Raw genomic sequence first — 53,316 nt, 5'->3', positions numbered from 1 at the left:
TTGTGGCTTTAAGCGGATATTTAAACGAACAAATTTTACCAGAAAATTATGATGTAAATCAAATCAATCACATTAAATTTTTTGTTTCTCACGGCACACAAGACCAAGTAATTCCTGTGGAATGGGCAAGAAAAACAGCACCATATTTAGAAAAATTAGGTTTACGTATTATGTATAAAGAATATCCAGTAGGACACGGCGTAGCGCCACAAAACTTTTGGGATTTTAAAAATTGGTTAGACTAAAATTACTTTAAATATAAAACAAAAAAGGCTCCGAATTCGGAGCCTTTTTTGTTTATATGTATTTCACATCTTATCTTTTTAAAGCGAAGTGAGCTTTAAATATTTTTTGTTGGTCATTTTCCTTGTATTCAATGGTAAACCAATAGTCTGTTGATGGTAGAACTGAACCAATGTAAGTTCCATCCCATCCTTGACTGGTTGCTGTTGGCGTAATTTGTTTTAACAACTTCCCATATCTATCATAAATATAAATCTTAGCATCCGGTTGATCCAATCCTTCTATGTTCCACGTATCATGAATTCCATCACCATTTGGTGTAAAATATTTCGGATAATCTATTACTAATACATCTATAGTTAGGTTCGTACAACCTTCAGTATCTTCTACCATTACTTCATGAGTACCGCCTTGAACGCCTGTAAAAATGTTTGATTCTTGCCAAGCACCACCGTCTAATGAATAAATTAGATTTCCTGTTCCTAATGGGTTAACCGTAACTGTTATGGTTGCATCTTCTGTGAAGGCATCCGTAACTTCTGCTGTTAGTCCAGTAGCTGGATACACCGATACTACACTCGCTGTATCACTTTGTTCACAATTGGTTACCGTGTTGGTTACCACTACTTGATACGTTCCTGGCTGCATCGCTTCATATGTAGGTCCGTTTGTACTTGGTAACGCATCGTAAACATTCGTTGTTGTGTTCAATAAATACCAATCATACGTGAAATTAGGGTCCGATAACTGAGCATCTAACACATACCCTTGATACGTTATTCCTGTAGTTTGATTCACACAAATATGTCCGTCAATTAATTCTGGTTTTGGTAATGGGTTTACACGAACGATAAATTCTGTAGTACCTCCATCACAGTTTCCTAATCGTGAGGTCACACTATATTTTACAAATCCTTGAACATCTGAAGTGTTTGTTAAAACATCATTGATGGTAAATGGAGCTGTTCCGCTTCCGTTTGTAAATCCAGTTACATTTTGAGAATCAATAACCGTCCAAACTAATGTAGTTCCAGTTATCGATGGAAATGATGAAATGGTTAAATTAGTTGATTCCTCACTACAAATTTCATTTATTGGTAAACCAATTGGTGTACCTGGTATTGGATTTACCGTTATGGTCACTGCATTTGTAATAGTAGCTCCTGTACAAATTCCGTTTACGGGTGTAAAATCAAAACTAATGGTTCCCACCACTAACGGATTGGTTAATGCCAATTGTAAATTCACAATTCCAGTTGTTGAAGTACCACTTGTAGCACCTCCCACAATTTGAACACCTGTTGCCGTGTTAATTTGCCAATTATAAAGCGTAGCTGCTGGATTCGAATTTGATGTAAGTGTAACGAATTCGTTATTACAAATCACTGTTTTATTTGAAACTGTAGAGGTAATTACAGGAATTGGTTTTACTGTAATTAATATTTGTTGTGACGTTCCTGAACAGCTTCCTATTTGTGGTTTTACTTCTATATTGATAGTACCGTTTTGGAAACCGTTAATTAAAGTAACCACTTGGTCAATATTAGCCTGAGTACCACTAATGGCAGCCATGTTTACATTACTTGTTGTCGCGCTCCAAATAAAATCAGCACCTGCAACTGTACTTGTTAATTGTGAGGCGATGTTTAAAGTTCCGCCATTACAAATTTCTATATCTGCAATTTGATTGATAAACTGTGGTGTTGCAGAAACTGTTACGGTTGCAATTTGTCCAGTCACTGGAATCGCACAACCATTCAAATCTGCACTAAATATTTCATAGGTAGTAGTTGCTGCTGGTGATACCGAAATTACATTACTTCCCGAAGCGCCAATGGTAATCGTACTTGGTGTACCACTCCATGTAAGTTGTGTACCTGGTGTAGCGGTAAGGGTTACATTAACTGGAATTCCTGCACAAGTAGTAGTAGTTCCTGTAATACCAATATTTGTTGGTACTGGATTCACGGTAATCGTTCCTGTAGCGTTGACCGTTCCACATCCCCCTGTTAAAGGAATCGTGTAATTGAAAACTCCTGTTCCTGTTGGTGTACCTATAATAGTAATAGTATCTGCTACCCATGAAGCGGTAACACCGGCTGGCAATCCTGTTGGAGTACCAATATTTGTAGCTCCTGTTGTAGTATGTGTAATTGGTGTTAATAACGTATTGACACATAATGTTGGTGTGGATGTAGCTGCCGTAACTGTATTACTTGGAATTACAGTAATAGTACCTATAGCAGTAAATGTACCACAACCTCCAGTTAATGGAATAGTATAATTAAATGTTCCAAAAGCAGTTGGTGTACCACTAATAGTAATGGTATCTGCTGCCCATGAAGCGGTAACACCTGCTGGTAGGTTTATTGCTGTTCCTATGCCAGTCGCACCAGTTGTAGTGTGAGTGATTGCTGTTAAAGCCGTGTTGATACAAATAGTTGGTGTAGCTGAAGGTGCTGCAACCGTATTGTCTGGGTTTACTGTAATGGTACCTATTGCATTTACTGAACCACATCCTCCAGTTAATGGAATCGTGTAAGCGAATGTTCCTGGTGCACTTGGCGTTCCACTAATAGTAATGGTATCTGCTAACCATGATGCCGTTACTCCTGCAGGCAAACCATAATTGGTAGTTGTAGTTGCAATACCAGTAGCGCCTGTTGTAGTATGTGTAATGGCAGTTAAAACCGTATTGATACAAAGTGTTGGTGTTGATGTAGCGGCTGTAACTGTGTTGTCTGGTGTAACTGTGATAGTTCCAGTAGCTGTACCTCCACAACCACCTGCTAATGGAATACTATAATTAAATATTCCTGAAGCCGTTGGTGTTCCATTAATGGTAATGGTATCTGCTAACCAAGTAGCTGTAACACCCGCTGGCAGACCGTAATTGGTAGTTGTGCTAGCTATGCCAGTTGCTCCTGTAGTAGTGTGAGTAATCGCTGCTAGTAATGTCGTATTAACACAAAGTATAGGTGTTGCTGAAGGTGCGGTTACTGTATTTTCTGGATTCACTGTAATAGTTCCTGTAGCGTTTGCTATACCACATCCTCCTGTTAATGGAATCGTATAATTAAATGTTCCTGATGCCGTTGGTGTACCACTAATAGTAATGGTATTTGCTGCCCAAGTAGCGGTAACACCTGCTGGAAGTCCTGTTGCAGTTCCAATACCTGTAGCGCCTGTAGTAGTATGCGTAATGGCTGCTGTTAATGGTGTATTGATACAAAGTGTTGGTGTAGCAGAAGCTGCTGTAACTGTATTATCTGCTGTAACCGTAATCGTTCCTGTAGCATTTACTGTTCCACAACCACCTGTTAAGGGAATCGTGTAAGCAAATGTTCCTGATGCCGTTGGTGTACCACTTATCGTAATTGTATTGGCTAACCACGAAGCTGTAACACCTGTAGGTAAACCATAATTGGTAGTCGTAGTTCCAATACCTGTTGCGCCTGTAGTTGTATGTGTAATCGCAGTTGTTAAAGCAGTATTGATACAAAGTGTTGGTGTTGATGAAGCTGGTGTAACAGTATTGTCTGGTGTTACCGTAATAGTTCCTGTTGCTGTAAATGTACCGCAACCTCCAGTTAATGGAATACTATAATTAAATGTTCCTGAAGCGCTTGGCGTTCCACTAATAGTTATCGTATTGGTTGCCCAAGTAGCGGTAACACCTGCTGGAAGTCCTATTGGGGTTCCTATACCTGTAGCAACTGTAGTAGTATGTGTAATGGCAGTTAATGCCGTATTGATACAAAGTGTTGGTGTCGATGTTGGTAACGAAACCGTATTATCAACATTTACTGTAATCGTACCTGTAGCGTTTACTGTTCCACAGCCTCCAGTTAATGGAATCGTGTATGCAAATGTTCCTGAAGCCGTTGGCGTACCACTTATCGTAATGGTATTTGCTGCCCATGAAGACGTAACACCTGTTGGAAGACCATAATTGGTAGTCGTAGTTGAAATACCCGTAGCGCCTGTTGTAGTATGAGTGATTGCTGTTAATGGCGTATTAATACAAAGAATTGGTGTAGATGTAGGCGCTGTAACCGTATTGTCAGGAGTAACCGTAATGGTTCCTGTAGGTGTAAATGTACCACAACCTCCTGTTAAGGGAATAGTATAAATAAATACTCCTGATACCGTTGGCGTACCGCTTATCGTAATGGTATTAGCTGACCAAGTAGCCGTAACGCCTGCTGGTAAACCTGTTGGTGTTCCAATGCCTGTAGCTCCTGTAATGTTGTATGAAACGGATGGCAATAATGAATTAACACAACATGTAGGTGAAGGATCAGCAACTGAACCTGTATTGTCTGGAGTAACCGTGATAGTTCCTGTTGCATTAAATGTACCACAACCTCCTGTTAATGGAATAGTGTAATTAAACGTTCCTGATGCCGTTGGTGTGCCACTAATCGAAATAGTATTAGCTGCCCAAGTAGCCGTAACACCTGCTGGAAGTCCTGTTGCGGTTCCAATGCCTGTAGCACCTGTGGTAGTATGAGTAATAGCTACTGGTAAAGCTGTATTGATACAAATAGTTGGCGTTGATGTTGGCGCTGTTACAGTATTGTCTGGGTTTACTGTAATTGTTGCTGTAGATGTTAATGGTGTATTAACCACTGGAGAACCAGCAGCAACATTAGTTATTGCATATATTGTTGTTGCAGTTAATGGTGTTGGTGTATTCCAAGTAAACGAGCCAGCTGCACTTAAAGTTACATTATAAGTATTTGTACCTTGTGTAAATGTAACAACAGCACTTGGAGGACCTGAAAAAGTTAATTGTCCAGTATTGTTAGTACAAATGGTATTACCTACTGCTGTAGCATTATTTGTACATCTAACATCTAACAAAAATGAAATCTCTTCTGAATCTACACATTCTGGTGATGTATTGTTTCTTGCTCTTACCCAAATTGTAGTATCTACATTGGTTTGAAAAGCAGAAGGATTTGTAATTTGACCTGTTACAGGAAAAGTATATATAATTGAAGCTCCAAAATCTGTAAAAAACGAAACCGTAAAATCTGCAGGATTTAATGGTGCTAACATTGCAGGAATTAGTGCCGTTAAATCAAATGTAGGATTACAATCTCCTAATGGTCCAAGTTGAGTAGGTACCGAATTAACTACTGGTGTAGAACCAAAATAAATAATAACTGAATCTTCAGTAGGTGTACCACAATCAGGATGTGTTACTTTAACTTTCCATGTACCTGATTGGGTAACTGTTATTGATTTTGTTGTTAAAGTAGGCTGTAAAACTCCATCCTTAAACCATTGATAAGCTAAAGTATTTTGATTAGCTGGTGGGTTTTGAAAATTACAATGTAAGACTTGAGAACTTATACTAGAATTACAAAATGAAATAGTATTAATATCTGGAGGACTAGGATAAACAGAGGTTGCTGTTGGTCCTAGATCTACCCCACAAACCACATCACAGTTTGTAGAACCAGCTCCTGGAGCTGTTCCGTTGGTTTGTTCCATTACAAATTGTCCTGCTTGATTAGAAAAATTTGTAATTAATAATATATAGTTAGAACCTGGATTAGCATTCGGTATGGTAATCGTTTCAACAGCAGCAGCTGAATAACTACAAGCTACAATATTACTTGGATTGACTGGAGCTGTTAAATCGGACAAACTAGTACAAGCTACACCAGATTGCATTTGTGCATCTGTAAAAGGTCCCCAACAAATATAGTCAATATCTAAATTATTAAATAAAGGAGGATTGTTTCCTTGATGTAAATTAAAAACTAGATCACCTGCAAAACCTGTCTGAAAGGTATACCAATTGGCATTAGGAGCAGAACCTAAACATCCTGGACCACCTAAGTTAGGGCCAACTAAACTAGGTTGCGGTGAAATATTTCCTGAACAAATTGGTGCCATAGTAGCACAAGTTGCTTGTGAATAAATAAAATTAATGCTCAAAAAAGTAAAAAAAAGTATAAGAAATTTTTTCATTTTAAATATGTAAATGTTAATGAAATTATGAATCATGAATAGCAAAAATAAAAAAAAAATTAACTTTTCCTTAATAAAAATAGAATTTAACATCAATACTTGTTTTTTATCGGATTAAATTGTTATTCGTCGATTTTGAATAATGTTAAAACAAAAAAAAACTATATTTTTTCAAAAATTACTTTAAAAAATTATAAAACTAATTTATTTATAAATGCATATATTTGCAGTTAGATACAAATAATAGGTATGATGATTAACAACGAAGAACATAACGATGAAATTGGCAACAATCATATTGCTACAAATACACAAAACCCCATAAGAACTGATGCTTTTGAAATTTCTGACGAAGAAAAAATCACAAGAATCAAAAAAGATGTAGAGAGTATTCTTTTAACTTTAGGAATGGACTTAACAGACGATAGTTTAAAAGGAACACCAAACCGAGTTGCTAAAATGTTTGTAAAAGAAATATTTGGCGGCTTACATCCAGATAAAAAACCTAGTGCTTCTACATTTGAAAACAAATACAAATATGGTGAAATGCTTGTTGAAAAAAACATTGTAGTATATTCTACTTGTGAACATCATTTATTACCTATTTATGGTAGAGCGCATATTGCTTACATTTCAAACGGAACAGTTGTTGGTTTATCAAAAATGAATCGAATTGTAGAATATTATGCAAAACGACCTCAAGTTCAGGAACGTTTAACGATTCAAATTGTAAAAGAATTACAAAGTGTTTTAAATACGGAAGATGTGGCTTGTGTTATTGATGCCAAACACATGTGTGTGAACTCAAGAGGTATTAAAGATATTGAAAGCAGCACCGTGACTTCTGAGTTTGGTGGGAAATTTAAAGAAGAAAAAGTAAAAAGAGAATTCTTAGACTATATTAAATTAGATACACGATTTTAATTAGCCCTGATTGCAGTGAAAATCCTTTTTTAAATGTTGACTGAGGTTCTCGAAGGGAACATTTAAAAAAGATTGTAACGGAAAGCAGGAATAGCTTCAAAAAAAAATAAAAAACATAAATTAAACAAAATGCCACTTTACGAAACCAATCCACTTCAAGTGTATAATTCTTTATCGGGAAAAAAAGAAAATTTTAAATCGATTCACGAAGGTCAAATTGGTATGTATGTTTGTGGACCAACCGTTTACAGCAATGTGCATTTAGGAAATGTAAGAACTTTTATGAGTTTTGACATGATTTATCGTTATTTATTACATTTAGGATACAAAGTAAGATATGTACGAAATATTACAGATGCCGGACATTTAACAGATGATGGCGATGTAAACAACGACAGATTTGTAAAACAATCGCGTTTAGAAAAATTAGAGCCTATGGAAATTGTACAGAAATATACTGTCGATTTTCATCACGTTTTAGAAACGTTTAATTTGCTACCTCCTACTATTGAACCGACAGCAACAGGTCATATTTTAGAACAAATTGAATTGACTCAAAAGTTAATTGAAACCGGTTTTGCTTATGAAAGCAATGGTTCTGTTTATTTTGATGTGTTAGAATATAACAAACGTGGTTTAAATTACGGCGAATTAAGCAATAGAAATATTGAAGAATTATTTGCCAATACCAGAGATTTAGACGGACAAACTGAAAAGAAAAACCCTCAAGATTTTGCACTTTGGAAAAATGCTTCTCCAGCTCATATTATGCGTTGGAACTCACCTTGGGGAGCTGGATTTCCTGGCTGGCACTTAGAGTGTACGGCTATGAGCACCAAATATTTAGGCGAAACTTTTGACATTCATGGTGGTGGTTTAGATTTAAAATTTCCACATCACGAATGTGAGGTCGCACAAGGTACTGCTTGTAACGGCGTAGCGCCAGTAAAGTATTGGATGCACGCCAATATGTTAACTATGAATGGTCTGCGTATGAGCAAAAGTACTGGAAATTATATTTTACCGATGGAGTTATTAGAAGGTAAAAACGATTTCTTCGAAAAAGAATTTAACCCAAGTGTGGTACGATTTTGTTTTATGCAAGCGCATTATCGAGGTGTTTTAGATATTTCAAATGAAGCAATGCTGGCTAGCGAAAAAGGGTATAATCGTTTGATGGAAGCCATAACGTTGTTATCTAAAATTGAAATTAACACTACTTCTTCAGTAGACATTGCATCTTGGAAAAAAGCGTGTTACGATGCGATGAATGACGATTTTAATACCACTATTTTAATGGCTCAATTATTTGAAGCGGTTAAAATCATAAATCTATTAAACGACAAAAAAGAAACAATTTCTGAAACGGATTTAACAGAATTAAAAACCACATTAGAAAGTTTTGTTTTTGATGTTTTAGGATTAACAAATAAAAAAGCTGAAGGAAATAACAATAAATTAGGAAGTGTTATCGAAATGCTAATTGAAATGAGAATGGAAGCAAGAGCCAATAAAAATTGGGCTTTATCTGATGAAATTAGAGATAAATTAGCCGTTTTAGACATTCAGTTAAAAGACGGAAAAGAAGGAACGAGTTTTACGTTGTAATTTCGGATTTACGAATTGATATTTACGATTTACGAAATATAAATTATGAAGAAAATTTTAATTTTTCCATTTATAGTAATTATTCGGTTTTATCAAATTGTAATTTCGCCTTTAACGCCGGCAACTTGTAGGTTTGCCCCTACTTGTTCGAGTTACAGTAAAGAAGCATTAGAAAAGCACGGTATAATAAAAGGTAGTTGGTTAGCATTTAAAAGAATTACAAGTTGTCACCCATGGGGAAAAAGCGGTTACGATCCAGTTCCTTAAAAAAGTGACTTCGAGTGCCTCAGTAATCGTTGCTTGAGGCTCTTGAAAGCAACATAAATAAATATAAAAAATTAAATTTATAAAAAAGAAGATTCGAAAATCCTTTTAAACTTTTAAACCTATAAACATTTAAACTAAAAAATTATGATTTGGAATCCAACAGAAGGTATCGATTTAGGTTTTTTCATGATTCGTTTTTACAGCTTAACGTGGGTAACTGCTTTTGCTTTGGGCTGGTACATTATGAAATTTATTTTTGATAGAGAAAAATTATCTTTAGAAAAACTTGACAACGTTTTTGTATATACTATTGTTGCTACAATGCTTGGGGCACGTTTGGGGCATGTGTTTTTTTATGATTGGAAATACTATAAAAATCATTTAATTGAAATTTTATTACCCATAAGAGAAAACGTAAACGGAACACTATTAGGCTTTATTAATGGATACGAATTTACTGGTTTTAGTGGATTAGCGAGTCATGGTGCAGCAATTGTAATTATTATTGCTATGTTTTTCATAACAAGGAAAAAAATTATTGACAAATCGTTGTTATGGATTTTAGATAGAATTGTAATTCCTGTGGCTTCAGGAGCTGTTTTTATTCGTTTAGGAAACTTTATGAATTCTGAAATTTTCGGAAAAGAAACATCAAAAGACACTTTTATGGCTATGAAATTTGTAAAAGGTGAAGATAATTTGCCTCCGCAAGTAGCCTCGCAATTAACAAATATACCAGACGGAACACAGGCGTATAACGCGATTGCAAATGATATTCAGTTTAAAGGTATTTTGGACAAAATTCCATATAGATATCCAGCGCAATTGTTTGAAGCTATGCTATATGTGCCCGTATTTTTCATCTTATTTTATATGTATTGGAAAACAGATGCCAGAAACAAACCAGGTTTATTATTTGGAACGTTTTTAGTGTTACTTTGGTCGGTTCGTTTCTTTGTTGAATTTGTAAAAGATAGTCAAGGTGGCTTTGAAGAATATCCAATGTTCAACGCCTTATCAACTGGACAATGGCTAAGTATTCCGTTTATCATACTTGGATTTTATTTTATTTATGCTTCACAAAAGAAACCTATTATTTAATACAATTATACAGAAATAAAAAAAGGCAAACTCTAAATTAGATGTTTGCCTTTTTTATTTTGTTTTACCCTCTAAACTTCCATTCAAATTCGTCTTTATCATTGATGATGGCACCAATTTCAACCTCAACGACTTCATCATAATCTACATGAAAAAACAACCAATTGTCTTCGTTAAAATAAATATCAATACCTTCTTCTGAATCTTTTTCAAACTTAGTGATTTTGTTTAGCGCTAAATCGCCATTAACTAAATCCCATGCTTTATTAATTATGGTAGTTTCAAATAATTTAATTTCTGGATGTGTAGTTGTAATATAGCCCAATTTCATGTCTTCTTCTACATAAAACGTTAACTTCATACGTTCTTTGTTATACACATAAATCGTATTGTTTTCATCATCTGTAAACGTCTTATTTGGTTTTCCATATAACGCTTCTACATATTTTGGAGTCATACCAAACTCTAATCTATCAATTCCGTTTTTTAATTTAATTTCCATGGTTTTTCGTTTTATGCTAACAAAGTTAGGACTTTTAACAATGGATTGAACAAAATCTAACAAAATATTATTTTTGTAAATAAAAAAACCACGAAAATCAAATGAAATTCGTGGTTTAGTATTTATATGAAATCTAATTATATTTTAAAACGTTTTCTGTCCGTCTCAGTTAAATAAATTTTTCTTAAACGAATAGATTTTGGTGTACACTCTACATATTCATCTTTTTGAATGTATTCTAAAGCTTCTTCTAATGAGAAAATAACTGGAGGAATGATTCTTGCTTTTTCATCATTTCCAGATGAACGAACATTAGATTGTTTTTTCTCTTTTGTTACGTTTACACACATATCATCACCACGAGAGTTTTCACCAATAACTTGTCCCTCGTAAATTTCAGCATTTGGCTCAACAAAAAACTTACCTCTATCTTGTAATTTATCAATAGAATAAGGAATTGCTTTTCCTTTTTCCATAGAAATTAAAGATCCTTTGTTACGTCCAGAAATTTCTCCTTTGTACGGTTCGTATCCTATAAAACGGTGAGCCATAATAGCTTCACCTGCAGTTGCTGTAAGTAATTGGTTACGTAATCCAATAATTCCACGAGACGGAATATTGAATTTCACAATCATACGTTCCCCTTTAGTTTCCATGCTTAACATTTCACCTTTACGTAAAGTAACGAACTCAACAGCTCTTCCAGAAAGTGATTCCGGTAAATCAATTGTCAATTCCTCAATTGGTTCACATTTTTGACCATCAATTTCTTTAATGATTACTTGTGGTTGTCCAATTTGTACTTCGTAACCTTCTCTTCTCATAGTTTCAATTAAAACCGATAAGTGAAGTACACCACGACCAAAAACCATGAATTTATCAGCAGAATCCGTCTCAGCCATTCTCATCGCTAAGTTTTTCTCTAATTCTTTTTCTAAACGCTCTCTAATATGACGTGATGTAACAAATTTACCTTCTTTACCAAAGAATGGAGAGTCGTTAATAGTAAACAACATACTCATTGTTGGTTCGTCAATAGCAATTGAAGTTAACGCTTCAGGGTTTTCAAAATCAGCAATAGTATCACCAATTTCAAATCCTTCAACACCAATAATCGCACAAATATCTCCAGCAATTACACTTTCTACTTTCTTACGACCTAAACCTTCAAAAGTATGTAATTCTTTAATTTTTGATTTAATAATTTTTCCATCACGCTTCACTAAAGAAATATTCATTCCTTCTTTCAATTCACCTCTTTCTAATCTACCAATCGCGATACGACCAGTAAATGCCGAGAAGTCTAAAGATGTAATTAACATTTGAGGCGTTCCTTGTCCAACATTTGGAGCTGGTACATGCTCGATAACCATATCTAATAATGCTTCAACATTATCTGTTACATTTTCCCAATGGTCTGACATCCAATTATTTTTAGCTGAACCATAAACTGTTGGGAAATCTAATTGTGCTTCTGTAGCGCCTAATTCAAACATTAAGTCGAATACTTTTTCGTGAACTTCTTCTGGTGTACAGTTTTCTTTATCCACTTTATTAATAACTACGCAAGGTTTTAAACCTAAATCGATCGCTTTTTGTAATACGAAACGCGTTTGTGGCATAGGTCCTTCAAAAGCATCTACTAACAAACATACACCATCGGCCATGTTTAATACACGCTCTACTTCTCCACCAAAATCGGCGTGACCAGGTGTATCAATAATGTTAATTTTAGTTCCTTTATAAGAAACAGAGACGTTTTTAGAAGTAATTGTAATACCTCTTTCACGCTCTAAGTCGTTATTATCTAAGATTAAATCTCCAGTATTTTCGTTATCACGGAACAATTGACAGTGATACATAATTTTATCAACCAATGTAGTTTTACCGTGGTCAACGTGGGCAATAATTGCAATGTTTCTAATAGATGACATATATTCTTTTTTTGAAAGTGCAAAGGTACGTTTATTATCTTGATATTCAAACAACTATTTATTTAGTTTACATTTTAATAAATTTTGAAGTAAAATGTTTCATTTTCAATATAATAACCTCAACATATTATGTTATAATTTATAATTGCGTTGCCTTCGAGAACCTCAGGCAACAGATGGAAAAAGATAATAAACAAAAAAAGTCCTGATTTTCATCAGGACTTTTAAATTATCTTAAATTACTAATTATAATTTAGCAACTAATTTTGTTAACTTAGATTTTAAGTTTGACGCTTTATTAGCATGAATAATGTTTTTCTTAGCTAATTTGTCAATCATTGAAATAACAACAGGTAATTTCGCTGCAGCTTCTGCTTTTACAGTTGCTAAACGAATTGCTTTAATCGCATTACGTGTCGTTTTGTGTTGGTATTTGTTTAATACTCTTCTTTTCTCGTTGCTTCTAATTCTTTTTAAAGCTGACTTATGATTTGCCATTTTTTTATATTTTAAATGTAAATAACTATTTTATATATTAGTAGAAAAATAAGAAAAACCTCCCACAATTGATTTTAAATTCAATCACTTCAGTTTTAACTAACAAAACAAGTAAAGGAGACACCAAAACCCATTTCATAAAACCATTTCAAAACTAATTTGTAGTCCGTAGGGGAATCGAACCCCTCTTACCAGGATGAAAACCTGGCGTCCTAACCGATAGACGAACGGACCAGTAACTGATTTAATGTTTCAGTAAAAACAGTGTAGTCCGTAGGGGAATCGAACCCCTCTTACCAGGATGAAAACCTGGCGTCCTAACCGATAGACGAACGGACCATTACATTTCCGTAATGCGAGTGCAAAAATACAACTATTTTTTATTTGTGCAATACCTAATGTGAAAATTTTCAGTTTTTTTAAAAACCTTCGTTTAATGCTCTATTTATAAGACATTTATTAAAAATAGAAATTCCAAATCTAAAATTCCAAATCGTAAATCGTAAATCGTAAATCGCTTAATACGCTTTTGCGAATAAAACTCTTCCTTTTGATGGTGCTCCTGAGAAAATACAAACTCCATCTTCTTCTACTCTATCCAAAGGAATACATCTAATCGTTGCCTTGGTTTCCTCTTTTATTTTATCTTCAGTTGCAGCGGTTCCGTCCCAATGTGCAGAAACAAAACCTGTTTTATGTTCTAAAACATCTTTAAATTCAGCATACGAATTCACTTCTGTAGTATGTTCAGTACGATAATCTATAGCTTTATTAAATAAATCATTCTGAATTTGCTCTAATAAATCTTGAATATAGGTTACAATTCCATCAGCTGGTTTCACTTCTTTACTTAAAGTATCTCTTCGTGCCACTTCAAAAGTTCCGTTTTCTAAATCTTTCGGACCAATAGCTAAACGAACAGGCACACCTTTTAGTTCCCATTCTGCAAATTTAAATCCTGGTTTTTGAGTGGTTCTATTATCAAATTTTACAGAAATATTAAGTTTTTTGAATTGTGAAACTAAACCATTTGCTACTTCTGAAATACGTTCAAATTCTTCGTCGGTTCTAAAAATCGGTACAATAACAACCTGAATTGGCGCTACGTTTGGTGGCAATACTAATCCGTTATCATCTGAATGTGTCATCACCAAAGCACCCATTAAACGAGTAGAAACACCCCAAGACGTTCCCCAAACATACTCCTGCTTCCCTTCTTGATTGGTGAATTTTACATCAAATGCTTTGGCAAAATTTTGACCTAAAAAGTGCGAAGTACCAGCTTGTAATGCCTTTCCATCTTGCATTAGAGCCTCTATACAATACGTTTCATCTGCTCCAGCAAAACGTTCTGTTTCTGTTTTTAATCCTTTCACAACTGGAATAGCCATAAAATTTTCAGCAAAATCAGCATAAACGTGCATCATTTTTTCTGATTCTTCTAATGCTTCTTCTTTTGTAGCGTGTGCGGTATGACCTTCTTGCCATAAAAATTCGGCAGTTCTCAAAAACAAACGCGTTCTCATTTCCCAACGCACAACATTTGCCCATTGGTTAATTAATAAAGGTAAATCTCTATAAGATTGCACCCATCCTTTATAAGTACTCCATATAATAGCTTCAGATGTTGGTCGAACAATTAGCTCTTCTTCTAACTTCGCATTTGGATCCACCATTAATTTACCTGGTTTGTCTGGATCGTTTTTTAATCTATAATGAGTAACAATAGCACATTCTTTTGCAAAGCCTTCTGCGTTTTTTTCTTCCGCTTCAAACATACTTTTTGGCACAAATAATGGAAAATATGCATTACTATGACCGGTTTCTTTAAACATTTTATCTAATTCAGCTTGCATTTTTTCCCAAATTGCATAACCGTATGGTTTAATTACCATACAACCTCTTACCCCTGAATTCTCAGCTAAATCAGCCTTTACGACCAATTCGTTATACCATGCAGAATAATCTTCGCTTCTAGTTGTTAAATTTTTACTCATTTTTTTAATATTGGCACAAAATTTGTTTAATTTGTATTACTTTAGTGGTACAAAACTACTTAATTTTGTAAAGACCAACAATAAAAATTAATATATATGAAAACAAATCGCATTTTTCAGCTAAAAACACTTAGATTTTTAAGTCTAATTGTAGGTACACTTACAGTAGTGAGTTGTGGTTCGTACCAAAATTCATCTTATTATGATGATGATGGCGTGTATGGTCCTGATAATTCAGAAAAAGCAAAACGAGTTGTACAAAATGAAACAAGTTCAAGCTCGAACAACAATATGTATACCCAACAATTTAAAAGTATGAAAGAAGAGTTTGGGCCTACAGAAGTATTAACAGATGTAGACAACTATTCATCAGCACCCGACACGGTATATGTTCAAGAAAATAGGACTAGTTATGGAGGTTGGGGTGAAAACCAGACTAGCAATATCACTTTAAACGTATATGGAAATTCGAGATGGTATGGAAATGGATGGGGATACAATAATTGGTATGGCAATAACTGGTGGTATGGAAACGGCTGGGGTTGGAATAATTTTTATGGAAATGGCTGGTATGGAAATGGCTGGGGTTACAACAACTGGTATGGTGGCTATTACGGACCTTATTGGGGTAACGGATTTTATGGTGGCTACTACGGAGGTTATTACGGAAATGGCTGGTACAACAGTTATTATGGAAATGGTTGGTATGGTGGCGGCAGAAATGTAGTGCACAATAACGGACCTCGTGGTGGCTATGTAAATAATAATGGTAATTCAGGAAGAATTGCTTCTGGAAGAGTAGGAAATACTATTGGAAGTCCAAGAACTCAAATTGGGCAACCTAGAGGAAATGCAATAGGTACGCCTAGAACACAAGTATCAGAGCCAAGAACTTTTAACCCAAGAGGAAACACAAACACTGGTACACCAAGAGCACCAATTTCTGATCCAAGAACATATAACCCAAGAGGAAACACAAATACTGGAACTCCGAGAACACAAACCTCAGAACCAAGAACTTACACACCAAGAAATGAAACTCCAAGAAGTGAAGCACCTAGAACCATATCAACACCAAGAAGTTCAGGTGGATTTGGTGGAGGTGGCTCTACTGGAGGTGGAAGATCTGGCGGCGGCGGTCGTGGTGGAAGATAAAAAACAAATACATGAAACCTGTTAAAAAAACACAAGCAGGTTTCTTAAAAAAATATAATTTTACATTTATGAAAAAAATACTGTTTTCTTTATTAATTGGAAGTGCTTTTACAGTTAGCGCACAAGAAACCACTATGTCGGATGCGTTACGTTATGGCATACAAAATTTAAATGGAACTGCCAGATACAGAGCAATGGGTGGTGCATTTGGTGCTATTGGAGGTGATTTGTCAGCTATAAATAATAATCCGGCTGGATCTTCAATTTTCAATTACAATCAAGCTACCATATCATTGTCTAGCTTTAACAAAAGTAATACAGCTAGCTATTTTGGGACAAATAGTAAAACAAATGAAAATTCTTTAGACATCAATCAATTGGGTGCAGTATTTGTTTTTAATGACAGTCAATCAAAAAGTGGTTGGAAAAAATTCGCTTTAGGTTTAAATTATGAAAATGCCAATAATTTTGATGATTTTATTGTGAGTGAAGGGACAAATCTGTACAATTCGATGGACAGTTATTTCTTGCGTTTTGCGAATGGTAATAATGGTGTTGGAAATTTAGGTGGTACATATTATGATGAATTAAATTTTATTGAACAACAAGCTTGGTTAGGATATAATTCTTACATGTTAGATTATGATTCGGCTGGTGATAATTACTACACCAATGTACCAACAGGAGGAAATTATTTTCATAAAAATACCATTCAAGCCAAAGGATATAATGGAAAATTCACCATGAACTTTTCCGGCGCCTATGAAGATAGATTATATGTAGGTATGAATATGAATTTTCATTTTACAGATTATTTAAGAACTTCTTCATTGTATGAAAGTAATTTGAATGCTTTTTATGATGAATATTATAGCATTGATACGGCACGTTTTAACAACGAATTATATACGTATGGTTCTGGTTTCTCTATGAATTTTGGAGCAATTTATAAAGCAAATCAAAATATTCGTATAGGATTGGCTTACGAAACACCAACTTGGTATCGCTTAAATGATGAATTAACCCAAACTGTATCATCATATTACAACTACACTAATCCTACTACACTTGTTTCAACGATGGATCAAGCATTTGCAAATCCAAATGCAGTAAACGTGTATCCAACTTATAAAATTCAAACGCCTAGCAAATTAACTAGTAGTGCAACTGTTTTATTTGGTAAAAAAGGGTTATTAAGTGTGGATTACATCAGTAAAAACTATGCTAATACTCAATTTAAACCTACTAAAGAAATTATTTATAGTACTTTAAACACGCAAATTAAAAACGAATTACAAGACAATTACGAACTACGAATTGGTGGTGAATACAAAATAAAACAATGGAGCGTTAGAGGTGGGTATCGATTTGAACAAAGTCCTTACAAAGTAAAAACCGCTTTTGGTGATGTAACAAGTTATTCTAGTGGTTTAGGATATAATTTCGGAAATTCTAAATTAGATATTTCGTATACTAACGAAAATCGTGAAAGAACAGAAGCTTTATTAACTTCTGGCTTGAATGATACGGCAAGAATTAAAAATAAAAACAATAATGTCACTTTAACGTATGTGGTAAATTTTTAAATCACACACAAATATTTCATAAATGTCGCTTTACTTCAAGTTTAGCGACATTTTTTTATTAATTTTGCACCCTGAAACAAAACAAATACTATGAGAACCAAGTCTTTAAAGAAAAATAAAATCAACGTCATTACCTTAGGTTGTTCTAAAAACGTATATGATAGTGAAGTTTTAATGGGACAACTTCGTGCCAACGGAAAAGAAGTAACACACGAAGCCACAAAAGACGAAGGGAATATTATAGTAATTAATACGTGTGGTTTTATTGATAATGCGAAAGAAGAATCGGTAAATACGATTTTAGAATATGCCGAAAAGAAAGAACAAGGTTTAGTAGACAAAGTTTTTGTTACAGGCTGTTTATCTGAACGTTACAGACCCGATTTAGAAAAAGAAATCCCAAACATAGACCAGTTTTTTGGAACTACTGAATTACCTTTATTATTAAAAGCATTAGGTGCTGATTATAAACATGAATTAATTGGAGAACGTTTAACCACAACGCCTAAAAATTACGCCTATTTAAAAATTGCTGAAGGTTGCGATAGACCTTGTAGTTTTTGTGCGATTCCTTTAATGAGAGGAAAACACAAGTCTACTCCTATTGAACATTTGGTGATTGAAGCGGAGAAATTAGCAAAAAATGGGGTTAAAGAATTAATTTTAATTGCACAAGATTTAACCTATTACGGTTTAGATTTATACAAAAAAAGAAATTTAGCTGAACTTTTAGAAGCCTTAGTTAAAGTGGAAGGAATTGAATGGATTCGATTACATTACGCCTTCCCTACTGGTTTTCCAATGGACGTTTTAGAATTAATGAAACGCGAACCAAAAATTTGTAATTATCTAGATATTCCGCTACAACACATTTCAGATAGCATTTTAAAATCGATGCGACGCGGAACGACTCAAGAAAAAACAACGAATTTAATTCAAGAATTTAGAGCGTTAGTTCCAGAAATGACCATTAGAACGACTTTAATTGTGGGTTATCCTGGCGAAACTGAAGAAGATTTCAACATTCTTAAAAATTGGGTTGAGGAAATGCGTTTCGAACGTTTGGGTTGCTTTACCTATTCTCACGAAGAAAACACGCACGCGTATTTATTAGAAGACGATGTACCTGAAGAAGTAAAACAAGACCGAGCAGCACAAATTATGGATATCCAAGCGCAAATTTCTTGGGAATTAAATCAAGAAAAAATTGGACAAACATTTAAATGTGTCATCGACAGAAAAGAAGGTGAACATTTTGTTGGAAGAACTGAATTTGACAGTCCTGATGTAGATAATGAAGTATTAATTGACGCTTCAAAATTCTATTTAAAAACAGGTGATTTCGTAAATTTAAAAATCATTGACGCTACAGAATTTGATTTGTATGCGGAGCCAGTACAATAATTTTTAAAATATTGAGTTATTATTAGAATTACTACTAAATAATTCAAATGAAAAAAATAAAATTATTATTGTTTTTATTTTCGATAAACTTTGTTTCAGGACAATATATAGAAGAAAAAATAGCTAAAACGTATTATTCTGAAACAGATACAATAAAGTTTAAATATTCTAATTACGCTGATACATTCTCTTTAGATATAAGTAAAAAAGACACACTAAGTCCGGGAACTAATATCGCTAAAGGAATTATACTTAAAGCATTTATTGGAAAAGATACACTAACAATAAATGGAGATAATTATCCATTTGCAAGAAAGAGTTATGTAACTATTCAGACACCGAAGAAAACAACCGTAGTTGCTTTTCGTTTTAATGCTTCAGCTGCTAATTTTTCCCAAGAATATATAAATGAAAATCAAGGGAAAATTTCATTTGATATACCTGAAGTTTATGAACTTGCCAATATCATTTGGGCATTATCACCAAGTGGGAAAGATGCAACAAATTTGCAGAAAGACACAGAATACTTTAAAGAAGTTGAAAAGCATTTTAAACCTTACCTAAATCACCCTATTTTTCAAAAATTAATATTCGAAAACAAAGATTATACTCAAAAGTATTTTGAATTTAGGGAGAATAGTTTTATGTATGAATTTAATAAAAATCAAATCGTAAAAGGAGCTAATTATAATTATGTTTTTGGAGATGACTGGGAAGCATTTTCAAATCTATTTACCGAATTACTACCTTTAATACAAAATTTTTCTGATGAATCTGATTTTAGAAAGTTTTATAGAAAACATAAAAATCATTATCAAAATGATATAAATAGAGTAACAGAATTGTTACCAATTAAAAATATGTGGAATTGGTTAGAAAAAGAATTTCCAATTAAACAAAACGCATATAAAATCATCTTTTCACCTTTAATTGGAGGTTCTCACAGTACTCAAAAATATTATGGTAAAGACATTAAAAATGATACCTATTTCAGCGAAAGTATAATGTTTATTTGCGACGCAAACCGAATTGATTCCAAAAAAGAATTAACATCAAAACAAAAAGAAGGGTTAATGTCGGGTATTGTTTTTACAGAAATTGACCATAATTATGTAAATCCAATTAGTAATAAATACAAAAAAGAAATTTCCGAAATTTTTAACTCAAAAATTTGGTCTGATGAAAAAAATGGTTGGTACAAAAATCCGCAATCCGTTTTTAATGAATATATGACACATTCTGTATTCTGCATTTGGATTTTAGAAAATTATGATAAAGAAACTTCAGATTATGTAATTAGCGAAAGGATAAAAATGAATTCGGAAAGGAGAGGATTCATAAAATTCAAAGAATTTAATGATGAAATGATGAAACTAAAAAAAGAAAATTCAACAAAAACAATTACAGAATTATATCCTCAAATTATTGAATGGTCAAAACAACAAAAATTAAATTAATGATAATAAGTATTAATTGATGCTACAGAATTTGATTTGTATGCAGAACCTGTATAAAAGTAAACTCTAAACCTTTTTACTTATACCTTTTGCCTTTTACCTTAAAGAAAACCTAATTCAATTGTTCGCTGAAAATAGCAATTAATGTATGTGCGTCAACGATATGATTTGGTGATTCTTCAATTAGTTTTAAAACGCGTTTCATAGCATAGGGATTTAGTCCCATATGAATGCCAATTTCATTAATTTTTATAATTTCTCTTTCGTGTAAAACATTATCACAACGCATTAGTAAAGCCAAACGATAAAACTGACAAATTCGGTTCATTTCGTCTTTTATTACTTTAACTTCACCTTTATTTTCGTATAATTTCAATAAAGTAGCTTTATCAATTTGCAATTCATAGGCTACAATTTCAATAAAATCATATTCTTTATCGTGTAATTCGCCGTCAATTAATGCAAACGAAATCATTTCTTGCAACAAACTAATTTTTTCTTGAGTAGTTTCCATCAAAATTATTACTTTTATACTATTCTTCAAATATAAAAAAATGCAACAATTTTTAAGACTATTTCTATTCTTTTTTTTGATTTCTATTACGAAAACAGAAGCACAAAAGCGATTTTCAACCTTTGAAATAGAGGCGCCACAACTTCAAACCAAAAAGAAAATTTGGGTGTATTTACCTCTAAATTACGAAAAATCCAATAAAAAATATCCCGTAATTTATATGCACGATGCCCAAAATTTATTTGATGCAAAGGCTTCATATGCTGGAGAATGGAACATTGACGAAACTTTAGATAGCTTAAAAGCCAAAGTCATTGTGATTGGTATAGAGCACGGAAATGAAAAACGTATAGACGAACTTACTCCGTATAAAAACGAAAAACGTGGTGGAGGAAATGCCAATGCCTACTTAGAATTTATTGTAAAAACAGTAAAGCCTCATATTGATTCAACCTACAGAACCAAAACAAACGCAAAAAACACGGGTATTTGGGGCAGTTCCCTTGGTGGATTGGTTTCTTTTTACGCGGCTTTGCAATATCCAGAGGTTTTTGGAAAAGTAGGTTGCTTCTCACCTGCTTTTTGGATTAACAAAAAAGAAATTTTTCAGAAAATGGAGGACACACCAAAATTTACTACCAAAATTTATTTGCTTTGTGGCGATAAAGAAGATAGCGGTGCAATGGTTTCTGATATGAAAGAAATGGAAACATTAATCAATTCAAAACGCTGTGAATGCAAAAAGCTAAATAAATCAGTAATTGTTAAAGAGGGTGAACATAACGAAAAATTATGGCGAAATGCGTTTGCAAAAGCGTATCTTTGGCTTTTCTGATAAAATTAATTTACGAATTACGAATTACGAATTACGAATTACGAATAACAAACAACAAACAATACAATGAATAACAACGATATCTTCAAAAAACTACGTGTGGCTTTACAATTACGTGACGACCAAATAGTTGAAATCTTAAATTTAGTCGATTTTAAAATGTCGAAAGGCGAATTAGGTGATATTTTCCGTGCGGAAGACCACGCTAATTTTATGGAGTGTGGCGATCAAGTTCTACGAAATTTCTTAAACGGATTAATTATTCATTTACGTGGTACGAAGGAAAATCCGAAAAACCCACGTGATGTAATTAAATCGCACAAAGATTACGAAACACAAACAGAACGAACAGATAAAACCATTTACGAACCGAAAAAACCTTATAATAAAACGGATAGTAAGACACAGTTTAAACCAAGAACTGGCGACAAAAAAGAGTTTAAACCAAAAACAGGTGAAAGTTCAGATAAAAAGCCTGCATTCGGGAAAAATAAATTTGGCAACGACAAAAAACCAGTCAAACAAAATCCGGTTGAAAAATTTAAATTTAAAGACGGAAAAAAATAAAAGCAAATCCTCAATAGTATTGAGGATTTTTTTTATATTTGATTTCAACATTAATATTTTCCCCAAATGAAACATCTATTTAGTTTATTATTCTTTGCTTTAGTTAGTTCGCTTCAGGCTCAAAACGTATTAAAATTTGATAAAACAAATGTTCAATGTGAAGATAAGTGGATAGCTTATCAAATGGATAAAGATAGCACATACATTTTTGGGTTTATTTATATAGATGCTCAGGCTGGCTTAACTTTCAATTATGAAGGTAGAATCAAAATAAATAATAATGGAAAATTCATTAGAATAGATAAAATTGAAAACACTACAAATATAAAATCCAGATTACAACCAAGTAGAGTTGCTATAGCAGAAATACCCGAATCTAAATTTACAGAATTAAAAATTGAGAAAACTCCAAAATGGTTAGCGATTTACAAATCGGATGAAAACTCAATAAGTAGACTTTATAAATGGGGATTTATGTATAATGGGTGGAATGAATGTGAAAAAGCATTAACTTATTTGGAAAAAGCAGACAAAATAGATCAGAACTATAATGGACTACAAACAGAATTAGCGTTTTCTTATAATGCTTTAAAAAAATATGAAAAAGCTGAAATCTGTTTATTAAAAGCTATTAAAATCAATCCAAATGATTGCTATACTTATAAAGAATTAGCGTATTCATACAATAGTCAAGGTAAAACTGATGACGTTATAAAAACATATTTTACTATGGTAAAAACGTGTAAAGAAGAGAATTACATCCAAGAAACTGCATTTAACCTTGCCGCAAAATATTATGAAGCAAAAGATAAAATTAATTTTAAGAAATGGAAAATTGAAGCTGAAAAATGGTCGAAAACTGAAAATCAGATTACCAAATATCTAAAGTTAATGGAAACTGAATTAAATAAATAAACTCTGTTATTACAACTTCTTAAAATAATCTAATAAAACAATATCATTTATTTTTTCTGGGGTAAAAATCTCTAAAATTGATGGTTTATTATCGTTCGAAATAAAAGAATTCCAAACAGAATGCAATTCAGTTTCGTTTTGAACTGAAGTATATTCAAATGAAAACATTTTTGCTAAATGTTCTGCTGTTAATTGATGAGACGTTTCGAAAAAAGTATTGAACGTTTCCGTTTCTTGATGCCCTGGTAAAATTCTAAATATTCCTCCTCCACTATTATTAATTAAAATAATTTTGAAATTTTTCGGAATATAATTGTTCCATAATGCATTGCTGTCGTACAGAAAACTTATATCGCCCGTAATTAAGATTGTAGGTTTTTTATTTGCAACAGAAGCTCCAATTGCCGTTGAAGTACTGCCATCAATTCCACTTGTACCACGATTACAAAACACCTCAATTGTTTTATTGCAATTTACCAATTGCAGATATCGAATTGGCGAACTATTACTCACTTGTAACTGAATATTCTCAGGTAAATGACGACTTAAAAAATCGAAAACTTTAAAATCTGAAAAGGAAATTTCAGACATATACTTTTCGTGTTTTACTAATCTGTCTTTCCAAATATTCAGAAAATAAGACTGATAACTTGATGACGTTTTTAACTCATCATTTAATAACTGTTTAAAAAAATCCGAAATAGACGTCTTGAAATGGTTCGATAAACAACCAAATGTATCATAAGCCCTAATTTCATCAATATGCCAATGTTGATTTGGCTGATAATTTCGCAACAACGATTTTATTCGTTTAGAAACTACCATACCACCAAAAGTTAGTAAAATATCGGGTTGAAAATTAAGCTTTTCTTCTTCAGAAAACGTTGAAACCAAGGTATCAATTCTGTTTATAAATGAAGGATGATGTAAATTTGATGTTTTCTCTAAAAGCACCAATACACTTTCGTCATTAGCTAAGGATTCAATATATTTTTGTTCGATAGCATTTGGTAACAACTCGCCTACTAAAATTAATTTCTTTTTAGCCGACTGCCATTCTGAAATGAATTTCGCATCTAAAGTAAACTCCGCATCTTCAATAGCAGAAGTAGTGACTTTTGGAACATAAGTTGGTGCTAAAAGTGTTTCATATAAAGGTTCCTCAAACGGAACATTTATGTGAGCTGGACCTTTTTGAGAAATAGCGGTTTCAATAGCAGAAACAATAAGATTATCGTTTTCCACAGAAGCATTTTCTGATAAATTGGCAGAAAAAACAATATGATTAGCAAAAACATTTTCTTGACGAATGGTTTGACCGTCACCAATATCAATTTTATTTTTTGGCCTGTCAGCCGAAACGATAAGCAAAGGAATTTGACTATAAAATGCTTCCGCAACTGCAGGATAATAATTTAAAACTGCCGAACCTGAAGTACAAACGACCGCAACAGGTTTTTGTAATTGTTGTGCCAAACCTAAAGCAAAAAAAGCAGCGCAACGTTCATCAGCAATGCTATAACACGTAAATCCTTCCTGATTGGTAAATCCCATAGTCAAAGGGGCATTTCTCGATCCCGGAGAAATTACAATATGCTGAATTTCTTTTTGACGAAAAATTTCAATAACTGCTTGCGCTAATGGTATTTTTGGATATAGGTTGGCTTTCAATTTTACTAGTTAAAAAATTAATAAACACATAGAAACATAAGTTTTTATGATGAAAAAGTCGCTTCGCTTAAAAATACGCAAAAAGAATGCTTCAAATCAAATTTATCATTATTTTGCCACGAATTCACTAATGTAAAAGGGATTAGATTTAATTCGAATTTTTCGTCAAAGACGAATAATACAAACTATGTCAACTATTTTTTAAATTCGTAAATTCGTGGCAATATAAATAAAACTATGTGCCTATATGTTTTTAAAATATTCTTAGTGACAAATTTACTAATAAATACACATTTTTTTATATTTTTATATCATAAATAAATACTAAAATGAACCCATCAATTCAAACGTATCAATCGGAAGATTGTCCAGCTATACTTGAAATTATTAACGATCAAATTTTAACTGGTACCGCTTTATACGATTATCAACCTCGAACTTTAGCGCAACAATTGGCTATTTTTGACGATAAATTACAAAAAGGGTTCCCAATTATTGTTGCAAAAGTTGCCGATGAAATTGTTGGATTTGGCTATTACAGTGAATTTCGATTTAGAGAAGCTTATAAATTTACAGTGGAACATTCGGTGTATGCCAAAAAAAGTTTTATTGGAAAAGGTATAGGAAAATTATTACTTTCTGAATTAATCGAATTGGCAAAAAAACAAAATCTACATACAATGATTGGCGTTATTGATTCGGAAAATGAAAGTAGTATTGCTTTTCACGAAAAATTTGGCTTTGAAAAAGCAGGTTTCATTAAAGAATCTGGTTTTAAATTTGACCGCTGGTTGCATTCGGTTTTTATGCAGAAAATGCTTTAGAATAAAAGTGTTCAGTTACTGCCAACTAAAAACTGAACACTGAATACTAAATTTATTTTCCTTCAATCCAATTGGTAATCGAAGTGTCATTTGGCAAAACTCTTGGCGACATAACCGCTGCTAAATGTCCTTTTTCATCAATTAAATATTTTTGAAAATTCCATTCTACTTCGCTGTCTTTTAACCCGTTTTTACTTTTTTGAGTTAAAAACTGATACAAAACGTGCATATCGCTACCTTTTACAGATATTTTTTCCATCATTGGAAAAGTTACGCCATAATTCTTTTTACAAAAGGCACCAATTTCTGCATTTGTACCTGGTTCTTGTGCCCCAAAATTGTTTGCAGGAAAACCTACAATTACAAAATTACTGTCTTTATAATTTTCATAAACTGCTTGTAATTGCTCATATTGAGGTGTTAATCCACATTCAGAAGCCGTATTTACAATTAAGATTTTTTTCCCTTTAAGAGTGGCAAAATCAAATTCGTTTCCTGATAAATCTTTTACTTTAAAAGTATAAATTGAACCTTGTTCCATTGTGCTTGTTTTTGGAGTTTCTACTGAAACATTTTCGTTTGTGTTTTCAACGAAATGTTCCCAGTTTTCTGATTTTTTTTCTTCCGATTTTGTATTACAAGCCAATAATATTAATACTGCGCCAGTAAACGTGTGAAATAGTTTCATAATCAATTTATTTAAAATCAAATATATGAAATGTTACAGAAAACAAAAGTTAATGTTGGGTTAAATAAAAAAACCTAACAGATATAAAAAGCTGTTAGGTCTTGTAAAATATGTGAAATCTATATTTTATTTTTTCTTATACAATTTCTTATACTGAATATATGCAATTGTAGAAATTACCAAAACAATAGCTAAAGCATATAAATAATACACTACACTTTGAGATTCTCCAGATGCATACGAATGCTTGCCACTTAAGTGAAAATTAACTCCAAAATACGTCATTAAAATACTTGCAAAAGCTAAAACTGACATAAAGTTATAGGCAAACAAACCTCGTAAAGCAGGAACAAAACGAGCGTGAATTACAAATGCATACACCATAATACTAATTAAAGCCCAAGTTTCTTTTGGATCCCAACCCCAATAGCGTCCCCAACTCTCGTTCGCCCATTGTCCACCAAGGAAATTACCAATAGTTAGCATCACTAAACCAACCGTTAAAGCCAATTCATTAATGTAGGTGATTTCTTTTATGCTAAGTTCCATTTTGGCTTTGTTGTTTTTGTTGGTAAAGATCATTAAAAACAAGGCTACCAATCCCAAAATCATACCCAATGTAAAGGGTCCGTAACTCGCCACAATAACCGCAACGTGAATCATTAACCAATACGAGTTTAAAACTGGTTGTAAATTTGCAATTGCAGGATCCATATAATTTAAATGCGCCACCCATAAGATAATTGCAGCAACAAATGTTGTAGCCGCAAGAGTTAACTCCGATTTTCTACCGAATGCTACACCAAAAAACATAGTAGCCCACCCAACATAAATCATACTTTCATAGGCATCAGACCAAGGTGCGTGTCCTGAAATATACCAACGTAAAATTAATCCTCCAAGATGGATGAGAAACAGCAAAATAATACTTCCGTGGAAAAATTTCACTACATAATTTATCCATTTCTTTTTGTTGAAAATTTGAACAATTACAAAAATGAACATTAATATTCCTACTAAAGCGTAATAGGTATATAATTTCTTAAAAATATCATATTTGTTATACTGAATTTCCGCTTCTAATTTATCCTCCGAAAGCATTACTTTTCCGCCAAATTTCTTTTGATAATCGGATAAGCCTTTTAATAAACTTTCAGCATTTTTATAGTCTTTAGACTGTGATGCTTTTGCCGCTTCGCTAAAATAAAAAGGAATAATATTTTTTACGACATCTAAATTGGTTTTCGTTGGATGTTGCAATTCTAAATACGAAGCCCATTTATTGTTGGCGTCATTTGGAAGTGGAAAAAATCGTAAAATTTGTCCACTAATTGCCGAATACAATAAATTTACTTTTTTATCAGCATCTAAGAAATCTTTTTGAAATTGGTTTGGAACCGCTTCTTTATACGCTTCATCAGTTTGTTTTTGCAATTTATAATTTCCGAAATCATCGAAAAAGCTAATTAATGGTGCGTATTTTGCTTTCTCATCTACACCAATAATTTTACGAATACTATCGTTTCCTCTTGTTAAATGCACAATCGGAATTTGGTACCAGAACTCAGGAAACTGATTCATTGAAATCAAAACCTGATCTGAAGTAAATCCTTCAAAGGTGTCGTTTTTAGAAACTTTTCTTAATAATTCAGACGAAAATGTGTTTACAGGTTTCATTCTTCCACTCACATCTTGAACCACAAGTCGCCCAAATTTTTCTGCGTGTTCGGCAGAAACCATATATTTTTTAATCTCTTTTAAAGATTCTGCAGCCGTTGGCATTTTTGGTTTTTGTGCTGAAGTTTCATTTTGATGTGGGTCGGTTCCGTGATTGTGTCCTTCGTGATTGTTATGATTATCTTGAGCAAAACCAAACAATCCAAAAAAGAATAAAATAGCTACTAATGTGGCTTTTTTAGCTCGAATTTTATCCAACTTCAGTTTCAAATCATTAAATCGGGTGTTTTTATCAAATAAAATAACCATCATAGCAAAGTACAATAAAAAATATCCGATGTAAGTAATCCAAGTTCCCCAGAAATCGTGATTTACAGAAAGAACGGTTCCTTTTTCATCCTCATCAAAGCTGGCTTGAAAGAAACGAAATTCTCTGTAATCTAAAATATGATTCATAAAAACGCTATCGGTAAATGTTTTCGATTTTTCTTTATCTTGAATTTCAATTTTACTTTTAAAAGCCGAATAACTTTTTTCGGTTCCAGGATATTTTTCGGCTACGAAATCATTCAATTTAATTGAAAAAGGTAAGGTATGCACTTTACTTCCATACATTAATGTAAAATCTAATTTTCCAATTTTAAAACTTTTTGGTTCGCCTTGTTTTCCTTTTGAACCCATTAGTGTAACAACTTCTTCTTTGTTTTGAGAAGTAACTTTAACAATAATGGCGTCGTCTGTTTTCTTGTCTGTATAATCGTTATTAGACGCTAAAACAACTTGCCCGTTTTGAGGTAATTCTGGAAACACAAACTGACTTCCTCCAGCGTTATACAAAGAGCGAAACATCAAAGAACTTGATTTATCTTTCGAAATTGTGCCTTGCATTTTATCTGCCATTCGCATAAAATTACCATCAAATGGCGTTTGAATGGTATAATCTTCTGCAGCTTTTGTAATATTAATGGCACCTTGCGTAAATTTATTGAAAGCAAAAAGCACGTTACTGATATTTTTCACTTCACCTTCACATAAAAAATGTTCTTTTCTACTTCCGCCACTGGCTTCTACTAATTTTATATATAATTTTTCTTTGGCATCGGGTTTAAATGTTTGAACAGCGTTCATGATAAATTCTTGCAATTCAATTTTATATGGAATATCTGAAAATTGATCTGAATATGAAAAAGAATTTGTGGTAGCTTGAGATAATAATAACTGCTTTTCAATTGTTTTACGTTTCATTTCACCTTGATATTCTCCATCTACAAAAGCAGTAAGATGTGGCATATCAGAATAAACCGTATTTGAAATCGCACCTTCGCGAATAGGCATTAAGCCTTCATAACTGATATATCGGGTTACAAAAGCACCCACAATTATAAAAATCCAAGACAAATGTAACAATAAGGTAGCCCATTTTTCTTTTTTATACAATTGGTAGCGTTTAATATTTCCGAAAAAATTGATTACAAAAAACACCATAATGGCCTCAAACCACCAAGCGTTATAAATCCAAATTCTGGCAGTTTCTGTGTTATAGGCGTCTTCAATAAATGTTCCTGCTGCCATTGCTGCTGCAAAACCAATAAACAAAAGTGCCATTAGGCGTGTAGAATATAGTGCGGAAAGTAATTTTTGTAACATAAAATGTAGTCTTTATATAAGTGGTGCAAATGTACAGAATAAGAAATAAAGTGTTACTATTTTAACAAAATTTAATACCTGTTTTTAGATGACTATTTAATACAACATTTTTAGTTGTTTGATATCAAATAATTGTAACGAGTCGTCTTCCAATTCTAATTCCAACAAACCATTTGGTAAAACTTGTTTGATAATTCCCATAAATTTAACTTTATCAGCTTTTTCAAAAGCCATTGGAACATCTTTTTTAAATAAATTTTCATGGTACAAATTCCAAAAATAAGAACCACCTTCATTTTTATATAAAGCAAGATTACTTTGAAATTGGGATAGAAACAGCATCAATACTTCTTCCTTATTAAATTCTTTTCCCGAACTATTTTTTAGAGAACTGGCTTGAGGTAAATTAATAAAATGTTCTTGATTCACATTTATGCCAATCCCAACAATTGAAAGTATCTCCGAAGCACTTTTAAACTGATTTTCAATTAAAATACCACAAATTTTCTTTTTATCTGCCAAAATGTCGTTTGCCCATTTAATGGCTAAGTTTTCAATTTTTATGTTTAAAAACGTTTGAAACAAACTTACTGCAACTAGCACATTTAAATTAAAAACCTCCTCTGCACTAACCAAAACATCTTTAATCAAGACGCTGAATGTTAGGTTTTTACCCTTTTCAACTTCCCAATTTGCACCACGCTGTCCTCGCCCATTAATTTGATTTTCTGCTACCACAACTGTAAAATTAGCCACCGTTTGTTTGGCAGATAATTCTTTTAAATAACTGTTTGTAGAATCAATGGCATTGAGTTTGATAATATGCATATAAGAAATTTAATTATTACTTAATTTAAGTTACAAAAATAAAGACAAAAAATGATACCTTTGCATAAAACGAATAAATAATAGATGACGAAAAATATTAGCACAGATGATTTACTATCAAGTATCATCAAAGGAATTGAAGATGTAAAAGGATTAGATATTGATATTCTTGATTTAAGAGGGATTGACAATAGCGTTTGTGATTATTTTGTAATTTGCAATGGAAATTCAAATACGCAAGTAAACGCAATTGTAGGTTCGGTACAAAAAGGCGTGTCTAAAGAACTAAAAGACAAACCTTGGCATATAGAAGGAACAGATGTTGGCGAATGGGTATTAATGGATTATGTTAGCATTGTAGTACACGTATTTCAAAAACACATTAGAGAATATTATAATATTGAGAGTCTTTGGGGTGATGCTAAAATTACTTCAATAGAAAATAAATTTTAAACCCATTATGTCAGAAAACGAAAATAAAAACAAACCTATTATTAAGGTAGTAAAGCTTGGCCCTTGGTTTTTTCCAATTTTAGCCATTTCTGTTATTTTATTAATTAACTTTTTTAATGGCGGTTTAGATATGAATTATCCGAAATCGACCTCTATTTCTTCTTTTTATGATTTGTTAAGTAAAAACCAAATTGAAAAAGTAGATATTTTAACAAGTACTTCTGGTAATACAGCCGAAGTAACTTTAAAAAAAGCTGCATACGTTGCTTCTAAAGATGAAGAATTAAAAAAAGCAACCAAAGAAAAAGGACCGCATTACTTAGTAAAAGATGTGGGTAGTTTAGACCTTTTTCAAAATGAATTAAAAGAAGCGAAAAAAAATAAGTTAATTTCTGCTTACGACATACAACCTACAGGAAACTGGGGAGACCTCTTCGTAGGCATATTACCATTCATATTAATAATAGGATTTTTCTATTTCATTTCTAAAAGAATGGCTGGAGGCCCAGGTGGTGGGGGCCAAATTTTTAGCATTGGAAAATCGAAAGCAAAACTATTTGATGAAAAAAATGATGTAAAAGTTACTTTTGAAAACGTAGCCGGTTTAGAAGGTGCTAAAGAAGAAATTCAAGAAATTGTAGAATTCCTTAAAACACCTGAAAAATTCACAAGTATTGGTGGTAAAATTCCAAAAGGTGCCTTATTAGTAGGACCTCCAGGAACTGGAAAAACCTTACTTGCAAAAGCCGTTGCAGGTGAAGCTAACGTGCCTTTCTTCTCATTATCAGGATCTGATTTTGTAGAAATGTTTGTAGGAGTTGGAGCCTCTCGTGTTAGAGATTTATTTAAACAAGCCAAAGAAAAAGCCCCAGCAATCATTTTTATTGATGAAATTGATGCAGTTGGTAGAGCCCGTGGTAAAAACAATATGTCTGGCGGAAACGACGAAAGAGAAAATACACTAAATCAATTACTAACTGAAATGGACGGTTTTGGAACCAATTCAAATGTAATTGTATTAGCTGCCACAAACAGAGCAGATGTTTTAGACAAAGCATTAATGCGCGCAGGACGTTTTGACAGACAAATTTATGTGGACTTACCAGATATTAGAGAACGTAAGGAAATATTTGAAGTACATTTAAAACCAATTACAAAAGCAGAAACTTTAGACACTGAATTTTTAGCGAAACAAACTCCTGGATTTTCTGGTGCCGATATTGCCAATGTATGTAATGAAGCAGCCTTAGTTGCAGCAAGAAAAAACAAAAAAGCAGTTGACAAACAAGACTTTTTAGATGCTGTTGACAGAATTGTTGGTGGTTTAGAAAAGAAAAATAAAATTATTACAAAAGAAGAAAAACACGCCATTGCCATTCATGAAGCAGGTCATGCTACAGTTAGTTGGATGTTACAACACGCGGCGCCTTTAGTAAAAGTTACTATCGTACCTCGTGGACAAAGTTTAGGTGCGGCATGGTATTTACCTGAAGAGAGACAAATCGTTAGGACAGAACAAATGTTAGACGAAATGTGTGCAACAATGGGTGGAAGAGCTGCTGAAAAAGTAGTTTTCGATAAAATTTCAACAGGTGCACTTTCAGATTTAGAAAAAGTAACCAAACAAGCTCGTGCTATGGTTACTGTTTATGGTCTGAATGATAAAATTGGAAATATTACATATTACGATTCATCTGGACAATCGGATTATAATTTTTCAAAACCTTATTCAGATGATACTGCAAAAGTAATTGATGCTGAAATTTCAGGTTTAATTGAAGAACAATATCAAAGAGCCATATCTATTTTAACAGAAAACAGGACTAAATTAGAGGAATTGGCAGCCGTTTTAATTGATAAAGAAGTTATTTTTAAAGACGATTTAGAAACTATTTTTGGAAAAAGACCTTTCGATATTGAAGACAAAAAACCAGAAACAATGTCGGAAATTATTGCCGAAACCGATGAAGAAATAGTAACTGAATAAGTTATTAACAATATTTTGTATAAAAAATCTTAACTTGAAAGTGATTTTAAGTTAAGATTTTTTTATATTTGGTGTTTAAGAATTGTTACAGATATAAAATGAATATTTTCAAAAAGATATTTGGCAATCAAGACGTGACTGATAATCAGGAAAATAACGTCGAAAAAAGCCAATATGCACCAGACATAAACACGCCTGTAGATGAATTATTTACCATTAATTTTAAAAATAATGGCGGAAAATTTATTTATTGTTCTAATATGGAAGAAGCTCATGAGAACTTTGAAAATATTTTAGAAGAAAACGATTGGTTTGAAAATGAAGTACAATGTTTTGATTCAAGATTATTTAATTTTCTTAAAGAAAACAGATTAGAATACAAAAACGCAACAAACCCATCATTCTTTTTTACTGCTTGTGAAAACTTAATTGCTGATGAAGGTTCTATTTTATTTTCATCCAAACAATTAAAACAATTCAAAATAGACGAATTACCTACAAATATTATTGTTTATGCTTCAACCAGCCAACTTTTAATGACAAAAGGCGATGGTTTAAGAAACATCAAAACAAAATACGATAAAGAATATCCTACAAACATTACTGCCATTAAGTATTTTGAAAAAACAAAAGAAGAAGATTTTCTTCATTATGGAAGTTGCCACAAAAACTTATACTTAATTCTACTAGAAGATTTATAAAATGACTGAAAATGTAACAAGAGCTATCAGTGGTGCTGTTTATATTGCATTACTTGTTTTCTGTACGTTATTTTCACCAATAACATTTCATATACTATTCACTGTTTTTATGTGTTTAAGTATTTATGAATTTTCTAAAATGACACACTACAAATCATATTATTTATTTGCTATTGGTGGTATTTTAATTTCTATACTTTTCTTTTTAAGTCAGTTACCCCCAATTAATTTAATTTATTTAGCCTTAGGTTGTGTTATATTTAATACTTTGCTTTTACTTAATTTATTTAAAAACATTTCGTTTCATAAATACCACAAAAAACACAGTCATTTTTTCCTTTATATTACATTGCCTTTTATATTATTACTTTCCATACCCAACTTTATAAATCCAGCAAAATATGAAATTGTTTTAGCTATATTTATTATGATTTGGTGTAATGATACATTTGCTTATTTAGTTGGGAAATCGATTGGTAAACACAAATTACTTGAACGAGTTTCTCCAAAAAAAACAATTGAAGGTTTTATTGGCGGAGTCGTTTTTACAATATTAGCTTCTATACTAATTAGTCAATTTTATACTTTTTTTAGTTTAACTTTGTGGATTATTAGTGCATTAATTATTTCAATATTTGGTACACTTGGAGATTTAGTTGAATCTAAATTTAAAAGAGAAGCCGGCGTTAAAGATAGCGGTAATATTATGCCCGGACATGGTGGTATATTAGACCGCTTAGATAGTGTTATTTTTGTTATTCCATTTTTATATATATTATATTTAATTTATTTCTATTATGCTTAAGTTTCATCCAGAAGGCGCTAAAATTATATTGATTTCAACTTTAATTACCGTTTTAGGTATTTTTGGTGTAGACTATTTATTTCACGACAGTAACATTATAATTTGCAAAGTTTTACAAGTAGTCCTTTTAGGATTTTTAGTACTAATTCTTCAGTTTTTCAGAAACCCAACTCGAATTGCTGCTATTAGTGACAATCATGTATTGGCACCCGTTGATGGAAAAGTTGTAGTAATTGAAGAAGTATTCGAATCTGAATATTTCAAAGACAAAAGATTAATGGTTTCTATTTTTATGTCACCAATTAATGTGCATGTAACTCGATATGCTGTTAACGGAATAGTGAAATATAGTAAATATCACCCTGGGAAATTCTTAGTGGCATGGCATCCTAAAGCAAGTGAAGAGAACGAACGTACCACAATTGTTATTGAAAATAAAGTATATGGAGATATTTTATATCGTCAAATTGCTGGCGCATTAGCTAAAAGAATTGTAAACTATGCTGAAGTAGGTATGACTGTAATTCAAGGTGATGATGCTGGTTTTATTAAATTTGGTTCAAGAGTAGATTTATATTTTCCAATAGGAACGCCTATAAATGTAAAATTAGGAGACAAAGCCATTGGAAACAAAACTATAATTTCGAAAAAATAAATGAGCGAATTATCTTTAGATGAAAAATTCAAGGAAGCGATTCAAAATGCCAATGAAAAAATTCCTAAAACTTCTGTACCGCAAGATGTACAGTTAGTACTCTATGCCTATTACAAACAAGCGCTTTCCGAGAACATAAGCTATAGTCATCACGGCTATGAATCGGATGAAGTTATTACTGCTTTTAAACAAAACGCTTGGATGCAGGTTAGACATTTATCTGCCAACGAAGCGAAAGAAAAATATATTGAAATTATAAATCAAATGTTAAAAGATAGACAGTAATGTGTATCTTTTTTTATTTTTGTAGAAAGATAAAATTCTTAAACATGAAAAATAAAATACTCGTATTGCTTCTAATTTCCGTTTTAAGTACTAATTGTAAAAAAGAAAAAGAGCTTATAGAAGTTACCATTCCTGAACCAGAAAAAGTTGAAAAAACCACTTTAGGAAATCCTTCAGATGTGCAAGCCGAAGATGAAGAAGGAGCTTTCAAAATGAATGGTCTACCTTATTCTTACAATAGTTTAGAACCCTTTATTGATGCAGCTACTATGGAGTTACACTATTCTAAACATCAATTAGCATATTGTAATAAACTTAATGCCGCTATAAAGGAAACCGATTTGGCTTCAAAATCTATAGAAGAAATTCTAAAGAAATTAGATACAAGTAAATCAGACATCAGAAACAATGCTGGTGGATATTACAATCACAATTTATTTTTTGAAATATTAAGCGTTAACAATGGCGATGCAACTGACGAAGTTTTAGAAGCCATAAACAAAGATTTTGGATCCTTTGACTCATTTAAAAATGAATTTTCAGAAAGTGCTACAAAATTATTTGGCTCGGGTTGGGTTTGGCTTATAAAAGATAATTCAGGGAAATTAGTCATCACAACAACAGCTAACCAAGATAATCCATTAATGCCGAATGCAGAAAAAAAGGGAACACCTATTTTGGCTTTAGATGTATGGGAACACGCCTACTATATTAAATATCAAAACAAAAGAAAAGACTATGTTAATGCGTTCTTTAATGTTATTAACTGGAAAAAAGTAAATGAAAAATTTAAAGAATCTACAAATACAACAGAATAAAAAAAAACGCTTCAAATATTTGAAGCGTTTTTTTATAATTCGTTTTTAAGTATTTTACTAAAAACTAATTTCTATTACTTTAATTGAAAACTGCTTTTTGAAACCAATTCTCCTTTTTTATCAAAAACATTAACAAAATAAGTACCTGATGAAATATTTTTTACAGATAAATCTTCTTGAACCTGAACTGTTTTGTTTTCATATTTAATAGTTTTCTGAAAACTATATGGTAAATATGTTGTTCCAAATGTTTCTGTTTTCTTTTCACCTAACACATTGTTTTTGCTATCAATTACTTGAACATAATACGTTCTGTCACCCGTTTTCGCAACCTGATTTTCAGCAATAGTAAATCCTATTTTTAATACATCTGCTTTACTGGCTTTATCTGTATTGATTTGTTTTCCAGAACTTTTTTGTTTTACCGCTAAAGTGGTTAAATTTAAAACCGATAATCGTTGTGCTTTTTCAACTGTCTTAGACAAATTTTGATTTTTAGCCACTAACGTATCATTTACTGTTTTTGCATTTGTTAATACAACATTAGTACTATCTAAGTTTTTAGTTAGCTTAGAATTATTTTCTTTCAAAACATTGTTTTCGGCAATTAAATTATCCATTTCGCGTTTTAGTTTTACGTATTGCGTTTTATATTTAGACAATTCAGCTACACTTCCGTCAGATTTTTTAATTTTCTCCAACAATTCCATTATCTTAGCTTGTTCTTCTTCCAATTCTCCTTTCAAAGCAGTATTATCCGCAATGGCAACATCATATTCTGCAATTTTAGATTCCAATTCTGCTTGAAATTTTTCTTTTTCAGTAAGTGTTTTAGACAAACTTGAATCCACTGCATCTTTATCTTGTTGTAATTTGTATACATAAGCTAATGTTCCCATTAACAATAAGACTAAGATTAATACAACAACTTTTAATCCTGAATTTCTAGAATTTGATTGATTTAACTCCATTTTTAATTTGATTTTATTTAAATTTCACACAAAAATAAAATTTTATTTATTTCTATTACTATATAACGTAATGTATCTTTAAAATATTATATTTGAAAACACTTTTAAAACACAAAATGGATAAATTAAACGTATTCAGTTCTAGAGATATAGCTAAAATTACGCAACATAGAAGTGGCGAAATAAAGTTTGGAGAAAAAATAATAACAGTTCCAACTGAAGAAAATTGGATTGAATTTATAACACTTTCCGAAGCAAAATTTGTTTTAATTGGTTTACCCGAAGATATTGGAATTAAAGCTAATTTGGGCAGAACTGGCGCTGCTTCAGCTTTTGAAAGCACGTTAAAAAGCTTAGTAAACTTTCAACATAATAAATTTTGCAAAGGCAACGAATTACTTGTTTTAGGTGAAATAAATTTTTCTAAAGAAATGGAAATTTCCAAAAATTTAGACACTCAAAACAAAGAAGATCGAAAAAAACTATTTCAATTAGTAGAAAATATAGATAAAGATGTTTCTTTTGTAATTAGCACAATTATTAAAGCTAATAAAATTCCAATTATTATTGGAGGCGGCCATAACAATGCCTACGGAAACATAAAAGGACTAGCCCTAGCAAAAGGAATGCCTGTAAATGCTATTAATTTTGATGCTCATACCGATTTTCGAATTATGGAAGGTCGTCATAGTGGAAATGGTTTTACATATGCTTTTGAAGAAGGCTTCTTGAAAAAATATTTTATCTTCGGTTTACATGAAAATTTTGTATCAAAAAGTGTCTTTAATACTTTAAAAACTATTGAAGAAAGAGTAAAATATGTAACTTATGAAGAAATAGCGGTACGAAAAACCAAAAGTTTTACTACAGAAATCAACCAGGCAATAAAATTTATTTCAAATACACCATTTGGAGTAGAACTTGATTTAGATGCACTACCTAACATTCATAGTAGTGCTATGACTCTTAGCGGTTTTAGTGTTGAAAAAGCCAGACATTTTATTCATTTAGCTGGAAAAGAAGAACTTGCCAGTTATTTACATATTTGTGAAGGGGCACCTGACTTAGATATATCGAACAATAACCATTTAACGGGGAAATTAATTGCAACTCTAATTTTAGATTTCATCAAGAGTAAAAAACTTGAAGAAAACTAACAAACAATTACGGAATAAAAAAACTTTATTTTTTTTTGAAAAAAAGTATTGGATTTCGAGTTTGAAGTTTTAAATTTGTAAAATCAAGAAAAGAATTGAGTTGTAATGAGTGAATTGTCGAAAATTATTGATTCCTTAGAAGTAAAATTCTTTAAATTATCTAAAAAAATAGAGAATTTAGAGCAATTGAACGAAAGTTTATCTAACGAATTAAGCGCTTTAAAACAAAACGCTCAACAAGAAAATAAGAATATCATCTCTTTAAAACATGAGTTGGAAAGCTTAAAAATAACAAATTCTCTTCTGGGCAGTGAAGAATACAAGAAAGAAACAAAACTGAAAATAAATTCGTTGATTAGAGAAATCGACTATTGTATAGCACAACTTTCTGAATAATTATGACAGAAAAGTTAAAAATAAAAATTTCAATTGCAGACCGAGTATACCCATTAACAGTGGAAACTACTCAGGAGGAAGGTCTACGAACCGCATCTAAAAAAATTGATGCTACAATTAAAAAATTTGAAGCCAACTATGCAGTAAGAGATAAACAAGATGTATTGGCAATGTGCGCCTTACAATTTGCTTCTCAAATAGAACAAACCCAAATTGATACTTCTACAGATACCGTAGAAGCATTTGAGAGATTAAAAAAACTCGACGAAAAAATAGAAGGTTTACTTTCAAAATAAGAAAAACGTTCATACAAAACACTAAAGTACTGCCCACATTAGTAAATATTTGATAAACTCAACACTAACTATTAAATGAGTGAATTTGCGATACTAAAGCACGTTCCGATTTATCGGAAATCCTTGAACATCGTTTTAGCTCAAATCCTGTCTGAATCGAGTTTATTCAAACACCTAATGTGGGCTTTTTTATTAAACAAAACCTAACTATGGAATTAACAAGTATACTAATTGGAATCGTCGGATTGGCTATAGGATTTGCAATTGCTAAATTTTTAGAAAAAAGCAATGTTTCAAATCTTATTAAAAACGCTAAAAAAGAGGCGAGTTCAATTTTAAGAGATGCGAAAGCAGAAGCTGAAACTGAAAAAAGAAATAAGCTGTTACAAGCTAAAGAGCGATTTTTAGAATTAAAATTAGAACACGAAAACGAAATTTTGTCTAAAGACAAAAAAATGGCAGAAGCCGAAAAAAGAACAAGAGATAAAGAATCGCAAGTTTCGAGTGAATTGGCAAAAGCCAAGAAAATAAACGATGAAGCAGAAGCTAAAATTGTAGAATACACCAACAAAATTGAAAACTTAGAGAAAAAATCACAAGAAGTTGACAAATTACACAAAAGTCAAATTGAACAACTTGAGGTTATTTCTGGTTTGTCTGCAGACGATGCAAGAAACCAATTGGTTGAAAGTTTAAAAGCAGAAGCCAAAACCAATGCAATGGCGCACATTCAAGAAACTATTGAAGAAGCCAAAATGCAAGCGCAACAAGAAGCTAAAAAAATCATTATTAGTACGATTCAGCGAGTTGGAACAGAAGAAGCAGTTGAAAATTGTGTATCTGTTTTCAATATTGAATCTGATGATGTAAAAGGTAGAATTATTGGTAGAGAAGGAAGAAACATTAGAGCTATTGAAGCAGCAACAGGCGTTGAAATCATTGTTGATGATACACCAGAAGCTATTATCCTATCTTGTTTTGATCCTGTAAGAAGAGAAATTGCACGTTTGGCACTTCATAAATTAGTTACAGATGGTCGTATTCACCCAGCTCGTATTGAAGAAGTTGTTGAGAAAACGAAAAAACAAATTGAAGAAGAAATCATTGAAGTAGGAAAACGTACCGTTATCGATTTAGGAATTCACGGTTTACACCCAGAATTGATTAAAATTGTAGGTAGAATGAAATACCGTTCTTCATACGGACAAAACCTATTACAACACTCAAGAGAAGTTTCTAAATTATGTGGTTTAATGGCTGCAGAATTAGGGCTAAACGTAAAATTAGCGAAAAGAGCTGGTTTATTACACGATATTGGAAAAGTACCAGATACTGAAAGTGAATTGCCTCACGCTATTTTAGGAATGCAATGGGCTGAGAAATATGGTGAAAAAGAAGAAGTATGTAATGCTATTGGAGCCCACCACGATGAAATTGAAATGAAATATTTAATTTCTCCAATTATTCAAGTGTGTGATGCAATTTCTGGAGCAAGACCAGGCGCGCGTCGTCAAGTATTAGATTCTTATATCCAACGTTTAAAAGACTTAGAAGAAGTAGCTTATAGCTTCCCTGGTGTTAAAAACGCATATGCTATTCAAGCAGGTAGAGAATTACGTGTTTTAGTAGAAAGTGAGAAAGTTTCAGACGATTTAGCTGCTACATTATCATTTGAAATTTCACATAAAATTCAAACTGAAATGACGTATCCTGGTCAAGTTAAAGTAACTGTAATTAGAGAAACTCGAGCGGTAAATATTGCGAAGTAATTTCTAAATTAGTATACATTTAAAAGCCCAATTTCAATTGAAATTGGGCTTTTTATTTATAACATATTTTATGTAATCTATTTTAAAACAGATAAAAGAAGTTATTCTGATTAAAATAAAAATTTTAAAACTTATTCTTTCCCGTTGGCTTTTTTGTTTTACCATTAATCACTTTAATAGCTACATACATAAACAATACAAAAGAAAGTAGTCGTAATGACATAAAAATACTTTCACTTTGCATAAACCCTAAAAACTTTAAATCAAAAGGAAATGCTAAAACAGCAGAAATTAAAGCTATAAATAACAATTTTGAATTGGTTATATTTTTAAAAAAATTAATCATAATGTAAAAAATTAATTAAAGAAAGAATCCACAAACTCAGTTTTATTGAAGACTTGTAAATCTTCAATACCTTCACCTACTCCAATATATTTAACTGGAATTTGAAATTGATCTGAAATACCGATAACTACACCACCTTTTGCAGTACCATCTAATTTGGTTACTGCTAAACAAGACACTTCAGTGGCTGCAGTAAATTGTTTGGCTTGTTCAAAAGCATTTTGCCCTGTTGAACCGTCAAGAACCAACATAACATCGTTTGGTGTATTTGGAACTACTTTTTGCATTACATTTTTTACTTTGGTCAATTCATTCATTAAACCCACTTTATTATGTAAACGCCCAGCAGTATCAATAATAACAATATCCGCATTTTGTGCTACGGCAGATTGTAACGTATCAAAAGCAACAGAAGCAGGATCAGAACCCATTTGCTGTCTTATCATTGGTACATCTACTCTATCCGCCCAAATTTGCAATTGATCGATAGCAGCAGCTCTAAATGTATCTGCAGCACCCAAAACAACCTTAAATCCTGCTTTTTTAAATTGATGAGCTAATTTACCAATAGTAGTTGTTTTTCCTACTCCATTAACACCAACAACCATAATTACATAAGGTTTAACATCTTTTGGAATGGTGAATTCGGATTCGTTTCCAGAATTGGTCTCAGATAACAACGAACCAATTTCTTCTCTTAATATAATATTTAACTCATCTGTACCTAAATATTTATCTTGAGAAACTCTTTTTTCAATACGCTGAATAATCTTTAAAGTGGTATTTACACCCACATCTGAAGAAATAAGTACTTCTTCTAAATTATCTAAAACCTCATCATCTACTTTAGATTTTCCTGCAACAGCTTTGGTTAGTTTAGAAAAGAAAGAAGTTTTTGTTTTCTCTAATCCTTTGTCTAATTGCTGCTTTTCCTGTTCTGTAATTACAGGTTCACTTTTGTTAGATGAAAATATTTTTTTAAAAAAACTCATTGAATTTGGTAAATAATGATATGATTTTCATTATTGTTGGAACAAAAATAAAATAAAAAAAGCTACTTTCAAATGAAAATAGCTTTTTTAATATCTTTAATTACAGATTATTTCTTTTTTAAGAACTCATCTACTTCTTCAGGAGTCATTACTGATTCCACAAATGTATAAGCACCAGTTTTAGGAGACTTAACCATTTTGATTGCTTTAGTTAATCTTTTAGAAGATGTTTGTAAAGTTGCTACGGTTTTCTTTGCCATGACTTAGTATGTTTTATTTGAAACTTAAATTAAGCTTCTAATTATTTAATTTCTTTGTGAACAGTTACTCTTTTCAAGATAGGATTGAATTTTTTGATTTCCATTCTATCTGGTGTGTTTTTTTTGTTTTTAGTCGTGATATAACGAGAAGTTCCTGGTTGACCAGATTCTTTGTGCTCAGTACACTCTAAAATTACTTGGATTCTATTACCTTTCTTTGCCATTTTGATATATTTTTAAATGATTAAACAGATTTTACAAATCCATTTGCTTTAGCTTTTTTCAAAACTGCGGCAATACCATTTTTGTTAATTGTTTTTAATACTGCTGTAGATATTTTTAGGCTCACCCATCTATCTTCTTCTGCAATGTAAAAACGTTTTTTCACTAAGTTCACAGAGAATTTTCTCTTAGTTTTATTCATCGCGTGAGAAACGTTGTTTCCAACCATTGCTCTTTTTCCTGTTAGTTCACAAACTCTTGACATTATTCTAAACTTTTATATCGTTATTCTAAATAAGGGTGCAAAGAAAAGAATTTTTACTTTACTATGCAACTATTTTTAATTAGTTTTTTGAAATTTCTTTATACAACCATTCAAATGTTTTGTTAACCGCCCTATCTATTACCTTTTCGCGTGGTTGTCCAAAATTAAATTCTTCAACTAAAACTTCATTTGGTGTTGCTATTGCAATAAATACGGTTCCTATTTCTGCAGCACTATTTCCTTTTGTTGGGCCCGCATTTCCTGTTGTAGCAATAGCATAATCTGTATTAAAAATAGACCTGCAATTAATAGCCATTTCTTGAGCTACTTCTTTACTAACTACAGAAAACTTTTGAATGGTTTCTGGATTCACTTTTAGTACGTCAATTTTAATTTGATTAGAATACGCTACTACGCCACCCTTAAAATAAGCTGAGGCCCCAGAAATAGCTGAAATAAGTTGAGCAATTTTTCCACCGGTACAACTTTCTGCTGTGGACAAACTAACTTGCTTTTGAGTTAATAATCGTGCTAAAACTACTTCAATTGTTTCGTCTTCATCATACCCAACAATAATATCGCCTATTAGTGGCTCTAATTTATCAATTTCCTTTAAAATAGATTCTTTTAAGAGGGTTTCATTAGTACCCCGAGCCGTTAATCGTAATCTAACTTTTCCTGGACTTGGTAAATACGCTAATTTGATAAAACTTGGCAAATTAGTTTCCCAATCTTCAATTTGTTCTGCAATTAAACTCTCTCCTCGTCCATAAGTCATAAGTGTTTTATGAACAATATATGGTCTTTCAAACGCATTAACTAAATACGGAATTACTTCGTTATCTATTAAATACTTCATTTCATAAGGTACACCAGGTAATGAAATAAATACCGTATTTTGATGTTCCATTAGCATTCCAGGAGCCGTACCCATAGCATTAAAAAGGACTTTAGCTTTAGAAGGCACTAAGGCTTGATCAATATTTAATTGCGTGATAGGTTTTTTATATATGCCCTCAATAATACTTTTTACTTGAGCCAAAACAGCATCGTTTTGCACTAAAACGTCGTCAAAATACTCGCAAAATGTTTTTTTAGTAATGTCGTCTTTTGTTGGACCTAAACCTCCGGTAATTAATACAACGTCATATTTGTTTTGAACTTCGTGCAACGTTTTTAATATATGGTTTTTATCGTCAGAAATAGAAAGCATTTCATAAGTAGCAATTCCGATTTTATCTAATGCTTTTGCAATGTAAGACGAATTTGTATCTATAATTTGACCTATCAATATTTCATCTCCTATTGTAATAATTACTGCTTTCATCTTTAAAATATTTTTGTAAAAATAAGAAAACCACGCTTAAGGCGTGGCTAAACATATATTAAAAGTAACCCTTATAACTTAAAATCTTTTTTTATTTCATCGGCAGCAGCAACTATTCTTGCTTTAAGCGTTCTAAACACTTCTTTAATTTCTTTTCGCTTGCCTTCTTCTTGAGTCCAATCCATAATGAACAACACATCTTCGTATGCCATATCCATTCCTAATAAATCTAATGTTGGTTTGATTTTGTGTGCAGAAGCATAGGTTTTCGCATAATCTTTTAGTTCAATTGCATTTTTCATTTCCTGAATTTCGAAAGGCACTTCATCTAAAAACAAAGTAGCAATTTGAAGTGCAAATTCGTTATCATTTTCAGAAATTTCATATACTTTTGATAAATTATACTGTAAAGCCATTATTTTACTTGTATTTTAAACATTTGCTTGCCTTCTAAAAAACCTTCTAACACATCATTTTCTTTCACAGCGGCAACTCCTTTTGGAGTTCCTGTAAAAATGATATCGCCTTTTTTTAAAGTAAAAAACTGCGAAACATAAGAAACAATTTCATCAATATTCCACAACATCATTGAAGTAGTTCCTTGCTGAACGATTTCATTATTTTTTCTTAATTCAAAGTTAATATTTTCTAAAGAAGGAAAATGTATTTTCGGTAAAAAGTCACCAATAATCGCTGAATGGTCAAATGCCTTCGCTTTTTCCCAAGGCAAACCTTTTTCTTTTAATATAGTTTGCACATCACGAGCAGTAAAATCGATTCCTAAACCAATTTCATCGTAATATTTATGAGCAAATTTTGGACTAATATATTTTCCTACTTTACAAATTTTTACCAAAACTTCCACTTCGTGATGCACATCATTACTAAACTCTGGAATTACAAATGGTGTTTTTTTAGGCAAAATAGCCGTGTCTGGCTTCATAAAAATAACCGGCTCAGATGGGCGTTCGTTTTGTAATTCTGAAATATGATCAGCATAATTTCTTCCGATGCAAATGATTTTCATATGTATAATTTATCTCTGTTTTTAGTTTGCTTCGAGAGCCTCAGCTAACTCGTAACTTAGAAAACTTGAGCCAAATGGTGACTGAGGCTCTCGAAGTCACTATTTTGTATTTAATTTTCTTAATTTCAAACCTGTTAACACTTTTTTAGTATAAAGCGGAAAATCGGCGTTTTGAATCCAACCGAAATACCCTGGATCTTTATCAAATACTTCGTCTACTAAAACATTTTTATATTTTCCAAAGCTAAACATTTCTTGACCTTTATCATTCATCACAATCATACCTGCAAAATCTACAGATTTTTTACGAGTAGTAAATTCTGATAATGCTTTCATATCATTTTGTAAATCAGGATATCTATCCAATTGTCCCAATAAAATTTCATAAGTCGCCATAGTATCTGCTTCGGCTGTATGAGCATTTTCTAATGTTTTCCCACAATAAAATTTTAATGCTGCAGACAAAGTGCGTTCTTCTTTTTTATGAAAAATAGTTTGAACATCTACTGAAACACGATTTTTCATATCAAAATCAACTCCTGCACGAAGCATTTCCTCTGCTAATAAAGGAATATCAAATCTATCAGAATTATATCCTGCTAAATCTGAATCTTTTATCATAGCATAAATTTGTGAAGACAATTCGGAAAAAGTGGGTTCGCTTGCTACTTTTTCGTTTGTAATGCCGTGTACTGCTGTAGTCTGAGGCGGAATTGGAATTGTTGGATTCACTAACCAAGTTTTACTTTCTTTATTTCCGTTTGGAAACACCTTGAATATTGATATTTCAACGATTCTATCTTTTCCAACATCTATTCCAGTAGTTTCTAAATCAAAGAAACAGATTGGTCTTGTAAGTTTAAGTTCCATTTTTATATTTTAAAGTACAAAGTTAAAAAAACCCAATAGTAAATGAACTATTGGGTGAATTATTATTTATTTATTTTTTCTTAAAAATCTCTATTTACATCAAATGCTTCTAAATATTCTGCTACGCGTTTTACGAAACTTCCACCTAAAGCACCATCTACAACTCTATGATCATATGAGTGAGATAAAAACATTTTCTGACGTATTCCGATGAAGTCACCTTCTGGAGTTTCAATAACTGCTGGTACTTTTCTTATAGCTCCTAAAGCTAAAATACCAACTTGTGGTTGATTGATAATTGGTGTTCCAAAAACGGACCCAAAAGTTCCTACATTTGTTACTGTATAAGTTCCGCCTTGTGTGTCGTCTGGTTTTAATTTTCCTGCTTTCGCACGACCACCTAAATCATTTACTGCTTTTGCCATACCAACCAAATTTAACTGGTCTGCATTTTTAATTACAGGAACAATTAAGTTTCCATTTGGTAAAGCTGCTGCCATTCCTAAATTGATATTTTTACGTTTAATAATAAAATCGCCATCAACAGAAATATTCATTCCTGGAAAATCTTTTAAGGCTTTTGCCACTGCTTCCATCATAATAGGTGTAAATGTTAGTTTTTCACCTTCACGTTTTTCAAAAGCTGTTTTTACCTTATCTCTCCATTTTACAATATTAGTAACATCCACTTCAATAAACGACTGCACGTGTGCTGAAGTTTGAACCGAAGCTACCATATAACCCGAAATTAACTTTCGCATTCTGTCCATTTCCACAATTTCGTCGCCACCATTTACTGAAACGGGTGCAGGATTTTGGGTTTTAGGTTGTTGGGTTGAAGTTGCAGGCGCAACAACATTTGAACTTGTAACTTGCGACTTGCGAGTTTCTATATATTTTAAAATATCTTCTTTGTTTACACGGCCATCTTTACCTGAACCAGTAATAGATTCTAATTCAGTTAACGAAATGCCTTCTGTTTTTGCCATATTTTTTACTAATGGCGAAAAGAATTTATCTGAACCTGAAAAATCTGCAGGAGCACTTGCTTTAATAGCAACCTCAACCGTTTTAGCAACTTCTGCAACAGCAACTGGAACTTCCGACTTTACTTCAGGAGTTGCAGCAATAGCTCCGCCTTCTGTTTCAATAATCGCTATGGTTTGCCCTACTTGAACAACATCATCAACTTGAAACAAAATTTCAACTAAAGTACCAGAAACTTCAGAAGGCACTTCACTATCTACTTTGTCTGTAGCAATTTCTAAAACCGCTTCATCCATATCGATATGTTCACCTACTTTTTTTAACCAATTTGTAATGGTTGCTTCTGCTACACTCTCTCCCATTTTTGGAAGTTTCAATTCAAATCTTGCCATATTATTATTGTAATGTTGAGTTCTTTAATTATTACTGCAAAATTAATAAATATTTTGATGTTTTATCACGAAAAAATCAAAAAATCAAAAAATTAGCACTTCGCCTCTATCAGTTGAATTATTACTACCAATTAAGTAATTTGATTGCGAAATATAGTTCTTAAAAGTTATATTTTTCGATTTATGTTTTTCCATAAAACAAATTATTTCTGCAAAAGAAAACGAATTGGTGTCAAAAACAATTTCAATATTGCTATTTTTATTAACTTTAAATTGTTCAAAATCAGTTAAATATTCAATTGGTCTATTTAAATTTAATTGAATTTTATTTTTTGAAAATACAATGAATTTATCAATTTCATTGTTTAATTTTCGTGCTTGTTTTTGTTTAAAAATCGCAAATAAAAAGCTCCCAATTTGTATAAAATTATCAAAGAAAAAGGACTTTTTAAAATGCTTTTTATAAAAAAACTGCATCGCATCTCGGAAACGTTCTAAATATTTTTCGTCTCTAACCGTACTTTCTCCTTTATAATGAATTACTGATGTTTCGTGAAAATAAAAATTATCCTTTCCTAACTTCTGAATCATATAGCTCAAATCAATATCATCTGAATACATAAAGCAATTTTCATCAAATCCACCTACTTTTATGTACAAATCGCGTTTCATCACCATAAAAGCACCGACTAAAACATCCACTTTTCCTGATTGATTTTCAGATAAATGTTGCGCATAATATTTTCCAAAAAAATTAGAGATTTTATATAAACCAAAAATCTTAGTAATTGCCACATAAGGTGTTGGAAGTCCGCGCTTACTTTCTGGAAGAAAATTTCCGGTACCATCTATTAATTTACAGCCAATTATTCCAGCTGACGGCTGACAGCTTTTAGCTAACAGCTTTTTAAAAGTATCTTCAGCAACAACCGTATCTGGATTTAAAATACAAATATATTCGCCTTTTGCCTGTTCAACAGCTATATTGTTCCCTTTTGGAAATCCTAAATTTTCTTTATTTTCAATAAGCGTAATTTGTGGAAATAGTTGGTTCATCATCAGACAACTATCATCCAAAGAATTATTATCTACCACAATAATTTCAGCATCCATGTTTTCCAGCGCTTTTTGAACACTACGCACACATTGCTCTAAAAAATAGCGTACATTATAATTAAGGATGATTACGGATAGTTGCATTATAATAGCTTGATTAAATCGTCAGGGTTTTTTAAATTATTCCAAAACACAATAATCTCAATTACACACTTCTCCATATTAACTCTGTAATAAATAGTTGTTTGTTTAGAAATTACCAACGAATAAACATTTTCATATTTAAAATTGCCCATAACTGGATTAATCGTAAGTCTATTTAATTTACTTTCTACTAAATCTGTAAATTTATTAACCTCTTTAAGATTCCATTTAGAGAAAATAAATTCAATTTCTTCGTGATATGAATTTTTCGCAGTTGAAGCCCATATAGTTTTATAAATCATTTTAAAAAAGGATACTTTTCTTTAGTCATTCTCATCACTTCTTCATTGGTAAAAGTTTTTCCTTCTTCAATTTCTTTCAAACCTTTCTCTATCAATTGAATCAAAACGGGATGCAATTCTTCGGAAGTTACTTCATTAGTTGGAGTTACTTCATAAGCTTCAGTTGGTTCTTCTATTCTATTTTTCTTTTTGGAAGTCATAAAATGCATTTTCACAAAGTTAAGAAATAATATTAAAACTTTAATTTCAATAACCTATTTTTGCAAAACAATTGGCGTTTTGCCACATTGTATAATTGACAAATGAACAAATGAATTACCTTTCAGTAGAAAACATATCAAAATCTTACGGAGAACGTGTCCTTTTTAAAGACATTTCTTTCGGAATTAATAAAGACCAAAAAATAGCTTTTATCGCCAAAAATGGTTCGGGTAAAACCACTATTATGAACATTATTAATGGTTTTGATGAACCTGATACAGGACAAGTAGTGATAAGAAAAGGAATTAAAATGGCATTTTTGAGTCAGAATTTTAATTTACAAGACGAATTAACGATTGAAGAAAGCATTTTTGCATCGGATAATGAGGTTTTACAGGTAATTAGAAACTACGAAAGCGCCTTAGAAAATCCGGAAGACGAAGAAAAGTATCAGAAAGCGTTTGACGATATGGATCGTTATAATGCTTGGGATTTTGAAACACAATACAAACAAATTTTGTCAAAACTAAAACTTGACGATTTAAAACTAAAAGTAAAGAAACTATCTGGAGGGCAAAAAAAGCGTTTGTCGTTAGCGATAATCTTAATTAATAGACCCGATTTATTAATCTTAGATGAACCAACCAATCACTTGGATTTAGAGATGATTGAATGGCTTGAAGATTATTTTGCCAAAGAAAATATTACGTTATTTATGGTAACGCACGACCGTTTCTTTTTAGAACGAGTTTGTAACGAAATTATTGAATTAGATAACGGAAAACTGTATCAATACAAAGGAAATTACTCGTATTATTTAGAGAAAAAAGAAGAACGTCAAATTTCTGAAAACTCCAGTATAGATAAAGCGCAAAACCTTTTTATTAAGGAATTGGCTTGGATGCGTCGTCAACCAAAAGCAAGAACTACCAAATCGAAATCGCGTCAAGATGATTTTTATGTGATTAAAGAAAAAGCGGAAAGTCGTCGTAAAGAAAATGTGGTAGAGCTTGAAATTAATATGGAGCGAATGGGAAGCAAAATTATCGAAATGGTAAAATTGAATAAAAATTTCCCTGACAGAACCATTTTAAAAGATTTTACCTACGCGTTTCAACGTGGTGAACGTATTGGAATTATTGGTAAAAACGGAACAGGAAAATCGACTTTCTTGAACATTTTAACCAAAACTATGGAACCCGATTCTGGGAAAGTAATTATTGGCGATACAATTAAAATTGGGTATTACACACAAAGTGGAATCAACCCAAAACCCGGACAAAAAGTAATAGATATTATTAAAGAATACGGAGAATACATTCCGCTTACGAAAGGGAAAATTATTTCGGCTTCGCAATTGTTAGAACGTTTTTTGTTTGATGCAAAAAAACAATATGATTTTGTAGAAAAATTGAGTGGTGGCGAACTAAAACGTTTGTATTTATGTACCGTTTTAATTCAGAATCCAAATTTCTTAATTTTAGATGAACCAACGAACGATTTAGATATTGTAACGCTAAATGTGTTAGAAAGTTTCTTATTAGATTTCCCTGGCTGTTTGTTAGTGGTAAGTCACGATAGGTATTTTATGGATAAAATTGTGGATCATTTATTTGTATTTAGAGGTCAAGGTGAAATTGAAGATTTTCCTGGAAATTACTCTGATTTTAGAAGTTATGAAGATTCCGTAGAGCCAAAAGTTTTAAATAGCGTAAGCACTGACAAAGGAAGTTGGAAACAAAATCAACCAGCCAAAGCAGGATTAAACTTCAACGAGCAAAAGGAATTTAATAAAATTGAAAAAGAAATTAAAGATTTAGAATATCAAAAAAAGAAAATTGAACAAGAATTTGCTGACGGAAAAGTAGCTGATGATAAAATTGAAACGAAAGCAAATGAATTACAAAAAATCATTCAAACTTTAGAAGAAAAAGAAGCGCGTTGGTTTGAATTGTCTTCTAAAATTGAATAAATTTAAACACAGATTTCACAGATTATCACGAATTTAATCTGTGGGAATTTAATCTGTGGGAATTTGTGATAATCTGTGTTATTTTTTTATGCTACATATTTTTAAATCATATATAAAATTCCTTTGGAACTCCAAAAATGAACACGGTGTGCACTCGCCTTTTGTTTTTGATTTGGTTACGAAATGTTTTTATGATAAAACAAAATTTCCAGAATATTCGCTTTTAAACAATAATTCAAAAAAGATTCGATTACTTTTTAGAATTATTAGATATTTCAAACCCAAAACCATTTTAGAAATTGGAAATCCAACTGAATTAGATACTAATATATTTTCTTCAGAAATAATCTCATTTGAAGAGTTTCAAAAAAACAAACTTTCAATCAATGACAAGACTTTCGACTTTATTTACTTCAACCAAAACGAATCTCAAAAAACTACGTTAGCGTATTTCGAATTGTTATTATCTACCATTACGAATGATGCTGTTTGGATTATTAATGACATTCATACATCAACAGAAAATGAAAATACTTGGGAAATAATCAAAAAACATCCTAAAGTAAAAGTTACGATTGATACCTTCCAATTCGGAATGGTATTTTTTAGAGCTGAACAAGAAAAAGAACATTTTGTGATAAGAGTATAATTGATGGGAACACAGATTTCACAGAATATACGGATTTTCTAAAATTTGATAATTGTAATTGATTTTGTAATTGATTTTTGAATTTAATTGTAACAAAATCTTCTATTTAGCTACTTATTACTTGTAGTAATTATTGTAATCTAAAAACTGCACCTGAAAACTATGAAAACTCCAATAATAGACATTAAAGGCATTACACGTGATTTCCAATTAGGAAGTGAAACGGTAAACGTGTTAAAAGGAATCGATTTACTTATTAACAAAGGTGAATATGTGGCACTTATGGGGCCGTCTGGTTCTGGAAAATCAACTTTAATGAATATTTTAGGTTGTTTAGACACGCCAACTTCTGGAAGTTATATTTTAAATGGAAAGCAAGTAAGCGAAATGCACGATGATGAATTGGCTGAAATTAGAAATAAAGAAATTGGTTTCGTTTTTCAAACCTTCAACTTAATGCCACGTACAACTGCGTTGGATAATGTAGCCTTACCTATGGTGTATGCTGGTTTTTCAAAAGAGGAAAGAAACAAACGTGCTACTGAAGTTTTAACACAAGTAGGTTTAGCAGACCGAATGGATCATAAACCAAATCAATTATCAGGAGGTCAGCGTCAGCGTGTGGCTGTTGGTAGAGCTTTGGTTAACAAACCTTCAATCATTTTAGCGGATGAACCCACGGGAAATTTAGACAGTAAAACTTCCGTAGAAATTATGAAATTATTTGGTGAAATTCACGCTAATGGCAATACGGTAATTTTAGTTACACATGAGGAAGATATTGCCGCTCACGCACACAGAATTATTCGCTTACGTGATGGAATTATTGAAAATGACATTCAGAATAAAGAGATTGTTGCTTATTAGAAGTAAGCTACACTTCTAAGCTACCAGCAAAAACTAATTCTGCTGGACCTGTTAAAAATACATTTTTATACACATCATTTTCTACATCAAAACTAATTATTAGCTTTCCACCTAATACGTTAATGTTGATACGTTTCGCATCTGTTTTATGAGTAGCGCGCATTGCAATTGCCACGCCAGTCGCACCAGTTCCACAAGATAACGTTTCATCTTCCACACCTCGTTCATAAGTACGGACTGAAAAAGTGTCAGTATTTTCTTGTTCCACAAAGTTTATATTACAGCCCGAAGCATCATACAAATCAGAATATCGTAAC

The 53,316-nt window shown here is 32.0% G+C and carries 51 protein-coding genes, 2 tRNA genes and 1 pseudogene (1 of these 54 cut by a window edge); 27 read left to right on the top strand and 27 right to left on the bottom strand.

Features of this window, described 5'->3' with window-relative positions:
• Positions 1-245: pseudogene (locus KA468_RS01195) on the top strand (phospholipase); the annotation flags it as partial.
• A 70-nt stretch (positions 246-315) separates the two neighbouring features.
• On the opposite strand, the gene KA468_RS01190 reads toward KA468_RS01195, so the two are convergent.
• Positions 316-6,153 (bottom strand): T9SS type B sorting domain-containing protein, encoded by a 5,838-nt coding sequence (locus KA468_RS01190; protein ID WP_291241125.1) that lies wholly within the window; start codon positions 6,151-6,153, stop codon positions 316-318.
• A 327-nt stretch (positions 6,154-6,480) separates the two neighbouring features.
• Here KA468_RS01190 and folE point away from each other — a divergent pair, with 327 nt between their 5' ends.
• The 4 genes from folE to lgt all read left to right on the top strand — a co-directional run bounded on the left by folE (position 6,481) and on the right by lgt (position 10,128).
• The gene (gene folE, locus KA468_RS01185) at positions 6,481-7,152 is read left to right on the top strand and encodes a GTP cyclohydrolase I FolE (RefSeq protein ID WP_291241131.1); all 672 of its coding nucleotides are present in this window, start codon (positions 6,481-6,483) and stop codon (positions 7,150-7,152) included.
• A 129-nt stretch (positions 7,153-7,281) separates the two neighbouring features.
• Entirely contained in the window at positions 7,282-8,760 is a 1,479-nt protein-coding gene (gene cysS / locus KA468_RS01180) for a cysteine--tRNA ligase (protein ID WP_291241124.1), read from the top strand.
• A gap of 45 nt (positions 8,761-8,805) precedes the next feature.
• Positions 8,806-9,027: a membrane protein insertion efficiency factor YidD gene (gene yidD, locus KA468_RS01175; protein ID WP_291241123.1), complete on the top strand. Its 222-nt coding sequence runs from the start codon at positions 8,806-8,808 to the stop codon at positions 9,025-9,027.
• Between the two features lie 144 nt (positions 9,028-9,171).
• Complete coding sequence (lgt, locus tag KA468_RS01170) at positions 9,172-10,128, top strand: prolipoprotein diacylglyceryl transferase (protein ID WP_291241122.1); 957 nt, start codon at positions 9,172-9,174, stop codon at positions 10,126-10,128.
• A 64-nt stretch (positions 10,129-10,192) separates the two neighbouring features.
• Here the strand turns inward: lgt and KA468_RS01165 are convergent, their stop codons facing one another.
• From KA468_RS01165 to proS, 6 genes are all read right to left on the bottom strand, one after another.
• Positions 10,193-10,630 carry a hypothetical protein gene (locus tag KA468_RS01165; protein ID WP_291241121.1) on the bottom strand — a complete coding sequence of 146 codons (438 nt, stop codon included), beginning with the start codon at positions 10,628-10,630 and terminating at the stop codon, positions 10,193-10,195.
• A 137-nt stretch (positions 10,631-10,767) separates the two neighbouring features.
• Complete coding sequence (gene typA / locus KA468_RS01160; protein WP_291241120.1) at positions 10,768-12,564, bottom strand: translational GTPase TypA; 1,797 nt, start codon at positions 12,562-12,564, stop codon at positions 10,768-10,770.
• A 246-nt stretch (positions 12,565-12,810) separates the two neighbouring features.
• Positions 12,811-13,062 (bottom strand): 30S ribosomal protein S20, encoded by a 252-nt coding sequence (rpsT, locus tag KA468_RS01155; protein ID WP_291241119.1) that lies wholly within the window; start codon positions 13,060-13,062, stop codon positions 12,811-12,813.
• A 162-nt stretch (positions 13,063-13,224) separates the two neighbouring features.
• Positions 13,225-13,296 (bottom strand) — tRNA-Glu (locus KA468_RS01150).
• A gap of 33 nt (positions 13,297-13,329) precedes the next feature.
• Positions 13,330-13,401 (bottom strand) — tRNA-Glu (locus tag KA468_RS01145).
• Between the two features lie 179 nt (positions 13,402-13,580).
• On the bottom strand, positions 13,581-15,059 hold the full coding sequence (gene proS, locus KA468_RS01140; protein WP_291241118.1) for a proline--tRNA ligase: 1,479 nt from the start codon (positions 15,057-15,059) through the stop codon (positions 13,581-13,583).
• A 96-nt stretch (positions 15,060-15,155) separates the two neighbouring features.
• Between proS and KA468_RS01135 the strand changes: the two genes are divergently transcribed.
• From KA468_RS01135 to KA468_RS01120, 4 genes are all read left to right on the top strand, one after another.
• Entirely contained in the window at positions 15,156-16,214 is a 1,059-nt protein-coding gene (locus KA468_RS01135) for a hypothetical protein (RefSeq protein ID WP_291241117.1), read from the top strand.
• Between the two features lie 11 nt (positions 16,215-16,225).
• Positions 16,226-17,800 carry a transporter gene (locus KA468_RS01130; protein ID WP_291241116.1) on the top strand — a complete coding sequence of 525 codons (1,575 nt, stop codon included), beginning with the start codon at positions 16,226-16,228 and terminating at the stop codon, positions 17,798-17,800.
• Between the two features lie 90 nt (positions 17,801-17,890).
• The gene (gene rimO / locus KA468_RS01125) at positions 17,891-19,204 is read left to right on the top strand and encodes a 30S ribosomal protein S12 methylthiotransferase RimO (RefSeq protein ID WP_291241115.1); all 1,314 of its coding nucleotides are present in this window, start codon (positions 17,891-17,893) and stop codon (positions 19,202-19,204) included.
• A 47-nt stretch (positions 19,205-19,251) separates the two neighbouring features.
• Positions 19,252-20,661 carry a DUF4932 domain-containing protein gene (locus tag KA468_RS01120; protein ID WP_291241114.1) on the top strand — a complete coding sequence of 470 codons (1,410 nt, stop codon included), beginning with the start codon at positions 19,252-19,254 and terminating at the stop codon, positions 20,659-20,661.
• Between the two features lie 112 nt (positions 20,662-20,773).
• On the opposite strand, the gene KA468_RS01115 is transcribed toward KA468_RS01120, so the two are convergent.
• Positions 20,774-21,175 carry an excinuclease ABC subunit B gene (locus KA468_RS01115; RefSeq protein ID WP_291241113.1) on the bottom strand — a complete coding sequence of 134 codons (402 nt, stop codon included), beginning with the start codon at positions 21,173-21,175 and terminating at the stop codon, positions 20,774-20,776.
• Positions 21,176-21,215: 40 nt separating this feature from the next.
• On the opposite strand from KA468_RS01115, the gene KA468_RS01110 reads away from it, so the two are divergent.
• The 3 genes from KA468_RS01110 (at position 21,216) to KA468_RS01100 (ending at position 23,492) form a co-directional block, all read left to right on the top strand.
• Positions 21,216-22,010, top strand: a complete 795-nt coding sequence (locus KA468_RS01110; RefSeq protein ID WP_291241112.1) for an alpha/beta hydrolase-fold protein — start codon at positions 21,216-21,218, stop codon at positions 22,008-22,010.
• A gap of 66 nt (positions 22,011-22,076) precedes the next feature.
• Entirely contained in the window at positions 22,077-22,577 is a 501-nt protein-coding gene (locus KA468_RS01105) for a DUF1456 family protein (RefSeq protein WP_291241111.1), read from the top strand.
• A 66-nt stretch (positions 22,578-22,643) separates the two neighbouring features.
• Positions 22,644-23,492: a tetratricopeptide repeat protein gene (locus tag KA468_RS01100; RefSeq protein ID WP_291241110.1), complete on the top strand. Its 849-nt coding sequence runs from the start codon at positions 22,644-22,646 to the stop codon at positions 23,490-23,492.
• 9 nt (positions 23,493-23,501) lie between these two features.
• On the opposite strand, the gene menD is transcribed toward KA468_RS01100, so the two are convergent.
• Positions 23,502-25,163, bottom strand: coding sequence for a 2-succinyl-5-enolpyruvyl-6-hydroxy-3-cyclohexene-1-carboxylic-acid synthase (gene menD / locus KA468_RS01095; protein WP_291241109.1), 1,662 nt, complete (start codon positions 25,161-25,163; stop codon positions 23,502-23,504).
• Between the two features lie 329 nt (positions 25,164-25,492).
• On the opposite strand from menD, the gene KA468_RS01090 reads away from it, so the two are divergent.
• Positions 25,493-25,987 (top strand): GNAT family N-acetyltransferase, encoded by a 495-nt coding sequence (locus KA468_RS01090; protein WP_291241108.1) that lies wholly within the window; start codon positions 25,493-25,495, stop codon positions 25,985-25,987.
• A gap of 52 nt (positions 25,988-26,039) precedes the next feature.
• Here the strand turns inward: KA468_RS01090 and KA468_RS01085 are convergent, their stop codons facing one another.
• From KA468_RS01085 to KA468_RS01075, 3 genes are all read right to left on the bottom strand, one after another.
• Positions 26,040-26,675, bottom strand: coding sequence for a glutathione peroxidase (locus KA468_RS01085; RefSeq protein WP_291241107.1), 636 nt, complete (start codon positions 26,673-26,675; stop codon positions 26,040-26,042).
• Positions 26,676-26,801: 126 nt separating this feature from the next.
• On the bottom strand, positions 26,802-29,999 hold the full coding sequence (gene ccsA, locus KA468_RS01080; protein ID WP_291241106.1) for a cytochrome c biogenesis protein CcsA: 3,198 nt from the start codon (positions 29,997-29,999) through the stop codon (positions 26,802-26,804).
• Between the two features lie 96 nt (positions 30,000-30,095).
• On the bottom strand, positions 30,096-30,827 hold the full coding sequence (locus tag KA468_RS01075; protein WP_291241105.1) for a biotin--[acetyl-CoA-carboxylase] ligase: 732 nt from the start codon (positions 30,825-30,827) through the stop codon (positions 30,096-30,098).
• An 84-nt stretch (positions 30,828-30,911) separates the two neighbouring features.
• On the opposite strand from KA468_RS01075, the gene rsfS reads away from it, so the two are divergent.
• The 7 genes from rsfS (at position 30,912) to KA468_RS01040 (ending at position 36,531) form a co-directional block, all read left to right on the top strand.
• Complete coding sequence (gene rsfS, locus KA468_RS01070; protein WP_291241104.1) at positions 30,912-31,280, top strand: ribosome silencing factor; 369 nt, start codon at positions 30,912-30,914, stop codon at positions 31,278-31,280.
• A gap of 7 nt (positions 31,281-31,287) precedes the next feature.
• Positions 31,288-33,267 carry an ATP-dependent zinc metalloprotease FtsH gene (gene ftsH / locus KA468_RS01065; protein WP_291241103.1) on the top strand — a complete coding sequence of 660 codons (1,980 nt, stop codon included), beginning with the start codon at positions 31,288-31,290 and terminating at the stop codon, positions 33,265-33,267.
• A 98-nt stretch (positions 33,268-33,365) separates the two neighbouring features.
• Complete coding sequence (locus KA468_RS01060) at positions 33,366-33,968, top strand: lactate utilization protein B/C (protein ID WP_291241102.1); 603 nt, start codon at positions 33,366-33,368, stop codon at positions 33,966-33,968.
• Position 33,969: 1 nt separating this feature from the next.
• Positions 33,970-34,773: a phosphatidate cytidylyltransferase gene (locus KA468_RS01055; RefSeq protein WP_291241101.1), complete on the top strand. Its 804-nt coding sequence runs from the start codon at positions 33,970-33,972 to the stop codon at positions 34,771-34,773.
• Complete coding sequence (locus KA468_RS01050) at positions 34,766-35,428, top strand: phosphatidylserine decarboxylase family protein (protein ID WP_291241100.1); 663 nt, start codon at positions 34,766-34,768, stop codon at positions 35,426-35,428. The genes KA468_RS01055 and KA468_RS01050 overlap by 8 nt, the downstream gene beginning before the upstream one ends.
• Positions 35,429-35,713, top strand: a complete 285-nt coding sequence (locus KA468_RS01045; RefSeq protein ID WP_291241099.1) for an acyl-CoA-binding protein — start codon at positions 35,429-35,431, stop codon at positions 35,711-35,713.
• Positions 35,714-35,757: 44 nt separating this feature from the next.
• The gene (locus tag KA468_RS01040) at positions 35,758-36,531 is read left to right on the top strand and encodes a superoxide dismutase (RefSeq protein ID WP_291241098.1); all 774 of its coding nucleotides are present in this window, start codon (positions 35,758-35,760) and stop codon (positions 36,529-36,531) included.
• Positions 36,532-36,605: 74 nt separating this feature from the next.
• On the opposite strand, the gene KA468_RS01035 is transcribed toward KA468_RS01040, so the two are convergent.
• Positions 36,606-37,502, bottom strand: a complete 897-nt coding sequence (locus KA468_RS01035) for a hypothetical protein (protein ID WP_291241097.1) — start codon at positions 37,500-37,502, stop codon at positions 36,606-36,608.
• Positions 37,503-37,618: 116 nt separating this feature from the next.
• Between KA468_RS01035 and KA468_RS01030 the strand changes: the two genes are divergently transcribed.
• The 4 genes from KA468_RS01030 to rny all read left to right on the top strand — a co-directional run bounded on the left by KA468_RS01030 (position 37,619) and on the right by rny (position 41,120).
• Positions 37,619-38,659 carry a formimidoylglutamase gene (locus KA468_RS01030; RefSeq protein WP_291241130.1) on the top strand — a complete coding sequence of 347 codons (1,041 nt, stop codon included), beginning with the start codon at positions 37,619-37,621 and terminating at the stop codon, positions 38,657-38,659.
• Positions 38,660-38,764: 105 nt separating this feature from the next.
• Complete coding sequence (locus tag KA468_RS01025) at positions 38,765-39,055, top strand: hypothetical protein (RefSeq protein WP_291241096.1); 291 nt, start codon at positions 38,765-38,767, stop codon at positions 39,053-39,055.
• Between the two features lie 2 nt (positions 39,056-39,057).
• Entirely contained in the window at positions 39,058-39,351 is a 294-nt protein-coding gene (locus tag KA468_RS01020) for a cell division protein ZapA (RefSeq protein WP_291241095.1), read from the top strand.
• A gap of 209 nt (positions 39,352-39,560) precedes the next feature.
• Positions 39,561-41,120 carry a ribonuclease Y gene (gene rny / locus KA468_RS01015; protein ID WP_291241094.1) on the top strand — a complete coding sequence of 520 codons (1,560 nt, stop codon included), beginning with the start codon at positions 39,561-39,563 and terminating at the stop codon, positions 41,118-41,120.
• Positions 41,121-41,244: 124 nt separating this feature from the next.
• Here rny and KA468_RS01010 read toward each other — a convergent pair whose 3' ends face one another.
• The 13 genes from KA468_RS01010 to KA468_RS00950 all read right to left on the bottom strand — a co-directional run bounded on the left by KA468_RS01010 (position 41,245) and on the right by KA468_RS00950 (position 49,510).
• On the bottom strand, positions 41,245-41,466 hold the full coding sequence (locus KA468_RS01010) for a hypothetical protein (RefSeq protein WP_291241093.1): 222 nt from the start codon (positions 41,464-41,466) through the stop codon (positions 41,245-41,247).
• 11 nt (positions 41,467-41,477) lie between these two features.
• Complete coding sequence (ftsY, locus tag KA468_RS01005) at positions 41,478-42,458, bottom strand: signal recognition particle-docking protein FtsY (protein ID WP_291241092.1); 981 nt, start codon at positions 42,456-42,458, stop codon at positions 41,478-41,480.
• Between the two features lie 107 nt (positions 42,459-42,565).
• The gene (locus tag KA468_RS01000; RefSeq protein ID WP_291241091.1) at positions 42,566-42,718 is read right to left on the bottom strand and encodes a DUF4295 domain-containing protein; all 153 of its coding nucleotides are present in this window, start codon (positions 42,716-42,718) and stop codon (positions 42,566-42,568) included.
• 41 nt (positions 42,719-42,759) lie between these two features.
• The gene (gene rpmG, locus KA468_RS00995; RefSeq protein ID WP_091308983.1) at positions 42,760-42,942 is read right to left on the bottom strand and encodes a 50S ribosomal protein L33; all 183 of its coding nucleotides are present in this window, start codon (positions 42,940-42,942) and stop codon (positions 42,760-42,762) included.
• Between the two features lie 20 nt (positions 42,943-42,962).
• Entirely contained in the window at positions 42,963-43,205 is a 243-nt protein-coding gene (gene rpmB, locus KA468_RS00990) for a 50S ribosomal protein L28 (protein WP_291241090.1), read from the bottom strand.
• 79 nt (positions 43,206-43,284) lie between these two features.
• Complete coding sequence (locus KA468_RS00985) at positions 43,285-44,532, bottom strand: CinA family nicotinamide mononucleotide deamidase-related protein (protein WP_291241089.1); 1,248 nt, start codon at positions 44,530-44,532, stop codon at positions 43,285-43,287.
• Positions 44,533-44,603: 71 nt separating this feature from the next.
• Complete coding sequence (locus KA468_RS00980; protein WP_291241088.1) at positions 44,604-44,948, bottom strand: histidine kinase; 345 nt, start codon at positions 44,946-44,948, stop codon at positions 44,604-44,606.
• A complete protein-coding gene (locus tag KA468_RS00975) occupies positions 44,948-45,559 on the bottom strand; it encodes a fumarylacetoacetate hydrolase family protein (protein WP_291241087.1) in 612 nt (203 codons plus the stop codon). Before KA468_RS00975 ends, KA468_RS00980 begins: the two co-directional genes overlap by 1 nt.
• Positions 45,560-45,658: 99 nt before the next feature.
• Positions 45,659-46,429: a 3'-5' exonuclease gene (locus KA468_RS00970; protein ID WP_291241086.1), complete on the bottom strand. Its 771-nt coding sequence runs from the start codon at positions 46,427-46,429 to the stop codon at positions 45,659-45,661.
• Between the two features lie 80 nt (positions 46,430-46,509).
• The gene (locus tag KA468_RS00965) at positions 46,510-47,808 is read right to left on the bottom strand and encodes a dihydrolipoamide acetyltransferase family protein (RefSeq protein WP_291241085.1); all 1,299 of its coding nucleotides are present in this window, start codon (positions 47,806-47,808) and stop codon (positions 46,510-46,512) included.
• 84 nt (positions 47,809-47,892) lie between these two features.
• Complete coding sequence (locus tag KA468_RS00960) at positions 47,893-49,008, bottom strand: glycosyltransferase family 2 protein (RefSeq protein ID WP_291241084.1); 1,116 nt, start codon at positions 49,006-49,008, stop codon at positions 47,893-47,895.
• Entirely contained in the window at positions 49,008-49,310 is a 303-nt protein-coding gene (locus tag KA468_RS00955; RefSeq protein ID WP_291241083.1) for a type II toxin-antitoxin system RelE/ParE family toxin, read from the bottom strand. Before KA468_RS00955 ends, KA468_RS00960 begins: the two co-directional genes overlap by 1 nt.
• The gene (locus KA468_RS00950; protein ID WP_291241082.1) at positions 49,307-49,510 is read right to left on the bottom strand and encodes a hypothetical protein; all 204 of its coding nucleotides are present in this window, start codon (positions 49,508-49,510) and stop codon (positions 49,307-49,309) included. The genes KA468_RS00955 and KA468_RS00950 overlap by 4 nt, the downstream gene beginning before the upstream one ends.
• Before the next feature lie 110 nt (positions 49,511-49,620).
• Here KA468_RS00950 and KA468_RS00945 point away from each other — a divergent pair, with 110 nt between their 5' ends.
• From KA468_RS00945 to KA468_RS00935, 3 genes are all read left to right on the top strand, one after another.
• Positions 49,621-51,483 (top strand): ABC-F family ATP-binding cassette domain-containing protein, encoded by a 1,863-nt coding sequence (locus tag KA468_RS00945; RefSeq protein WP_291241081.1) that lies wholly within the window; start codon positions 49,621-49,623, stop codon positions 51,481-51,483.
• Positions 51,484-51,571: 88 nt separating this feature from the next.
• A complete protein-coding gene (locus KA468_RS00940; RefSeq protein WP_291241080.1) occupies positions 51,572-52,132 on the top strand; it encodes a class I SAM-dependent methyltransferase in 561 nt (186 codons plus the stop codon).
• 162 nt (positions 52,133-52,294) lie between these two features.
• On the top strand, positions 52,295-52,999 hold the full coding sequence (locus KA468_RS00935) for an ABC transporter ATP-binding protein (RefSeq protein ID WP_291241079.1): 705 nt from the start codon (positions 52,295-52,297) through the stop codon (positions 52,997-52,999).
• Positions 53,000-53,006: 7 nt separating this feature from the next.
• Here KA468_RS00935 and dapF read toward each other — a convergent pair whose 3' ends face one another.
• Positions 53,007-53,316, bottom strand: the 3' end of a protein-coding gene (gene dapF / locus KA468_RS00930; protein ID WP_291241078.1) for a diaminopimelate epimerase. 470 nt of this gene lie beyond the right edge of the window; only the last 310 of its 780 coding nucleotides appear in the window; its start codon lies off the right edge, out of view — the gene reads right to left on this strand; the stop codon is at positions 53,007-53,009.

Origin of the sequence: Flavobacterium sp., from assembly GCF_017985075.1 — a bacterium.
GTDB lineage: Bacteria > Bacteroidota > Bacteroidia > Flavobacteriales > Flavobacteriaceae > Flavobacterium.
The sequence above is the reverse complement of the archived record's forward strand: the minus strand, read 5'-3'. Positions and strand labels throughout refer to the sequence as shown.

Bases quoted from the DNA above. Each gene is read 5' to 3' on its own strand.
- KA468_RS01130 (WP_291241116.1), top strand. From the start codon at position 16,226: ATGAAACCTGTTAAAAAAACACAAGCAGGTTTCTTAAAAAAATATAAT.
- KA468_RS01025 (WP_291241096.1), top strand. From the start codon at position 38,765: ATGAGTGAATTGTCGAAAATTATTGATTCCTTAGAAGTAAAATTCTTT.
- KA468_RS01050 (WP_291241100.1), top strand. From the start codon at position 34,766: ATGCTTAAGTTTCATCCAGAAGGCGCTAAAATTATATTGATTTCAACT.
- KA468_RS01075 (WP_291241105.1), bottom strand. From the start codon at position 30,827: ATGCATATTATCAAACTCAATGCCATTGATTCTACAAACAGTTATTTA.
- KA468_RS01190 (WP_291241125.1), bottom strand. From the start codon at position 6,153: ATGGCACCAATTTGTTCAGGAAATATTTCACCGCAACCTAGTTTAGTT.
- KA468_RS00980 (WP_291241088.1), bottom strand. From the start codon at position 44,948: ATGGCTTTACAGTATAATTTATCAAAAGTATATGAAATTTCTGAAAAT.
- KA468_RS01055 (WP_291241101.1), top strand. From the start codon at position 33,970: ATGACTGAAAATGTAACAAGAGCTATCAGTGGTGCTGTTTATATTGCA.
- KA468_RS01115 (WP_291241113.1), bottom strand. From the start codon at position 21,175: ATGGAAACTACTCAAGAAAAAATTAGTTTGTTGCAAGAAATGATTTCG.
- KA468_RS01035 (WP_291241097.1), bottom strand. From the start codon at position 37,502: ATGGAGTTAAATCAATCAAATTCTAGAAATTCAGGATTAAAAGTTGTT.
- KA468_RS00965 (WP_291241085.1), bottom strand. From the start codon at position 47,808: ATGGCAAGATTTGAATTGAAACTTCCAAAAATGGGAGAGAGTGTAGCA.
- rsfS (WP_291241104.1), top strand. From the start codon at position 30,912: ATGACGAAAAATATTAGCACAGATGATTTACTATCAAGTATCATCAAA.
- cysS (WP_291241124.1), top strand. From the start codon at position 7,282: ATGCCACTTTACGAAACCAATCCACTTCAAGTGTATAATTCTTTATCG.
- KA468_RS01060 (WP_291241102.1), top strand. From the start codon at position 33,366: ATGAATATTTTCAAAAAGATATTTGGCAATCAAGACGTGACTGATAAT.
- ftsY (WP_291241092.1), bottom strand. From the start codon at position 42,458: ATGAGTTTTTTTAAAAAAATATTTTCATCTAACAAAAGTGAACCTGTA.
- rpmB (WP_291241090.1), bottom strand. From the start codon at position 43,205: ATGTCAAGAGTTTGTGAACTAACAGGAAAAAGAGCAATGGTTGGAAAC.
- folE (WP_291241131.1), top strand. From the start codon at position 6,481: ATGATTAACAACGAAGAACATAACGATGAAATTGGCAACAATCATATT.
- rny (WP_291241094.1), top strand. From the start codon at position 39,561: ATGGAATTAACAAGTATACTAATTGGAATCGTCGGATTGGCTATAGGA.
- KA468_RS01020 (WP_291241095.1), top strand. From the start codon at position 39,058: ATGACAGAAAAGTTAAAAATAAAAATTTCAATTGCAGACCGAGTATAC.
- KA468_RS01100 (WP_291241110.1), top strand. From the start codon at position 22,644: ATGAAACATCTATTTAGTTTATTATTCTTTGCTTTAGTTAGTTCGCTT.
- KA468_RS00950 (WP_291241082.1), bottom strand. From the start codon at position 49,510: ATGACTTCCAAAAAGAAAAATAGAATAGAAGAACCAACTGAAGCTTAT.
- KA468_RS01010 (WP_291241093.1), bottom strand. From the start codon at position 41,466: ATGATTAATTTTTTTAAAAATATAACCAATTCAAAATTGTTATTTATA.
- KA468_RS01165 (WP_291241121.1), bottom strand. From the start codon at position 10,630: ATGGAAATTAAATTAAAAAACGGAATTGATAGATTAGAGTTTGGTATG.
- KA468_RS01085 (WP_291241107.1), bottom strand. From the start codon at position 26,675: ATGAAACTATTTCACACGTTTACTGGCGCAGTATTAATATTATTGGCT.
- KA468_RS00955 (WP_291241083.1), bottom strand. From the start codon at position 49,310: ATGATTTATAAAACTATATGGGCTTCAACTGCGAAAAATTCATATCAC.
- KA468_RS00945 (WP_291241081.1), top strand. From the start codon at position 49,621: ATGAATTACCTTTCAGTAGAAAACATATCAAAATCTTACGGAGAACGT.
- ccsA (WP_291241106.1), bottom strand. From the start codon at position 29,999: ATGTTACAAAAATTACTTTCCGCACTATATTCTACACGCCTAATGGCA.
- rimO (WP_291241115.1), top strand. From the start codon at position 17,891: ATGAGAACCAAGTCTTTAAAGAAAAATAAAATCAACGTCATTACCTTA.
- KA468_RS01090 (WP_291241108.1), top strand. From the start codon at position 25,493: ATGAACCCATCAATTCAAACGTATCAATCGGAAGATTGTCCAGCTATA.
- KA468_RS00975 (WP_291241087.1), bottom strand. From the start codon at position 45,559: ATGAAAATCATTTGCATCGGAAGAAATTATGCTGATCATATTTCAGAA.
- KA468_RS00970 (WP_291241086.1), bottom strand. From the start codon at position 46,429: ATGGAACTTAAACTTACAAGACCAATCTGTTTCTTTGATTTAGAAACT.
- KA468_RS01040 (WP_291241098.1), top strand. From the start codon at position 35,758: ATGAAAAATAAAATACTCGTATTGCTTCTAATTTCCGTTTTAAGTACT.
- KA468_RS01105 (WP_291241111.1), top strand. From the start codon at position 22,077: ATGAATAACAACGATATCTTCAAAAAACTACGTGTGGCTTTACAATTA.
- KA468_RS01120 (WP_291241114.1), top strand. From the start codon at position 19,252: ATGAAAAAAATAAAATTATTATTGTTTTTATTTTCGATAAACTTTGTT.
- rpsT (WP_291241119.1), bottom strand. From the start codon at position 13,062: ATGGCAAATCATAAGTCAGCTTTAAAAAGAATTAGAAGCAACGAGAAA.
- KA468_RS01000 (WP_291241091.1), bottom strand. From the start codon at position 42,718: ATGGCAAAGAAAACCGTAGCAACTTTACAAACATCTTCTAAAAGATTA.
- KA468_RS00985 (WP_291241089.1), bottom strand. From the start codon at position 44,532: ATGAAAGCAGTAATTATTACAATAGGAGATGAAATATTGATAGGTCAA.
- KA468_RS00935 (WP_291241079.1), top strand. From the start codon at position 52,295: ATGAAAACTCCAATAATAGACATTAAAGGCATTACACGTGATTTCCAA.
- proS (WP_291241118.1), bottom strand. From the start codon at position 15,059: ATGAGTAAAAATTTAACAACTAGAAGCGAAGATTATTCTGCATGGTAT.
- KA468_RS01110 (WP_291241112.1), top strand. From the start codon at position 21,216: ATGCAACAATTTTTAAGACTATTTCTATTCTTTTTTTTGATTTCTATT.
- KA468_RS00960 (WP_291241084.1), bottom strand. From the start codon at position 49,008: ATGCAACTATCCGTAATCATCCTTAATTATAATGTACGCTATTTTTTA.
- KA468_RS01135 (WP_291241117.1), top strand. From the start codon at position 15,156: ATGAAAACAAATCGCATTTTTCAGCTAAAAACACTTAGATTTTTAAGT.
- ftsH (WP_291241103.1), top strand. From the start codon at position 31,288: ATGTCAGAAAACGAAAATAAAAACAAACCTATTATTAAGGTAGTAAAG.
- typA (WP_291241120.1), bottom strand. From the start codon at position 12,564: ATGTCATCTATTAGAAACATTGCAATTATTGCCCACGTTGACCACGGT.
- KA468_RS00940 (WP_291241080.1), top strand. From the start codon at position 51,572: ATGCTACATATTTTTAAATCATATATAAAATTCCTTTGGAACTCCAAA.
- lgt (WP_291241122.1), top strand. From the start codon at position 9,172: ATGATTTGGAATCCAACAGAAGGTATCGATTTAGGTTTTTTCATGATT.
- rpmG (WP_091308983.1), bottom strand. From the start codon at position 42,942: ATGGCAAAGAAAGGTAATAGAATCCAAGTAATTTTAGAGTGTACTGAG.
- KA468_RS01030 (WP_291241130.1), top strand. From the start codon at position 37,619: ATGGATAAATTAAACGTATTCAGTTCTAGAGATATAGCTAAAATTACG.
- KA468_RS01045 (WP_291241099.1), top strand. From the start codon at position 35,429: ATGAGCGAATTATCTTTAGATGAAAAATTCAAGGAAGCGATTCAAAAT.
- yidD (WP_291241123.1), top strand. From the start codon at position 8,806: ATGAAGAAAATTTTAATTTTTCCATTTATAGTAATTATTCGGTTTTAT.